Raw genomic sequence first — 57,671 nt, 5'->3', positions numbered from 1 at the left:
GCCTGGCGCAGCGCCTCGCTGGAAGCGGTCACATCACGCTGGGAATAGAGGGCATCCGGGGCGAGCTTGACCAGATCGCGGGCGCGCTCTTCCTTCATCTTCAGGTCACCGGCAAAGCCGATATTGCCGATCTTGTACGGCTTGCCTTCATCGACGTTGATGGTGACGAAGATCTCGGACTTGTCCGGCGAGATGGACACCTGGGTCGAGCGCACCTGGAAGTTGACGTAACCGCGATCGAGATACCAGGACTTGAGGGTCTCGATATCGCCGGTCAGCTTCTCGCGCGAGTATTCATCATCGGAGAACCAGCCGAAGAACCAGCTCGGCTTGTCTTCCAGCTCCAGCTGTTCGCGCAGGGTCTCGTCATCGAAGGCATCGTTGCCGACGATGTTGATCTGATGAATCTTGGCGATCGCGCCTTCCTTGACGTCGATGTTGACCTGTACGCGGTTGCGCTCGAGTTCCTCGACAGAGGTCTCGATACGCGCGCTGTAGCGGCCCTGAGCCTGGTAGACACGCTCGAGCTCACGCTGCATCTCTTCCAGCGTGGAGCGCTGCAGAACCTGACCCTCGGCCAGCCCTGCTTCCTTGAGGCCCTTGCGCAGGTCTTCGTCGGGAATCTGCGAGTTGCCGTCAATCTCGATCTTGGAGATCGTCGGACGCTCGACCACATCGATGATCAGGACATCGCCATCACGCTTGAGGCGGATGTCGTCGAACAGGCCCGTGTCGAACAGCTGACGCGCAGCCGACGACAGGTCCTCTTCTTCCACATTCTGATCCGCGGAGACGGGGAAGGCGTTGAAGACGGTGCCCGCAGACACGCGCTGGAGGCCCTCTACCCGGATGTCCGAAATTTTAAAAGATGCGGCCAAGGCGCCCTGACTGGCCCCGAGCAGCGCAGCTGCCAATCCAATGGTCTTGAGTTTCATGCAGTCGCTTCGCTTCTCTGGATTCCGCCCGCTTGGGTGAACAGGCACCTTATACACAACCCCCTGCAACTGACAAGACAGCTACGAGTGAGGATCGGCAATCGGGGCCGAAGTCGTGTGGGCATGATGACGGGAGTTGATCGCATTGACCAGCCCGTGCAATGAATTGACCCCCATGGGCATCGACAGTTCAGATTCGGTTCATCCTGCGGGAGCCATCACGTGCTGATGGCTCCCCGAATCCGTCACCAAAGACGCATGAGATCGAAGTAGATGGCCATCAGCATGAGGGAACCGACCAGCGCCATGCCGATCTTCAGCCCCGCATTCTGGACCTCTTGCGAAAGTGGTTTGCCGCGCACGGCTTCCACCAGATAGAACAGCAGGTGCCCGCCATCCAGCACCGGAATCGGCAGCAGGTTGAGGACACCCAGGCTGATGGAGAGATAGGCCATGAAGCCGAGGAAGGCCTCGAGGCCGGAGCGCGCCGTGTCGCCGGCGATACGCGCGATGGTGATCGGACCAGACAGGTTGGACGGTGCGATCAGACCAACCAGCATCTTGCGGATCGAATCCAGCGTCAGCACCGTCATCTCGCCGGTCTTGCCGACGGCCTGTCCGACGGCCGCCAGCGGTCCGAAGCTGAGCTCGCGCTGATACTGCTCGGGCCAGCTGACGTTCTCGACACCGGCGCCGACCTGCCCCACCACACGCCCGTCATCGAGCGAATTGCTGGCGGGTGTCAGTGACAGCGTCTCTTCCTTGCCATCACGCGCCACCAGCACCGACAGCGTCTCACCCGGCGCACCGCGCACGCGCTCGACGAAATCGATCCAGTCGACCACCAGGGTGCCATCGATGCTGACGATGCGGTCACCGGCCTGCAGGCCTGCCGCCTGAGCGGCGCCACCGTCCAGCACACGCCCCAGCACCGCCGGCAGCTGAGGACGCCAGGCCGTGATGCCCAGCGTCACCAGCGGACGCGGCGGATCCTGATCGACCAGGAAGCGTGTCACGTCGAGGGACTGCTCGTGCGTGGCGCTGGCACCCTCGGCACGCGTGGTGAGCGTCAGGCTGTCATCGCCAATCGCACCGATCAAGCGCAGGTTGACCTCATCCCACGAGGGAGTGGCCTGACCATTGATGGCGACGATCTCGGTCTTCGGCGCAAGGCCGGCGCGGCCAGCCGGCGAGTCCGGCGCCACGGCACCGACCATCGGCACCACCGTGGTGGTACCGGCGACGAACAGCGCCCAGTAGGCGACGATGGCCAGCAGGAAGTTGGCCAGCGGGCCCGCCGAGACGACGGCGATACGCTTCCACACCGACTTGGTATTGAAGGCCAGATGACGCTCGGTCGGATCGACCGGCCCCTCGCGCTCATCCAGCATCTTGACGTAGCCACCCAGCGGGATGGCGGCGATCCCGTACTCGGTGCCGTGGCGATCGGTCCACGACCAGAAGGGTTTGCCGAAGCCGATGGAGAAGCGCAGCACCTTGATGCCGCAACGACGCGCGACCCAGAAATGACCGTACTCATGGATGGTGATCAACACCCCCAACACGACGATCACGGCAAGAATATTCTGGATCACACCCATCACGCGCTCCTGGAGATTGGTGCCCGAGATGGGCAGCCTGCCTTGCCACGCTCACGAAGAAAGTGACAAGACAGTGCAAGATAGGATTTCAGGGCCCGGCGAGGGCCAACTCGGCGGCAGCCAGCTCACGCGCCGCCGCGTCTTCGGCGAGAATCACCTCGAGGCCATCCACCGCCAGTGGCGGACGCGCCTGCATGACGGCCTGCACCACTGCCGGGATTCGATCGAAGGCCAGGCGACCCTCGAGGAAGGCGGCCACGGCCACCTCGTTGGCGGCATTCATCACCGCAGGCCAGGTGCCGCCTGCCGCGATGGCCTCGCGCGCCAGCCGCAGACACGGGAAGCGCGTCTCGTCGGCGGCACGGAAATCGAGACGCGCGACCTGAAACAGGTCCAGCGGCTCGACGCCGGCATCGATACGCTCCGGCCACGCCAGCGCATAGGCGATCGGCGTACGCATGTCCGGATTGCCCATCTGGGCCAGCACCGAGCCATCACTGTAGGCCGCCATCGAGTGAATCACGCTCTGGGGATGCACGACCACCTGAATGTCGTCCGGCCCGCAGGCGAACAGCCAGCAGGCCTCAATCAGCTCCAGGCCCTTGTTCATCAGGGTGGCGCTATCGACGGAAATCTTGCGCCCCATCGACCAGTTGGGATGCGCGCAGGCCTCGTCCGGCGTCACCGTCGCCAGCCGCTCGGCAGGCCATTCGGCATCATCGCGGAACGGGCCGCCGGAGGCGGTCAGCAATAGCTTCTCGACGCCGATCGGCGCCAGGCCATCACGATGCTGGGCCGGCAGGCACTGGAAGATGGCGTTGTGCTCGGAATCGATCGGCAGCAGGGTCGCCCCGTGCTGCTTCACCGCATCCATGAACAGCTGCCCGGCACACACCAGCGCTTCCTTGTTGGCCAGCAGCACGCGCTTGCCAGCCCGCACCGCCGCCAGTGTCGGCAACAGGCCAGCCGCACCGACGATGGCGGCCATCACGCTATCGACTTCAGGCGCCTCGCTGATGTCGACCAGTGCCTGCTCACCATGGCGCACCTCGATGGGCGTGCCCTGATAGCTCTCGACGCCCTTGAGCGCCTCACTGAGCCACGCAGCCGCCTCGCACGAGGCGATCACCGCCACCTGCGGGCGATGCGTCAGGCACAGCTCCAGCAGCGCCTCGTGACGCGTGGCAGCGCTGAGCGCATGCACCCGATAACGCTCGGGATGGCGCGCGATCACATCCAGGGTGCTGGACCCGATGGAGCCGGTCGCACCGAGAATGGTGATGCGCTGCAGCGCAGGCGCCTCATGAGGAATCTCGTGGTTCACGTTCACATTCGTGCTCACGCACCACCTCCCAGCACCCACGGCAACAGCAGGGCAAACAGCGGCACCGCCGCGGTCAGGCTGTCGATGCGGTCCATCACGCCACCATGACCGGGCAGCAGATGGCTTGAGTCCTTCACCTGACGCTGGCGCTTGAACATGCTCTCGAGCAGGTCACCCAGCACCGAGACGGCCGTCACGCCCAGCGTGACCAGCAGCAGCGGCAGCCAGTCGGCCAGCCCCGCCAGCGCATAGCCGGTCGCCAGCAGGCCGGTGGCCACCAGACCACCGTAGACGCCCTCCCAGGACTTGCCCGGGCTGACGCGCGGCGCCAGCTTGCGCTTGCCGAAGCGCTTGCCGGAGAAGTAGGCACCGATATCCGCCGCCCACACCATCAGCAGCACATACAGCAGCCACTCACCGCCACTGGCCTTGAGCTGCACGAAGCCGAACCAGGTCGGCAGCAGTGCCAGCACGCCGACGCCCAGCCGCACGCCGGTCGCCTGCCATTCCTGACTGGCGGCCGGATAGCGCATTACCCAGCGCAGATTGACCAGCCATGCCAGTGCCGCCAGATACAGCGGCCAACGCGCAAGAGCGCCATCGAACTGCCAGACCAGCAGCATCAGCACGCTGAGCACCAGCGGGAACAGCAGACGCGCCATGCCGGCACGCACGCCAGACAGGTTGGACCACTCCCAGGCGGCCAGCGCGACGACAGCCCCGGTGAAGGTGGCGAAGGCGGCACCGTCGAGGCCGAACAGCCCCCACAGCGCCAGCGGCGCGAGAATGAGCGCGGTGATGATTCGTTGTCTGAGCACTAGAGCCCCTCGGCGTCGAGTTGTTCGCTGGTCATGCCATAACGACGCTGACGCAGGGCGTAGGCGCTGAGCGCTTCATCGAAGGCCGCCGCATCGAAATCAGGCCACAGTACGGGCGAGAAATAGAACTCGGCATAGGCCAGCTGCCAGATCAGGAAGTTGGAGATGCGCTGCTCACCGCTGGTGCGGATACACAGATCCACCTCCGGCAGTTCGCTCAGGCACACTTCCGCCCCGAGACGTGACTCGTCGATGTCCGCTGCCTTGAGCTCGCCGCGCTCGACCTGCTCCGCCAGACGGCGGGCGGCCTCGGCGATATCCCAACGGCCGCCATAATTGGCGCAGATCACCACGTGCATGCCGCGATTGCCGCGCGTCATGTCTTCGGCGCTCTGGATATGCTTTTGAATCGAATTGGAAAAACGGCTGCGCTCGCCGATGACCGAGAGTCGGATATCGTGGCGATGAAGCTTCTTGACCTCGCGCTTGAGCGCCAGCAGAAACAGCTCCATCAGCGCACTGACTTCATTGGCCGGGCGCTTCCAGTTCTCACTGGAGAAGGCAAACAGGGTCAGCACTTCCACGCCCTGCTCGGCAGCGCGACGGATGGTACTGCGGACGGTTTCGGCACCGGCGCGATGGCCGCGTATGCCAGCCCAGCCGCGGGACTTCGCCCAGCGGTTGTTGCCGTCCATGATGATCGCCACATGGCGTGGCGTGGAGGGGGAATTCGGTGACGTCATGGGGTCTCGCTACGAGCACCGGATGCCGCCGGCAAACGCCGGCGGCAGACCCGATCAGACCTGCATCAGGTCGGTTTCCTTGTGCTCCAGAGCACTGTCGACTTCCGCCACATACTTGTCGGTCAGCTTCTGGATCTCGTCTTCTCCGCGACGTGCATCGTCTTCGGAGATGTCCTTGTCCTTGAGAAGGCTCTTGATGTCGCCATTGGCGTCACGACGCACATTGCGGAGCGCCACGCGGGCGTTTTCCGCTTCTGCACGCGCCTGCTTGGTGTAACCGCGACGCGTCTCTTCCGTCAGCATCGGCATCGGGACGCGAATCACGTCACCGGCGGTGGACGGGTTGAGACCCAGGTCAGAAGTCATGATGGCCTTCTCGACCTTCGGCACCATGGGCTTTTCCCACGGCACGACAGTCAGGGTGCGCGCATCTTCGGTGGTGATGTTGGCCACCTGATTCAGCGGTACCTGGCTACCATAGTAATCGACCGTCACGGCATCCAGGATGCTGGGATGCGCACGCCCCGTACGGATCTTGCCGAAGGCGGCACCGAGGGACTCGATGGTCTTCTTCATGCGTGATTCGGCGTCTTTCTTGATGTCGTTGATCACAGTCTTACCCTCTATCAATCAGCGTGCCTTCCTTGCCACCCACCACCAGGTTGAGCAGCGCGCCTGCCTTGTTCATGTTGAACACCCGCACCGGCATGTCATGGTCACGTACCAGGCAGATGGCGGTCAAATCCATCACGCCAAGCTTCTGGTCCAGCGCATCATCGTAGCTGAGGCTGTCGTACTTCACGGCATCCGGGAACTTGACCGGGTCCTTGTCGTAGACACCATCCACCTTGGTTGCCTTGATGACGGCATCCGCGTCGATCTCGATACCGCGCAGACAGGCAGCGGAATCGGTAGTGAAGAACGGGTTGCCGGTACCGGCGGAGAAGATGACCACATCGCCAGACGTCAGATAACGGATGGCGGTACGGCGATCATAATGTTCTACCACGCCACTCATCGGGATGGCAGACATCACGCGTGAACGGATGTTGGAGCGTTCCAGCGCATCACGCAGCGCCAGACCATTCATCACGGTCGCCAGCATGCCCATATGGTCACCGGTCACACGCTCCATGCCGACTTCCTGCAGGGCTGCGCCACGGAACAGGTTGCCGCCACCGATGACGATGCCGACCTGGACGCCGATGCCCACCAGCTGACCGATTTCCAGCGCCATGCGATCCAGCACCTTGGGGTCGATGCCGAAATCGCCATCGCCCATCAGGGCCTCACCGGAAAGCTTGAGCAGTATGCGCTTGTACTTGGCATTGCGTTCAGCGGAAATGGTGGCCATGCGAATCTCTCCTGATACTGACATACGGGGAACGGGGCGGCCCGAAGGCGGGGGCCAGATACACGATGGCGTGCGACTATGCGCACGCCATCATGAGAAGCGAAAACAGTCAGCCCTTACGCGCGGCTGGCCTGCTCGCGGACTTCAGCTGCGAAGTCGACTTCTTCCTTCTCGATACCTTCACCGACTTCCATGCGTACGAAGGATACCACTTCACCACCGGCTGCCTTGACGAACTCGGCGACGGTCTGGTTCGGATCCTTGACGAACGGCTGTTCGGTCAGGCTGTTCTCAGCCAGGTACTTCTTCAGACGACCCTGGGACATCTTCTCGGCGATTTCCGCCGGCTTGCCTGCCATGTCCGGCTGAGCAAGGATGATGGCCTTTTCAGCGTCCATCTGTTCCTGCGGCATGTCGGACGGACGTGCACAGACCGGGTTGACGGCTGCGACGTGCATGGAGACGTCCTTGGCTGCTTCACCAGTACCGCCGTTCAGCAGGGTCAGCGCAGCGATGCGGCCGCCGTGGACGTAGCCACCGACGACGCCGCCAGCCGGCGCTTCGACCAGCTCGGCACGACGAACGGAGATGTTCTCACCGATCTTCTGAACCAGCTGACCACGGGTGTCTTCCAGCTCGCCTTCCATCAGGGAAGCGATGTCGGTGTTCTTGGTAGCGAACACACGATCGGCGATCAGCTGGGTGAAGGCCTTGAAATTGTCATCACGAGCGACGAAGTCGGTCTCGGAGTTGATTTCGACCATCACGCCGTAGCTGGCGTCGTCGGCGACCTTGATGACGATGGCGCCTTCAGCGGCCACGCGGCCAGCTTTCTTGGCGGCCTTCAGGCCGGAGTTCTTGCGCAGGTTCTCGATCGCCAGCTCGATGTCGCCACCGGCTTCGGTAAGAGCCTTCTTGCATTCCATCATGCCGAGCGCAGTACGCTCACGCAGTTCCTTGACCATAGATGCGCTGATAGCTGCCATGGGATGAAACCTCTGTCGTGTCGACGTCTTTGAATACGGGAATTCGGTCACGACCGCTGAACGGTCGCAAATAAGGGGGCCGTGGCCCCCTCATTGCCTGACCTGACTGCCACCTGGCTAGGCCATGCCGCACTTAGTGTAGCGCAGCGTTTGTGACAGTCAGATCAAGCCGCCAGGATCACTCTGCTGCGTCTTCTTCAGAAGCAGTTTCGACGAACTCACCGGCCAGCTCTTCTTCCTTGTTCTTGCCACAGGCGCCTGCAATTGCCTGGACATAGATCTGGATGGCGCGGATGGAGTCATCGTTACCCGGGATGACGTAGTCCACGCCGTCCGGGTTGGAGTTGGTATCGACGACGCCGATGACCGGGATGCCCAGCTTGTTGGCTTCGTTGATCGCGATGCGCTCGTGGTCAACGTCGATCACGAACATTGCGTCCGGCAGGCCGCCCATGTCCTTGATACCGCCGATGGAGCGCTCGAGCTTGTCCTGCTCACGAGTGGCCATCAGGACTTCTTTCTTGGTCAGCTTCGCGAAGGTACCGTCTTCATGCATCTGCTCGATTTCACGCAGGCGCTTGATGGACTGACGGATGGTCTTGAAGTTGGTCAGCATGCCGCCCAACCAGCGATGGTTGACGTACGGCTGGCCAGCCTTGCGAGCTTCTTCCTTGATGATCTTGCCGGCAGCGCGCTTGGTGCCCACGAACATGATCTTGTTGCCATTGGCAGCCATCTTCTCGACCACTGACACGGCTTCGTTCAGCGCCGGCAGGGTGTGCTCGAGGTTGATGATGTGGATCTTGTTGCGAGCGCCGAAGATGAACTTGGACATCTTCGGGTTCCAGTACTTGGTCTGGTGACCGAAGTGTGCGCCTGCCTTGAGCAGATCGCGCATGTTGACTTGCGCCATGTGAATATCTCCTGGATATCGGGTTGGGCCTCCACGTCCCCCATGGATCCGACCGCTTGCGCGGCACCCGGGACCATGTGACGGAACGTGTGTGGATTGGGGTTATGTACGTCAGTCCTTCAATCTCGCCTCGGCCAGGCGCCCGGAGGTGGCCGATCGAGGAGAATTTGCAGGAAAGCGCGCGGCTTTATACCATAGCTCGACCACGATATGAAGTCGCCACTGCCCGACGCGGCATGCGATGCGTCGCGCCATTCCCCCGTCACGCGCGGCCTGGCGGCGTTTCATCCCTCTTATCTCCTGCCTCGAGTCCTCATGAACATTCCCATCAAGACAGCTGAAGAAATCGACAAGATGCGCGTCGCCGGCCGTCTGGCGGCTGAAGTGCTGGAGCTGCTCGACGAGCATGTCCGTCCCGGCGTCACCACGGGCGAGCTCAACCGCATCGCGCACCACCACATCACCGAAGTTCAGGGCTGCATTCCGGCGCCGCTCAACTACCACGGCTTCCCGAAATCGATCTGCACCTCGATCAATCACGTGGTCTGTCACGGCATCCCCGATGACAACAAGAAGCTCAAGAAAGGCGACATCCTCAACATCGACATCACCGTGATCAAGGACGGCTATCACGGCGACACCTCGAAGATGTACATCGTCGGCGAGCCGAGCATCCAGGCCGAGCGTCTGTGCCGCGTCACCCAGGAATGCCTCTATAAAGGCATCGAGCTGGTACGCCCGGGCGTACGCCTGTCAGAAATCGGTCGCGCGATCCAGAAGCATGCCGAAGCGGCGGGCTACAGTGTCGTGCGTGACTTCTGCGGCCACGGTATCGGCGCCGGCTTCCATGAAGACCCGCAGGTGCTGCACTATGACGGCTACGAAGCCCGTGCCGACGCCGAGCTTCTGGAAGGCATGTGCCTGACCATCGAGCCGATGGTCAATGTCGGTGGCTACAAAGTGAAGGTCCTCAAGGACGACTGGACAGCTGTCACCAAGGACAAGAGCCTCTCGGCCCAGTGGGAGCACACCCTGCTGGTCACCGCCACCGGCGTCGAGGTACTGACACGTCGCACGGAAGAGGACCTCTCCTTCCTCGAGGGTTGATCAAGATGCTCCTGCACCACTATCACTTCGTCGAGCGTGAAGCGCTCTACGATGCCGTCACCTTCGACGGCGAGCTGGCCACGACGAAGACACCCATCCCGTTTTTCAAGCGGGCTCTGGCACAGGTACAGGAGCGTCTCGAGGCTCGCTTCAAGGCGGGCGCCGACATCCGCGACCTCATCCATGGTCGTGCCCGCGCCATCGACCGCCTGCTGGCCATCGCCTGGCAGCGCCAGACCTGGCCGGATGACGGCATCGCCCTGCTCGCCGTGGGCGGCTACGGCCGCGGCGAGCTGCACCCGCATTCCGACATCGACCTGCTGCTGTTGCTGGAGCAGGACGACGACACGCCCTATCGTGAGGCGCTGTCCGACTTCATCACCTTCCTGTGGGACATCGGTCTCGAGATCGGCCAGTCCGTGCGCTCGCTGAGTGACTGCGAGCGTGAGGCACGCGCCGATGTCACCGTGATCACCAACCTGCTGGAATCCCGTGTCATCGCCGGCCCGCAGCGGCTGCGCGAGGCCATGCGCGAACGTCTGGCCACCGACCGTCTGTGGCCGGCCGAAGCCTTCTTCGAGGCCAAGTGGCAGGAGCAGATCGCTCGCCACCACAAGTTCGCCAACACCGAATATCACCTCGAACCCAACATCAAGTCGTCGCCCGGCGGCCTGCGCGATATCCAGATGATCGGCTGGGTCGCCAAGCGTCACTTCGGGGTCGAGCGCTACGACAACCTGGTCGCGCTGGGTTTCATGAATGATGCCGAACTGCGCATTCTCAGCCAGGGCCAGGCCTTCCTGTGGCAGGTGCGCTTCGCGCTGCATATGCTGGCCGGACGCGCCGAGGACCGGCTGCTGTTCGACCACCAGCGCACCATCGCCGAGCTGTTCGGCTTCCGCGACACGCCCGAGCATCTGGCGGTCGAGCAGTTCATGAAGCGCTACTACCGCCACGTCACCGCCCTGGCGGGCCTCAACGACATGCTGCTGCAGCACTTCGACGAGGCCATCCTGCGTCATGACGAGCCGGTCAACATCGTGCCGCTCAATCCACGCTTCGAGATCCGCAGCGGCTACATCAGCCTGCGCGAGGAAGGCGTGTTCCGCCGCCGCCCCGCCGCGCTGCTGGAGCTGTTCCTGCTGATGGCGCAGCACCCGGAGATCGAGGGTGTGCGCGCCGACACCATCCGCGCGCTGCGTGATCATCGCCACCAGATCGACGACGCCTTCCGCGACGACGTGCGCCACCAGAGCCTGTTCATGGAGCTGATGCGCTGTGGCGGCAACGTGCCCCGCGTACTCAAGCGCATGGCGCGCTACGGCATCCTCGGCAAGTACCTGCCGGCCTTCGGGCGCGCCGTGGGGCTGATGCAGCACGACCTCTTCCACGTCTACACCGTCGATGCGCATACCCTGCGCCTGCTCAAGGTCGCCCAGGAATTCCGCGCCCCCGATGCCGAGGAGGAATTCCCGGTCGCCGCGACCCTGATCCGCGAGCTGCCCAAGCTGGAGCTGCTGTGGATCGCCGGGCTCTATCACGACATCGGCAAGGGCCGTGGCGGCGACCACTCCGAGATCGGTGCCGAGGAAGTCGAGGACTTCGCGCGCCGTCATGACCTCAGCCCGCGCGACACCCGCACCCTGAGCTGGCTGGTGCGCCACCACCTGCTGATGTCGATGACCGCGCAGAAGCAGGACATCGCCGACCCCGAGATCATCACGCGCTTCGCCGAGATCGTCGGCGACGAGACGCACCTCGATTATCTCTACGTGCTGACGGTGGCCGACATCAACGCCACCAACCCGTCGCTGTGGAACGGCTGGCGTGCGGCATTGCTGCGCCAGCTGCACATGGAGACGCGCCGGGCGCTGCGCCGTGGCCTCGAGCATCCGCCGGAGCGCCACGAGTGGATCACCGAGACCCGTGAGGAAGCGCTGTCCCTGCTGGCCGGCATGGGCACCACCCGCACTGACGCCGAGGCGCTGTGGGCCAGCCTCGGCGACGACTACTTCGTGCGCTATGCGCCCAGCGAGGTGGCCTGGCACACCCAGGGCATCCTCGCGCGCCAGGCGGCACCGCAGCTCGACGAGCATGGCGAGCCGCTGCCGCTGGTACTGACCAGCGCGCCCACCGAGGAGATGACCGAAGGCGGCACCAAGGTCTTCATCCACACTCGCTCGGTGGACAACCTGTTCGCGGCCACCGCCGCGGCGCTGGAGCAGCTGGGGCTCTCGATCCACGATGCACGCATCGCCACCTCCAGTCACAACTGGACGCTCAACACCTTCATCCTGCTCGACGATGACGGTGAGCCGATCCGCGACGCCGCGCGCCTGGCCGATATCCGCACCCATCTGGTCGAAGAGCTGGATGACCCGGATGACTACTCGGTGATCGTCAATCGCCACACGCCGCGCCAGCTCAAGCATTTCCGCATCGCGCCGCGCATCACGCTGAGTCAGGACTACACCAACGGCCGCAGCGTGCTGGAAGTGATCGCCTCGGACCGCCCGGGCCTGCTGGCGCGCATCGGCCGCGTGTTCATGGAGCACGAGATCGCCATCGATGCCGCCAAGATCGCCACCCTCGGCGAGCGCGTCGAGGATATCTTCTTCATCACCGACCGCGCCGGCGAGCCCATCACCGACCCCGAGCGCCAGACACGTCTGCGTGACGCCCTCACCGAAGTCCTCGAGGTCGGCGAGCGCGGCTGAGACGCGCGACGGCACGTGACGAGAGTACAGAGGGAAAGCGCCGGCCGGCACCCCGCGATTGAGGGGACCGGCCGGCTTCCCTATAATCGCGAGTCGACCTGCATGGCAGTCCGGTGACTCGCGGACGCCTTCCTCCCTGCTCGGCCGGCAGCCTGGCTGCCACGGCCATCACCCATGGAACGTGCATGAACCCGGATCTCGACCAGCTCAAGCCCTACCCGTTTGAAACCCTGGCCAAGCTGCGCGAGGGCGTCGTGCCCAATCCCGCCCTGGACCCGATTGCACTGACCATCGGCGAGCCGCGTCACGCGCCGCCCGAGTTCGTGCTCGACACCCTGCGCGAGCACATCATGGGCGTGGCCAAGTACCCCGCCACCGGCGGTCTGGGGGAATTGCGCCAGGCGATCGCCGACTGGCTCGCGAAGCGCTTCTCGCTCAACGCCACGCCGGATATCGACCAGCAGGTCCTGCCGGTCACCGGCACCCGCGAGGCACTGTTCGCCTTCATCCAGGCCTCGCTGGACAGCACGCGTCCGGCGCGCGTACTGGTGCCGAACCCCTTCTATCAGATCTACGAAGGCGCGACGCTGCTGGCCGGCGGTGAGGTCACCTACCTGCCCTGCCCCGCCGAGAATGGCTTCCGCCCCGACTACGCGGCGGTGCCGGCCGAGGTGTGGCGTGATACCCAGATCGTCTTCATCTGCTCGCCGGGGAATCCCACCGGCGCCGTGACACCGCTGGAGGACTTCCAGCAGCTGATTCGCCTCGCCGACGAGCACGACTTCCTGATCGCCTCCGATGAGTGCTACTCGGAGCTCTATCTCGACGAGTCCACGCCGCCGCCGGGACTGCTGCAGGCCTGTGCCGCCATGGGCCGCGATGACTACGCGCGCTGTGTGGTCTTCCACTCGCTGTCCAAGCGCTCCAACCTGCCGGGCCTGCGCTCCGGCTTCGTGGCCGGCGATGGCGAGGTGATCCGTCGCTTCCGTCACTACCGCACCTATCACGGCTGCGCGATGCCGCTGCATCACCAGCACGCCTCCATCGCCGCCTGGAATGATGAAGCCCACGTGCTGGCCAATCGCGATGCCTACCGCGAGAAGTTTGCCGCCGTAACCGAAATCCTCGCACCGGTGATGGACTTCCCGACCCCGGAAGCCAGCTTCTACCTGTATCCCGCCGTGCCCGGCGGTGACGACGCCGCCTTCACCCGCGAACTGCTGCGCGAAGAGGCGGTCGGCGTGCTGCCGGCAAGCTACATGGCGCGCGAGGTGGACGGCGTGAATCCGGGTGCCGGACGCATTCGTCTGGCGCTGGTGGCCGAACTGGAACAGACCGTCGAAGCCGCCCAGCGCCTGCGTCGCTTCGTTGAACGCCTGCGCTGAGCGCCAGGCCTGCACGGGCTGACAGCAGCCCAACACTGGATGACAGCCTCGCCCGGCGGGGCGGATTGGCTCAAGGAGACCGCCATGCACGTGCTCTACGGCATCAAGACCTGTGATACCTGCCGCAAGGCGCGCCGCGCCCTCGACGACCGTGGCGTGCCCTATCGCTGGCATGACCTGCGTGAGGATGGCCTCTCCGCCAGCCTGCTGGAATCCTGGCTGGAGCAGACCGCCTGGAGCAGCCTGCTCAACAAGCGCAGCACCAGCTGGCGCAACCTGAGCGATGAACAGCGTGACAGCCTCGATGCCAATTCGGCACGCGCATTGATGCTGGAGCACCCGACCCTGATCAAGCGTCCCATTCTCGAGCGTCATCCCACCGACAATGAGATGGATCTGGTGATCGGCTATGACAAGGCGGTCTACGAACCGCAGGACTGAGTTACCCCTTACACCACTGGACACCCCGGAGATTGACACGATGTTGAGCCTTGCCCTCGGAATCGGCACCCAGAACACCACCGGCGACTGGCTGGAAGTCTACTATCCTGCCCCGCTGTTCAAGCCGACCGCTGCCGTTGCTGACGCCGCTCGCAAGGCACTGGACGCACCGGCTGGCACCACCGCCACCAGCTTCCTGCCGGAACACTGCGCCGCCCTGGCCAGCGCCCTGCGCGACGCCGGTGACAGCGCCCAGGCCGAACTGGCCGAGAGCCTGGCCGCCAGCCAGCGCCCGCTGGTCGCCATGTTCATCGAGGAAGACGACGCCCCGCAGAGCGTGCCGGAGGTCTACCTCAAGCTGCACCTGCTGTCTCACCGCATGGTGCGTCCGCACGGCATCGACCTGACCGGCATGTTCGGTCTGCTCAAGAATGTCGCCTGGACCAGCGAAGGCGCCATCGACATCGAGGAGCTGCCGGCGCGTCGCCTCAAGGCCCGCCTGGAAGGTCGCACCCTGTCCGTGGACTGCGTCGACAAGTTCCCGAAGATGACCGACTACGTGGTGCCGACCGGCATTCGTATCGCCGACACCGCGCGTGTGCGCCTGGGCGCCTACCTGGGCGAAGGCACCACCGTGATGCACGAAGGCTTCTGCAACTTCAATGCCGGTACCGAAGGCCCGGGCATGATCGAAGGCCGCATCTCTGCGGGCGTCTTCGTCGGCAAGGGCTCTGATCTGGGCGGCGGTTGCTCCACCATGGGCACCCTGTCCGGTGGCGGCAACATCGTCATCAAGGTCGGCGAAGGCTGCCTGATCGGCGCCAATGCCGGTATCGGCATCCCGCTGGGCGATCGCTGCACCGTGGAAGCTGGCCTCTACATCACCGCCGGCACCAAGGTCATGGTCTTCGACAACGAAGGCCAGGAAGTCGAGACGGTCGCGGCCCGTGAGCTGGCGAGCCAGGACGACCTGCTGCTGCGTCGCAACTCCGTCACCGGCCGTGTCGAGTGCCGCACCAACAAGAGCGCCATCGCGCTCAACGATGCCCTGCACGCCCACAACTGAGGCGTGTGACGACGGCCTGTCAGGGGCTGCACCTCTGGCAGGCCGTCGTGGCATTTCCCGGCTCGGGCAGCAGTGCCCGAGCCGGCGTGAAGACACTTCGTCTCTCCCCCGAATTTCGCGCTGTCGCTCCTCGCGATGACGCCTGCAGCGATGGCCCATGATGACTGATTCAAACGCACCGCTTCCGCCACGCCCCGCCGATCTGTCTCCGACGCTGGAGCTGGCCTTCGATCTCATCTCACGCCCCTCGGTCACGCCGGACGACCTGGACTGCCAGACCCTGATGATCGAACGCCTCGAGGCGCTGGGCTTCACCATCACGCGGCTGCCCTTCGGCGATGTCGACAACTTCTGGGCGGTGCGCGGCCATCATGGTCCGGTGCTGGCCTTCGCCGGTCACACCGATGTCGTGCCGACGGGCCCGGAAGCCAACTGGCAGTATCCGCCGTTCTCGCCGTGCATCGATGATGCCGGCTTCCTGTGTGGCCGTGGCGCCGCCGACATGAAGGGTTCGCTGGCCGCGATGCTGACCGCCACCGAGCGCTTCGTGACCGCCAACCCCGACCACGAAGGCCGCATCGCCTTCTTGATCACCTCCGACGAGGAAGGCCCGGCGGTTCACGGCACCCGTGCGGTGGTCGAGTATCTGCGCGAGCATCACGAGCGCCTCGACTACTGCATCGTCGGCGAGCCGTCCTCCACCGACTACGCCGGTGACGTGATCAAGAATGGCCGTCGCGGCTCGCTGGGTGCGGTCATGCACGTCAAGGGCATCCAGGGCCATGTGGCCTACCCGCATCTGGCGCGCAACCCGATCCACGATGCCGCCCCGGCGCTGGCCGCCCTGGCTGCCGAGCATTGGGACAACGGCAACGACTTCTTCCCGGCGACCAGCTTCCAGATCTCCAACATCCGTGGCGGTACCGGCGCGACCAACGTCATCCCCGGCGAGCTGGAAGTGGTCTTCAACTTCCGCTATTCCACCGAGCTGACCGCCGATGACCTCAAGCGTCGCACCTATGAGATCCTCGAGAAGCACGGTCTGGACGTCGAGATCGAGTGGAACCTGAGCGGCGAGCCCTTCCTGACGCCGGAGGGCGCGCTGGTCGATGCCGCCGTGCACGGCGTGGAACGCGCGCTGGGACGCAAGCCGGTGCTGTCCACCTCAGGCGGCACCTCCGATGGTCGCTTCATCGCCAAGCTCGGCACTCAGGTCGTCGAGCTGGGGCCGGTCAACGCGACCATCCACAAGATCGATGAACGCGTCATGGCCAGCGATCTGGACCGACTATCCAGCGCCTACGAGCACATCCTGGAATACCTGTTTGTCCCCGCGACCCAAGAGGCCACGGCATGAGCGACACCCCGCACAATGACGCCGATGAGCAGTACCCGGACATCGAGATCTACCTCAAGCCCTTGAGCCTGGAAGCACTGGGCGCCTGGCTGGGCGAGCAGTTCGGTCAGGTCGCCGTCTTCCAGCCGGCCGGCAAGCTGCAACACCGTACGCGCCTCACGCGTGATGGCGCCGAGATCGCGGTACTGGTGGTCGAGAAGGTCGCCGATGGCTTCGCCAGCCTGTGGTTCGACAGCGCCAGTACCCCCTGGGCGCGCGATGTCGACTGCGCACGCGCCGCCGCCAGGGCCCTGCAGGTCGAGACGCGCTGCTCGCTGGGCAGCTGGCAGCCCGGTGATGAGCCGGACCGCTTCTTCCGCGTCATGGCCGACGGCAGCGAAGAGGCCTTCACCTGGCCGGACAAGGGCTGAGTGACCCGCCTCTTCTGGTGACAAGTCCATGAAACGACAACGCCCCGCAGGCTAGCCTGCGGGGCGTTGTCGTCTTTCACTGAGCGAGTCAGCGATCAGGTGATGACCGTCACGTCATCCGCCTGCAGGCCACGCTCATTGCTGATGACGTGGTAACGCACTTTCTGTCCTTCGGCCAAGGTACGATGGCCCTTGCCACGAATGGCACGGAAGTGAACGAAGACATCTTCACCACTTTCACGGGTCACGAAACCGTAGCCCTTGTTGACGTTGAACCACTTGACCTCGCCGATCTCACGATCGTCGTCCTCGACTTCAGCCAGTACCGCTGAGCGCGGAGACAGCACCGGAATGGCAAGCGTCGCGATCAACAGCAGGATGAACACGGCCGCGACGGCAGCCGCGTACGCCAGCTCGAAGCCCTCGACGCTAAGCGCCTGGCTCAGGGTGTCGGCCAGCTGGCCGCCGGTCAGGGTGATGAAGACAGCAATCAGCAACGGTGCCGGCAGTGCCAGCAGCAGGCTGATGATGAAACAACGGAAGAACGTCTTGGAACTCATCAAGATAAACTCTCTAGGTAATGGGTGGAGGTGTAACGCGAGGGCAGAAATGAGTGCTTCGGATGATCCCTATCAGAATGTTCTGCCCTTGATCGCAATGGACAGCGCCTGACCGCACGACAGGGTTACAGCAGCTATCGTCAGTCGGGAAACTGCCTGAATGCAGCGCCTCACGGCGGTGCCCGCCACCATCACTGATACACGCGAAGATGCCTGTGCATCGCTCTGGTGACGTCGTGGCTCGTGATGCAGGTAACTCCACATCAGTCGATGGAACCGGCCCTGTCAATGACGCGCGAAGCGCAGGCAATCGAAGGCCGTCAATGGGTGCGATATACGAAAAATAAGTCAATCGCACTGTCAACAGTCTATCACGCCTCTTCCTGATGCGTCTGAGGCAACTCAGTGACAATCCTTCAACACTTTGCGGTAATTCGACAACGATCCAGGCAACGACCGCAGCAACGATTCGGCGTGCCATCGCTCAGAAATCGTGGCATGAGTCGTCATCCAACGGCGGCTGCCTGACCCTCCTCCCCCACTGCCCACGCGGACCATTCCCTCGCCCTCTGGAGCCCGGATGCATGACAACCTCGACTGATCCCAGCCTGGAAGCCCGACTGGAAGCACTGGAATCGCGCCTCGCGCATCAGGATGACTGGCTCGAGACCCTCGATCGCACCGTCATCACCCAGCAGCGCCAGATAGAGACACTCGAGCGCCTCACCGCGCTGATGGCCAGCCAGCTACGCACCCTGCGCGAACAACAAGGCGATGCAGACTCGACAGCACCTTTCAGTGCGCAGCCACACGACGAGCTGCCGCCCCATTACTGAGCTGTCAGCAGCACTCAGCTCTCCCGGCGCAGACCTGGCAGGGCCTTGAACGCAGACCGGCCCCGCAGCGAGGCTGCGGGGCCGGTCGGGCAGTGCTGAATCAGACTTTCTCGAATCAGGCAGTGCCGAATCAGACACTCTCGACACAGATCGTGTCGACATGGATCGTGTCGAAATGGACAGGGCGATCTCAGGCGATGAGGCCATCCAGGTAACGCTCGGCATCCAGCGCCGCCATGCAGCCGGTACCGGCAGAGGTGATCGCCTGACGGTAGACGTGGTCCATCACATCGCCACAGGCATAGACGCCGGGGATGCTGGTCTGGGTGGCATTGCCTTCCAGGCCAGACTGGACCTTGAGATAGCCGCCCTGCATGTCGAGCTGGCCTTCGAACAGGCTGGTATTCGGACGGTGGCCGATGGCGATGAACACGCCCATCGAGCTCAATTCCTTGGTGGCACCGCTCTCGACATGACGCAGACGCACGCCGGTGACACCGGAGTTGTCGCCCAGCACTTCGTCAAGAGTGTGGTGCCATTCGACCGCCATGTTGCCGTTCTCGACCTTGTCGAACAGCTTGTCCTGCAGGATCTTCTCGGCGCGCAGGCTGTCGCGGCGATGCACCAGCGTGACCTTGGAGGCGATGTTGGACAGGTACAGCGCTTCCTCGACAGCGGTGTTGCCACCACCGACCACCACGACTTCCTGATTGCGATAGAAGAAGCCATCGCAGGTCGCACAGGCCGAGACGCCCTGGCCCATGAACTGCTGCTCACTCGGCAGGCCCAGATACTGCGCGCTGGCGCCGGTGGCGATGATCAGGGCGTCACAGCTGTAGCTGCCGTTGTCACCCTTGAGCAGGAACGGACGCTCGCCGAGGGTCACTTCGTTGATGTGGTCGAACAGGACTTCGGTCTCGAAGCGCTCGGCGTGACGGCGCATGCGCTCCATCAGCTCCGGTCCCTGCACGCCAGCATCGTCGCCGGGCCAGTTGTCGACGTCAGTAGTGGTGGTCAGCTGACCCCCCATCTGCATGCCGGTGATCAGGAGCGGCTTGAGATTGGCACGTGCAGCGTAGACGGCAGCGGTGTAACCCGCCGGGCCGGAACCGAGAATGATCAGACGTTCGTGACGGACATTGCTCATGGATGACCTCAGTGACAGATGAAGGCGGAGGATTTCACCAGCAGCAATGGCGGCTGCTGGCGATCAATGTACTGAACGATACCGACAGCGCTGCAGACGGCGCATGCGATCGGCATGGTTCAGGACACGGCGTGATGATCCGGGCCGGCTGGCGCCCGCGCAGGCTTCCCGCTGGAAGCACTTGTAATCGCTAGCTGACTGGCTCGCCGGGCTGGTTGAGGCGAACAAGGACTGCGCAGAGTAGCGCAGACGCCGCCAGCTTTCAGCACCGGACTCAGACCGGCATCGCAGAAGCTTATGCTCAAGCACGCCCCCGCAGGATGGCATTGCCCAGATGCGCGGAAGCCGCCGCCAGGGGCGACGGCTTCCGGTTCGCCTACCTCTCGAGACACTCATTACCGAAGGTTCGAAAGGCAGTCGCGGGATCAGTCAGCGCGAGCGCGTGAGCTGATCTCGTCCAGGCAGCGACTTACAGGCTGCTGGAGTGGCCTGCCAGGTACTTGGCAACACCTTCAGCGGTGTCCTTCATACCTTCCTGACCTTCTTCCCAGCCTGCCGGGCAGACTTCGCCGTTGGTCTGGTGGAACTGCAGAGCCTTGACCATGCGGACCATCTCGTCGACGTTACGACCCAGCGGCAGGTTGTTGACGACCTGGTGCTGAACGACACCGTCTTCGTCGATCAGGAAGGAAGCGCGCAGAGCGACGCCAGCTTCCGGATGCTCGATGCCGTATGCCTGGGTGACTTCATGCTTGACGTCAGCCACGATCGGGAAGCCGACTTCACCGATGCCGCCAGCGTCCGGAGAGGTCTTGCGCCATGCGTGGTGAGTGAACTGGGAATCGATGGACACACCGATGACTTCGACGCCGAGTTCCTTGAACTTCGCCAGACGGTTGTCGTGGGCGATGATTTCAGACGGGCAAACGAAGGTGAAGTCCAGCGGCCAGAAGAACAGCACGCGCAGCTTGCCGTTGGAATCAGACAGCTTGTAGTTGTCGACGATGGTACCGTCGCCCAGCACTGCTGCGGCTTCGAAATCCGGGGCCTGACGTCCGACCAATACGCTCATGGTGATCTCCTGAGGAATAATGATGATAAAGGCAGCGGGCCGCCTTTGTGATGAATCGCCACACAGACTAATCGCCACGTGTGGCAGATGCCAAATGTTTGCTGCAATCACCACCATAGAGATTGCCTATGGCAGCTCGATGACGCCAACAGCGGGTGTCGGGATCATAAGTGACCTTGGCTGCAGAATACAGCATCTGCCGCGCCCTGCTCCTGCAAGCCTGTCACTTTGCGCCACTGACGCCTGCCGGCGCCAGCGTGCAGCGCAGGTGAGATGCCGTCACAGCACGTCGTCATCCTGGCCGATATCCAGACCTTCGAGCTCACCACTGACCGGGTCGACCTGCTGGCGCACCTGGATCGGCTGACAGCAACGCTCGCAGTCGATGATGTTGGTCAGACTGCCCTCGTCCAGATCCAGGAACACCGTGAAGGGCGTGTCGCAGTAGGGGCAGTTGATTTCCGCCTCATGCAGCGCCTCATTGACCACTCCTTCCTGCTTGTCTTCCAGCAACTCATGGCCCGGCCATTCATCGGACTGGCCCGAGGAATGCTCCGCCAGCCACTGCTCGACCGCCGCATCCAGAACCTCATCATCTTCCGGCAGCTCGCCGGATTCGCTCGGCCTGCGCCCTTGTTCGTTCATGACAGCCTCCGTTGTGCCTGATGGTGAACGCGACGGACGTTGCGAGTGGCACCGTCTGGGGTGCCACCGTCTTGGATGTCACCGTTTCGGATACCCCTGTCCCGGATACCTTAGAGGCCGCATTCACGCCGCGCGAGAGTCGTGGCGGCAATCTCTATGGCAGCGAACGCGACGCAGGGTTCCTTGCTTCACACTATCCTCGATGACGGTGCGCGCTTGAATTCCTGTCACATGATGACCATAGCCTTATATAGGCAACCATCCGCGACCTGGCAGTCGCTCTCGCGACGCGTCGCATCCGGCCGAGGCACCTGACGCGCCTGTTGGATGACACTTCAGCAGTCTGGCCGGTGAAGACAACGACAAGGAGGAGAATCATGGGTTCCCAGCGCTCTCAGTCACTGGATTCGCTTGACACCCTCTCCGAGCTGGAAGTCGGAGACAAGCGCTATCACTACTACTCGCTCAAGAAGGCGGCCGACACGCTTGGCGACCTGACGCGACTGCCCTTCACGCTCAAGGTGCTGCTGGAGAATCAGCTGCGCTTCGAGGACGGTGAAACCGCGACCAAGGAAGACATCAAGGCGCTGGCCGACTGGCAGAAGACCGCCTCCAGCACCCACGAGATCGGCTATCGTCCGGCGCGCGTGCTGATGCAGGATTTCACCGGTGTGCCCGGTGTGGTCGACCTGGCCTCCATGCGTGACGCCGTCAAGAAGCTCGGCGCCGACCCCGAGAAGGTCAATCCGCTGACTCCAGTGGACCTGGTCATCGACCACTCGGTGATGGTGGACCACTACGGCGATCCGAGCGCCTTCAAGGACAACGTGCGCATCGAGATGGAGCGTAACCGCGAGCGTTACGAGTTCCTGCGCTGGGGCCAGCAGGCCTTCGACAACTTCTCCGTCGTCCCGCCGGGCACCGGTATCTGTCACCAGGTGAACCTGGAATATCTGGGCCGCGCCGTCTTCACCCGCGAGGAAGATGGCAAGACCTTCGCCTACCCCGACACCCTGGTCGGCACCGACTCCCACACCACCATGATCAATGGCCTCGGCGTGCTGGGCTGGGGTGTCGGCGGTATCGAGGCAGAAGCCGCGATGCTCGGCCAGCCGGTCTCGATGCTGATTCCGGAAGTGGTCGGCTTCAAGCTGACCGGCAAGCTCAACGAAGGCATCACCGCGACTGACCTGGTACTGACCGTCACCCAGATGCTGAGAAGCCGTGGCGTGGTCGGCAAGTTTGTCGAGTTCTACGGTGATGGCCTGGATGACCTGCCGCTGGCCGACCGCGCGACCATCGCCAACATGGCGCCGGAGTATGGTGCTACCTGTGGCTTCTTCCCGCTGGATGACGAGACGCTCAACTACATGCGTCTGTCCGGTCGCTCCGATGAGCAGGTCGCGCTGGTCGAGGCCTATGCCAAGGAGCAGGGCCTGTGGCGCGAGCCGGGCCACGAGCCGGTCTTCTCCGATACGCTCGAGCTGGACATGACCGAGGTCGTCGCCTCCCTCGCCGGCCCCAAACGCCCGCAGGACCGCGTCGCCCTCACCGACATCAAGCAGACCTTCGAGAAGATCCTCGGCGATCAGCTGGGCGAAGTGCCGGACATCGAGGACGGCAAGTGGCTGTCCGAAGGTGGCCAGACCGCCGTCGATGTCGAGCAGAGCTACGACAAGCAGAGCGAGGTGAAGAACGGCGATTACAGCGAGCTGAATGGCGAGACCTTCCGCCTCGATCACGGTGATGTCGTCATCGCCGCCATCACCTCCTGCACCAACACCTCCAACCCCAGCGTGATGCTGGCGGCAGGCCTGGTGGCGCGCAAGGCACGCGAGAAAGGCCTGAGCAGCAAGCCATGGGTCAAGACCTCACTGGCGCCGGGCTCCAAGGTCGTCACCGACTACCTGGCGACTGCCGGCGTGCAGGATGACCTCAACGAGCTGGGCTTCAACCTGGTCGGCTATGGCTGCACCACCTGTATCGGCAACTCCGGCCCGCTGCCGGAACCGGTCGAGGACGCCATCAATACGCGTGACCTGACGGTCGCCTCGGTACTGTCGGGCAACCGCAACTTCGAGGGTCGCGTGCATCCCAACGTGCGTACCAACTGGCTGGCGTCGCCGCCCCTGGTGGTCGCCTATGCCCTCGCCGGCACCGTGCGGGTCGATCTTTCCAAGGAGCCGCTGGGCAAGGACACCGACGGCAATGACGTCTTCCTCAAGGACATCTGGCCGAGTCAGGCCGAGATCGCCGAGGCCGTCGAGCAGGTGCGTACCGAGATGTATCGCAAGGAGTACGCCGAGGTCTTCGACGGTGACGAGACCTGGCAGGCCATCGACGTGCCGCAAGCCGAAGTGTATGAGTGGAAGGATTCCACCTACATCCAGCATCCGCCGTTCTTCGAAGGCATGCAACGCGAGCCGGAAGCCGTTCAGGATGTCGAGAATGCCCGCGTGCTGGCGATGCTCGGCGACTCGGTGACCACCGACCACATCTCTCCGGCCGGTGCCATCAAGCCGGACAGCCCGGCGGGTCGCTACCTCAAGAAGAACGGGGTCGAGGTCAAGGACTTCAACTCCTACGGCTCGCGTCGCGGCAACCACGAAGTGATGATGCGCGGCACCTTCGCCAACGTGCGTATCCGCAACGAGATGCTCGATGGCGTCGAGGGCGGCGAGACCCGCCACGTGCCGTCCGGCGAGCAGATGGCCATCTACGATGCCGCCATGAAGTATGCCGAGGAAGGCACGCCACTGGTGGTGGTCGCCGGCAAGGAGTACGGCACTGGCTCCTCGCGTGACTGGGCCGCCAAGGGCACCCTGCTGCTGGGCGTACGCGCGGTGATCGCCGAGTCCTACGAGCGTATCCACCGCTCCAACCTGATCGGCATGGGCGTGGTGCCCCTGCAGTTCCCGCAAGGCGAGAGCCGCCAGTCGCTGGGGCTGACCGGTGATGAGGAAATCAGCATCAGCGGCCTGAATGACCTGACGGCCGGCGGCAAGGTCCAGGTCACCTTCAAGAGCGACAAGGGTGAGCAGAAGATCGAGGCGCTGTGCCGCATCGATACCGACAACGAGCTGGAGTACTACCGTCACGGCGGCATCCTCCACTACGTGCTGCGCGGCATGCTGTAACCCGCCAGCCGCTCACCGCAGCGCTGACTGCAACACAAAAGCCCCCGCAGGCATGGCCTGCGGGGGCTTCTTCATTTACGCACTCTGTTTCATGCAACCTGTTTCATGCAATCTGCTTCATGCGCTCACTGAAGGCGCAGGCGCGATCAGAACGCCTTGCGACGGTAGGCGCGGTAACGCGGCTGCCAGAAGTTCTTCTCGATATTGGCCTGGATGATCTCGTCGCTGGAGGTCAGCGCCACGCCATCGGTCTGGGCCTGACGCGCCACGTCGAAGGCGATCTGACGGCTGATGTCCTGGATGTCGCCCAGTGACGGCAGCAGCGCGCCCTCGCCCTTCAGGACGATGGGGGCGTTGTTGGCCAGCGCATTGGCGGCGGCCATCAGCATGTTGTCGGTGATGCGCGAGGCGTTGGACGCCAGCACACCCAGACCGATGCCCGGGAAGATGTAGGCGTTGTTGCACTGGGCGATCGCGTGGGTGTGGCCGTTGTGCTCGACCGGTGCGAACGGGCTGCCGGTGGCGACCAGCGCCTTGCCGTCGGTCCACTCGATGACTTCCGCCGGCGTCGCCTCGACGCGTGAGGTCGGGTTGGACAGCGGCATCACCAGCGGGCTCTCACAACCGGCCTGCACGGCACGGATCACGTCTTCGCTGAACAGGCCACGCTGGCCGGACACACCGATCAGCACGCTCGGCTTGGCAGCCTTGACCACATCCAGCAGACCGCGGTCACCGAAGTCGGCCACGCTGTCGATATCGTGGGCCAGACGGCTCTGGAAGTCGTAGAGACCTTCCATGTCGCTGGTCAGCAGACCGAAGCGATCGACCATGAAGACGCGCTTGCGGGCCTCGGCTTCCTCCATGCCTTCCTTGACCATCGCCACCACGATCATCTCGGCGATACCGCAGCCGGCGCTACCGGCACCCAGGAAGGTGACGCGCTGGTCGGAGAGCTTCTCGCCCTTGGCCTTGCAGGCCGCCATCAGGGTCGCGACCACCACGGAGGCGGTGCCCTGGATGTCGTCATTGAAGCAGCAGACTTCATCGCGGTAACGCTCGAGCAGCGGCATGGCGTTGGCCTGCGCGAAGTCCTCGAACTGGATCATGGCCTTCGGCCAGCGACGCTTCACGGCAGTGATGAACTCGGCCACGAAGGCGTTGTAGTCATCACCGGTGACGCGCTCGTGACGCCAGCCCATGTAGCGCGGGTCGTCGAGCAGTTTCTGGTTGTTGGTGCCCAGATCCAGCGAGATTGGCAGGGTGTAGGCCGGGCTGATGCCGCCACAGGCGGTGTACAGCGACAGCTTGCCGATGGGGATGCCCATGCCGCCGATGCCCTGATCGCCCAGCCCCAGGATACGCTCGCCATCGGTGACGACGATGACCTTGACGTTGTCCTTGGTCGCGGAACGCAGGATGTCATCCATGTGCTCGCGGTCCGGGTAGGAGATGAACAGGCCGCGGTGGTTGCGGTAGATGTTGGAGAACTCCTCGCACGCCTGACCGACGGTCGGGGTGTAGATGATCGGCATCATCTCCTCGAGGTGTTCCTCGATCACGCGGAAGAACAGGGTCTCGTTGTCGTCCTGCACCGAGCGCAACAGGATGTGCTTGTCGAGGTCGGTGGCGCACTGCTGATACTGGCTGTAGACGCGCGCGACCTGCTCTTCGATGCTCTCGACATTCTGCGGCAGCAAGCCCATCAGATTGAAGCTGACACGCTCCTCGAGGCTGAAGGCGCTGCCCTTGTTGAGCAGCGGCATCTCGAGCAGGCTCGGGCCGGCGTAAGGAACGTACAGGGCGCGCTTGGAAGTATCCGTCATGGCGAGACTCTTGAATCAGTGGGGACGACCTCACGCTCGGCAAGCTTCCCGGCATGCCGGCAGACAAGCGCAGCATGCCCGCTGAAGCACCGCAGAAGACCTGCTGGCAACCGGGCGTCCGAGGGACCTTTCGACGTGCAGTTTCCACGTGCGAACAAGGCATGATGATAGCACGCGCAGTGCTATCTCCGGCAGCCTGTGCAAGGTCGGCGTGCGTTGCGCAGACAAGGGTACTGCATGACGAGAAACGCCCCGCTCCCCCCTGACGGGGAAGGAGCGAGGCGTTCGCGGTCACGTGCGGGGTATGGCTCAGGCCAGATCGGCACGCGATGCCGGCTTGCGCGGCGCAAGGGCGAAGAAGGGACGCAGCTTCACGCCCAGCATGTTGCCGGCGAAGGCCATCACCAGCCACAGCCAGCCATGCAGGCTGCCGGAGGAGATGCCGCCGAAGTAGGCGCCGATGTTGCAGCCGAAGGCCAGGCGCGCGCCGTAGCCCAGCAGCAGGCCACCCAGCACGGCAGCCACCAGCGAGCGCAGCGGGATGTTCCACTTCGGTGCGAACTTGCCGGCCAGCAGCGCTGCCGCCAGCGCCCCCACCACGATGCCGATGTTCATCACCGTGGTGATGTCCGTGTAGAGCGGCGCCGCCAGTGCCTTGGCGTTGCCTGCCGCCTGCCAGTAACCCCAGTCACTGACATCGAAGCCCAGCGTGGTGTAGACCTTGGTGCCCCACAGCGCGAAGGCCGAGGTGATACCCCACGGACGCCCGGCCAGCGCCAGGGTGGCGAAGTTGAGCAGCGCCAGCGCCACGGCGCCCGCCAGCAGCGGCCAGGGGCCGCGCAGGAAACGTGACAGGCCGCGCGGCTGGCTGTCGGTCACGGCGGCCTTCTCGAGCTCACCGTGACGACGTTTCTCCAGCGTGCGCGTCACCAGCACTATGATGGCGAACAGCGCCAGGCTGACGATGATGCCGCCCAGCGCGCCGAAGCTGTCCACCAGCGAGACGGCGGGCAGTGACGGCAGGCTCTGCCACCAGCTGAAGTGCGCGGTGCCGATCACTGAGCCGACGCAAAAGAAGATCAGGGTGATCACCATGCGCGCATTGCCGCCGCCGACGGTGAACAGCGTGCCCGAGGCGCAACCGCCGCCCAGCTGCATGCCGAGGCCGAACAGGAAGGCGCCGACCACGACGGAGGTGCCCAGCGGCGAGACGAAGCCGGAGACGTCCTGCCCCCACAGACTGCCTGCTGCCAGTACCGGGAAGAACAGCACCACGGCAATCGCCAGCATCAGCATCTGCGCGCGCAGGCCGCGGCCACGACGCTCGGTGATGAACACTCGCCAGGCGGAGGTGAAGCCGAAGGCCGCGTGGTAGAGCACCACGCCCAGCGCGCCGCCGATCAGCAACAGCAGACCCTGGCGCCAGCCGGCGACCAGGCCCAGCAGCACTGAAGCAATGACCAGCAGCCCACCCGCCCAGACGGCGCGAGGGTTGATGGTGCTAGATGGCTGGGCAGGCTCACTGGCCTTGCCCGGCATCGCGTGTTGACTCATGTCGTACCCCCTTGTGTATTCAGCATGCTTGAAGCATTTATGCGGCAAGCCTAACGCGTCGCTTTATAGCTGTGAATGAATTTCCAGCACGCTTTTCATTCCCCGCAGATATATGCCTGACATCACGCCCTGGGTGCCATCAGCCCGCCAGCCCCGATGACGCCACCCTCTGAAACGATGGCGCCAGTAACAGAAACCCCCGCCATCCGGGAAGATGACGGGGGCCGATCGAGCAGCGTGGACGGGCGACCTAGATGAAGTTGCCCAGACCGACGGCGCGACGCAGGCGCTCCATCATCGGTGCGGCCTCTTCGCGGGCACGCTCGGCGCCACGCTTGAGGATCGCCTCGACATGCGCCGGGTCTTCCATCAGCTCGACGTAACGCTCGCGCGGCGCCTTGAGGTGATCATTCAGGTATTCGAACAGCTGGTTCTTGGCGTCGCCCCAGCCGATGCCGGCCGCGTACTGCTCACGCATGGTGGCGACTTCCGCCTCGGTGGCAAAGGCCGAATAGATCTGGAACAGCGAACAGGTATCCGGGTCCTTCGGCTCGCCCGGCTCCAGCGAGTTGGTCTTGATCTTGCGCACGCTCTTGAGCAGCTGCTTCTCGGTGCCGAACAGCGGGATGGTGTTGTTGTAGCTCTTGGACATCTTGCGCCCGTCGAGGCCCAGCAGCAGCTGGGATTTCTCGTCGGTCACCGCCTCGGGCATGGCGAAGTAGTTGCCCTTGAAGAGGTGGTTGAAGCGCCCGGCCATGTCGCGCGCCATCTCGATATGCTGAATCTGGTCACGCCCCACCGGCACCTTGTGCGCATTGAACATCAGGATGTCCGCCGCCATCAGCACCGGATAGCTGAACAGCCCCATGCTGATGCCGCGATCGAGATCCTCGATGCCGCTCTCTTCGTTCTCGGCCACGGCGCCCTTGTAGGCATGCGCGCGGTTCATCAAGCCCTTGGCGCACACGCAGTTGAGCAGCCACATCAACTCCGGGATTTCCGGCACGTCCGACTGGCGATAGAAGATGGCGTTGTCGGTGTCCAGACCCAGTGCCAGCCAGGTGGCAGCGATCTCACGACGCGACTCCTGCACGCGCTTCGGGTCCTGACACTTGATCAGGGCGTGGAAGTCGGCGAGGAAGTAGAAGGACTGGACCGTCGGGTCCTGACTGGCTTCGATGGCAGGCTTGATGGCGCCGACATAGTTGCCGAGATGAGGGGTGCCGGTGGTCGTGATGCCGGTAAGAACGCGGGTCTTGGTCATGGATGCACTTCTTGGGCGTCTGGGTCGGGAGGTCGTGCCGCGGGGCTGCACTCGCTCACAATGGATCACGACAGGTCGCGGCAGCGCCGCTCGAAGTCCTCGAACGCAGCCACCATGACCTGTCGCTATATGTCCCACATCTTACCCTGAGGCGTGCAGCCTTCGTAAGGGCCGGCGCGCCCGGCTCACTCCTTCGCCAGTGCCTCGGCGAGTGCAGTGACCGGCATGTCGAAGGCCTCGCCGACTTCCGGCAGGATCAATTGCCCCGCGTGCACATTGAGGCCCGCGGCAAAGTGGCTGTCCCGGCTCAGCACCTCACGATAGCCGCCATTGGCGAGGCGCACGATATACGGCAGCGTCGCGCTGGTCAGCGCCTGGGTCGAGGTACGTGCCACCGCGCCGGGCATGTTGGCCACGCAGTAATGCACGATGCCATCCACCACGTAGGTCGGCTCGGCGTGAGTGGTCGCCTGACTGGTCTCGAAGCAACCGCCCTGATCGATGGCGACATCCACCAGCACGGCGCCCGGCGTCATCTTGCGCAGATGCTCGCGGCGAATCAGCTTGGGAGCCGCCGCGCCGGGCACCAGCACGGCACCGATGATCAACGCCGATTGCCGCACCGCTTCTTCCAGCGCCTCGGAGGTCGAATAGACGGTACGAATCTGGCCCTGATAGCGATGATCCAGCGTCTCGAGGCGCGCCAGTGAGGTATCGAGAATCACCACCTCGGCGCCCAGCCCCAGCGCCATGCGTGCCGCGTTCTCCCCCACTACGCCACCACCGATCACCGTGACCCGCGCCGGCGGCACGCCGGGCACGCCGGGCAACAGCACGCCCATGCCGCCCTGCGCCTTCTCCAGCGCGTGCGCGCCGGCCTGGATCGCCATGCGCCCGGCGACGCGACTCATGGGCGCCAGCAGCGGCAGCCCCCCGTCGGCATCCGTGATGGTCTCGTAGGCGATGGCCGTCACGCCGCTCTCCAGCAGGCTCTCGGTCAGCTCACGAGCGGCGGCCAGATGCAGATAGGTGAACAGGGTCTGGCCGCTAGTGAGCCGCGCGACCTCGGCCGGCTGCGGTTCCTTGACCTTGAGAATCAGCTCGGCGTCGCGAAAGACCCGCTCGACGTCCGACTCGAGACGCGCGCCCACGCCCTGATATTGCGCATCGGGGTAGCCACTGCCCTCCCCGGCACCAGACTCGACGATCACCTCATGGCCCTGGGCGATCAGCTCGCGCACACCGGCAGGCGTGAGGGCGACGCGATACTCGTGGTTCTTGATTTCCTTCGGCACGGCAATCTGCATGGTGAACTCCTTGCACTGCTGGCGGAATGCACTGACGTCATCACGACGCCTGCTACAAGCACAGCAGACTCGTCAGCGTCTCGCCAATCAGATACCAGCAAGATTCACCAAAACACGCCAATGATGCAGTGGAATGCGAGGAATCATCGCTGACTGGCAGTTTCCTCACTCACCAGCGCCGCCGAATAGCATTCACGATAGGCGCCGGGCATGCGTCGGGCCCGTCCACTCGAGAGCTCGATGCAGACAAAGCGCGTGCGCGCCTCCAGCAGCGTCTGGCCATCCGAGCACCGGCGCAACTGGAAGCGACGCGTCAGACTCAGGCGACCATCGCAATCCACCAGCCAGGTCGCCAGCATCAGTGAATCGCCAAGTCGCGCACTGGCCAGATAGTCGATCTCGTGACGGTGGACCGCCATGCCGCGGTCCTGCTCACGGTAGTGCGCCAGGCCAAGCCCCAACGCTTCGGAGTGTGCCCAGCTGATGTCCTCCAGCCAGCGCACATACTCGGCATTGTTGACGTGACCATAACCATCCAGCGCCTTCTTCTTCACGCTGATCGGCAACAGGAACGGCCGTGGCAACGCCCAACCGGGGGAGTCTTGCGTCAACGGCGGTGCGTCGCTCGCCTTCGGGGTGCCTTTGCTCATGCCACGAACTCCGGGTCCTCATCGCGCGGGCGCGCCTGTGGTGCGGGCTGCTGCGGCGCGCTTGCCCCACACGCCCAGCACTCGCTGAAGCTGCCCTCGAGATGTTCGCCACAGGCACACTGCCAAGCCGGCAGGGCCGGCGCGGCCTCGATGCTCGCCAGCAGGCGGCGGGCACGTGGAAGGTCATGCTCTGCCACCCACAGCTGGGGCTCGCAGTCGAGCACGGGCAACTCACCCGCGGCAGAACCGAGCAGGCGATTGCGCAGCTCACAGGGGATGCCCTCGCTTTCCAGCAGGTTGCGCCAGTGATCGAGCAGCACGAGATTGTGATGAGATGTCAGTCGTCTATACATGCCGTCAGACTATCAGAGTCCATGAGCCATGGACGATTAGCCAAAAGCGGGCCGCAGTCGATAGACAAGCCATAGCCGACACTCAAGCCACAGACGACTCACAAGCCACAGACGACAACGCCGCCCCGAAGGGCGGCGTTGTCGTCGATGCCGGATGGCACAGCCGTCAGTCCTGATAGCCGTGAGTCCTGATATCCGTCAGGCGTCATCAGTCGCGATAGACGCGCACACCGAGGGCCTTGAGGTAGGACGTCTCGGGGATGGACGGGTGCACCGGGTGGTCACTGGCCTGATGGCCCTGGAAGATGACCTGACCGTGGCGGTCCTGGTGACGCACAGCGCCACGCACCACGTCCATCAGGCGCTCCGGCGCCAGATGCATGGAGCAGGAGCCGGACATCAGCAGGCCGTCACGGCCCAGCAGGCGCATGGCTTCACGGTTGAGGCGTGCATAGGCGCGCTCGCCGTTGGTGATGTCCTTGCGCTTGCGGATGAAGGCGGGCGGATCCGCGATGATGACGTCGAACTGCTCGCCTTCCGCACGCAGGGCCGAGAGGGCCTCGAAGACATCCGATTCCGCGATGGAGACGCGATCCTCGACACCGTTGAGCACGGCGTTGTCAGAGACACGCTCGAGTGCCGCACCGGAGGCATCGACACACAGCACTTCGCTGGCGCCATGTGCCGCCGCCTGCACGCCCCAGCCACCGACGTAGCTGAACAGATCCAGCACGCGCTTGCCTTCGACCTGACGGTTCAACCAGGCACGATTGGCGCGGTGATCGTAGAACCAGCCGGTCTTCTGGCCGTTGAGCACTGGCGCCGTGAACTGGACGCCATTCTCTTCCAGCAGCACGTTTTCCGGCAGCTCGCCGTAGACGACTTCGACATTGCGCTCGAGCTGTTCCTGGCGGCGACCGCTGGAATCATTCTTGAACACGATGGCTGTCGGCTTGACGACCTTGAGCAGCGCATCGACGATCACTTCCGCCAGACGCTCCATGCCGAAGGTGTTGAGCTGACAGACCAGCACGTCGCCGAAGCGATCGACGATCAGGCCCGGCAGCAGGTCGCCTTCGCCGTGGACCAGACGATAGAACGGCTTGTCATAGAGGCTCTCGCGCAGTGACAGCGCCTGATTGAAGCGGTGCACCAGCAGCGAGCGATCCAGACGCTGTTCCGGGTTGCGCGACACGATGCGCGCGCAGATCAGCGAGTTCGGGTTGACGTAGGCAACACCCATCGCACGACCATTGCTGGCCTCGATGATGGCCTGGGCGCCCGGCTCGAAGTTCTTGAGCGGCGTCGCGACGGTATCGACTTCATTGGAGTACAGCCACAGATGGCCGGCCTTGAGGCGGCGATCAGCATTCTTCTTCAGGCGCAGACGTTCAGTCACGGGAAATATCCAGAAAGCAGAGGAAGGGACAGGACGACGACAGGACGCGCCCGAACGGGCCTATTCTAGTCGTCATGGCGGCCCCGGTCACGGAGCCCCCGGTCAAGCAGTGGTCTGATGCGGCTCGCCGCTAGCGCTGACAATAAGGGCAGAAGCAGCTGGCGCGCTGGCCCAGCACCAGACTCATGATCTCGTGGCCGCATTCGCGGCATGGCTCGCCACCCCGCCCGTAGACGTTGAGGCTTTGCGCGAAGTAGCCCGGCTTGCCATCTCCGCCGACGAAGTCACGCAGCGTGGTGCCGCCCTGGGCGATCGCCGCGGCCAGCACGCTGCTGGCGGCGTTGGCGAGGCGCTCGCACTCCTCGCGCGTCACTTCACCGGCAGGACGGCGCGGGTCGACACCCGCCATGAACAGCGCCTCGCTGGCGTAGATATTGCCCACGCCCACCACATTGGCGTTGTCCATCAGAAACGGCTTGATCGCCACGCGGCGCTTGCGGGAGCGCGCAAAGAGGTGCTCGCCATTGAAGGCATCGGACAACGGCTCCGGGCCGAGTCGCTCCAGGCGCGTATCGGCATGCGGGTCACCACGCACGAAGTCGACGAAGCCGAAGCGACGTGGATCGTGATAGCGCAGCACATGGCCATTGCCGAGCACGACATCGACATGATCATGCGTGCGTGGCGGCGTGCCGATGGGCACCAGTCTGAGGCTACCGGACATGCCCAGGTGCCAGAGCAGATGGCCATCGGCGATCGGCAACAGCAGGTACTTGGCGCGACGCGCAAGCGTGCCGAAACGCTGACCCACCAGCCATTCGGCGAGCTCGCCGGGCACGGGGGTGCGCAGACGCGGCTGACGCACGATCACCTCGGTGACCTCCTGGCCCTCGACCAGCGGTGCGATACCGCGGCGCGTCGTCTCGACTTCCGGTAATTCGGGCATGTTCTCTCCTCGACTGACCGCCAGACGCACAACAGGGTGACGACAGAAGCCGCCACCCTGTTGCAGGATGCCCAGAACAGCGACATCCAGATACTCGAAAACCCGGTCAGGACCGGGTTTTCGAGGGTTCCGACAGCACGCTGGCGGGAGACAAGATCACTTGATCTTGGCTTCCTTGTACATCACGTGCTTGCGAACGACCGGATCGTACTTCTTGAATTCAAGCTTGTCCGGAGTGTTACGCTTGTTCTTGTCGGTGGTGTAGAAGTGGCCAGTACCGGCACTTGACACCAACTTGATCTTGTCACGCATTTTCAGTTTCCTTCCACAGTCGCATTCACCGAACGATTGAGAGCGTTGCCCTCGGCTCGGTTGCCATTGCTACAGGGGCTGTCTTCTAGTGTTTAGAAGCGCTCGCCACGTGCAGTGAGGTCCTTGAGGACTTCGTCGATACCCTTCTTGTCGATGATGCGCATGCCCTTGGTAGAGACGCGCAGCTTGACGAAGCGCTGCTGGGATTCAACCCAGAAACGGTGGGTGTGCAGGTTCGGCAGGAACCGGCGACGAGTCTTGCGCTGGGAGTGAGAAACATTGTTACCAGTCACCGGGCGCTTGCCGGTAACCTGACATACTTTGGACATTGGAGCCTCCAACCGCTGCGTTGGCTAAGTTGTTCAAAACCTGTCGGGCAAACCGGAAGTGGCAGGCGCCGCCTCATGCCCTGATTTCAAAGTGTTTACGTCCGTTCCGGAAGACAAGCTTTCGGGTGCTGGAACGTGCAGGCGCAGCATTTTACCCGAAGAGGAACGTGAAAGCACGTCCTATACGGATTTTTTTCGCCAGCACGCCCATGCCCGACGTGTCACATCGGTACAGACGCTTCTCAGCCAAACGCTTCACTCAGCCAATGTCGGCCAGAGTGGTCGCGAATTCTGTGGTGGGTGATACGGGAGGCGCAACATTACCACAACCAGTGCCCTGGTTTGCAATCCCTGCGCATTTCTCACGCCAGCGGCGACCGCATCTGGCGGGGCTGTACCGTCATCGGGCACTCAGCGCCTCAGCCTCCTCGACACCCCAACTAGAGCCAGCCACGCTCGGCAAACGAGACCACCTCGCCATCTCCGACCACGAAGTGATCCAGCACGCGAATATCGAAAAGCCCCAGCGCCTCTTCCAGGCGCTGCGTGATGCGCCGGTCGGCCTCGCTGGGCTCCGCGACGCCGGAGGGATGATTGTGGGCCAGAATCAGGGCGCCGGCATTGAGCGCCAGCGCCCGCTTGACCACCTCGCGCGGGTAGACGGCGGCGGCATCCAGCGTGCCGGTGAAGAGTGTCTCGAAGCGGATGACGCGATGCTGGCTGTCGAGAAACAGCGCGGCGAACACCTCATGCGGCAGGTCGCGCAGATGCGAGGACAGATAGCGCCGCACCAGCAGGGGCGACGTCAGGGCGGCCCCGCGCATCAACAGACTCTCCAGATGGCGACGCGACAGCTCAAGCGAAGCCTGCAGCTGCACATACTTGGCGTCACCCAGTCCGCGCGCCGCGCAGAAGTCCTGCTGAGTCGCCTCCAGCAGCGGCCTGAGACCGCCGAAGGTGTTCAGCAGGTCGCGCGCCAGATCCACCGCCGAGCGTCCTTTTATGCCTACGCGCAGAAAGATGGCCAGCAGCTCGGCATCTGACAAGGCCCCTGCCCCTGACGACAACAGCTTCTCGCGCGGACGCTCCCCGACCGGCCACTCTCGAATCCCCATGCACTCTTCTCCCATCGCCTGTCGCCCCGAATGGCTGACAGTCCAAAGCATGAGAAGCGTGGTCAGATGCCGCCTCTTTCGCCATTGTGAGCATCAACGCTTGCCGCCCCGGGGGCCTGCGTCTGGCCCCTGCATGCCACCTGATGACAGCCCCCGCCCCATGAAGCGAGCGCTCGCAGGGACCATGGCGACACTCGGCGTCGCGGGCCAGCGGCGCTACGCAAGGTTGCATCACGGTGATATGGTAGAGGGCAAACGCGCGAGCGTAGCAATCGACGCATCAGGGACGCAGGACACACCATGCATTCACTCGCCGGACGGCGCATTCTGCTGGGCATCAGTGGCGGCATCGCGGCCTACAAGGCCGCTCTGATCACCCGCCTGTTGAAAAAGGCGGGCTGTGAAGTGCGCATCGCCATGACCGAAGGGGCTCAAGCCTTCATTACACCGCTGACCCTGCAGGCGTTGTCGGGCAATCCGGTGCACACCTCCCTGCTGGACCCCGAGGCCGAGGCCGGCATGGGGCATATCGAGCTGGCACGCTGGGCGGAGGTCATCCTGATCGCGCCTGCCACCGCCAATCTGATGGCCCGCCTGGTGCATGGGCATGCCGATGATCTGCTCACTACCCTGTGCCTGGCCAACAGCGCGCGCTGGGTGATGGCCCCGGCGATGAATCAGGCCATGTGGGCGCACCCCGCCACCCAGCGCAATGCCCGCCAGCTCACAGCCGATGGCTGGACGCTGCTCGGCCCCGCCAGCGGCGAACAGGCCTGTGGCGACGTGGGCGCGGGGCGCATGCTGGAGCCGGAAGAGATCGTCGCGGCGCTGAGCGACCTCATGAGCCAGAGCGACCTCATGAGCCAGAGCGACCCGGGCCGTAAGAGCAATGAGATGTCATTGCCGGCCGCAGGCCTGACGGTGACCATCACCGCCGGCCCGACCCGCGAGCCGCTGGACCCGGTGCGCTATCTGAGCAATCACAGCTCCGGCAAGATGGGCTATGCGCTGGCCGCCGAGGCCGCGGCGCTGGGCGCCAGCGTGCGCCTGATCAGTGGCCCGGTGGCACTGACGACCCCGACTGGCGTCGAGCGCATCGATGTCGAATCCGCGCTGGATATGCAGGCCGCCGCCGAGGCAGCCGCCAGCGAGAGCGACCTCTTCATCGGCTGCGCGGCAGTCGCCGACTTCCGCCCGGCCACGGTCGCCGACCACAAGCTCAAGAAGCAGTCGGGCGAGGAGCAGATGCAGGTCACGCTGATCCGCAATCCGGATATCATCGCCGGTATCGCCGCCCAGACGCAGGCACGCCGCGCCGCCGGTCAGCGGGCACCACTGGTGATCGGCTTCGCCGCCGAGACCCGCGATGTGCTGCGCTATGCACGCGACAAGCTCGCGCGTAAACAGCTCGACATGATCGTCGCCAATGATGTGAGCACGCCGGGCCTTGGCTTCGGCAGTGACAGCAATGCCGCCACCCTGCTGTGGCAGCCGCTCGATCAGAACACGAACACGCAACACGAACAGGCCATCGCGGCCTGTCCCAAGACGGAACTGGCGCGCGCGATTCTGAAGCGCGCCCTGGCACTCCATCAGCACAGGGTCAGCCTCGACCCTGCCATCCAGACCGTTACACCGACTGTCACCGACGATCAGGAAGCACCTTAGATGACCCGCCCCCGGCTCGAACTCAAGATTCTCGACGAGCGCGTTCGCGATTACCCGCTGCCGCATCACGCCACTCCCGGCAGCGCCGGCATGGACCTGCGCGCACTGCTCGACGCGCCGCTGACATTGGCGCCGGGCGCCTGTGAGCTGGTGCGTACCGGGCTGGCGATCCATATCGCCGACCCCGCACTGGCCGGCATGATCCTGCCGCGCTCCGGTCTGGGGCACAAACACGGCATCGTGCTGGGCAATCTGGTCGGCCTGATCGACTCCGACTACCAGGGCGAACTGATGATCTCGGTCTGGAACCGCGGCGAGAGCGAGTTCGTGCTGGAACCCGGCGAGCGTCTGGCACAGTACGTGCTAGTGCCAGTGGTACAGGCGGAGCTGGTGGAAGTCTCTGAATTCGAGGCCAGCCAACGTGGCGAAGGCGGCTTCGGCCACTCCGGTCGCCACTGATTGACCCGTCATGCCAGAGGGCGGCCGAGCGGCAAGCTTGCGCCGGCTGCCGGGCTTCCGGTCACAAGGAAGCCAGGCAGGTTTCCACACTGATCGTCATGCAGCGATAGCGTTCGAGACGCATGACGCCTCAAGCGACTTCACGATTGATTCAACCGACAGGGATGCACCATGAGTCAGGTACCCGCTTCAATTTTCCGCGCCTACGATATCCGTGGCATCGTGGATGAGACCCTCACCGAAGACGGCGTGCGCGCCATCGGCCAATCCATCGGCAGCGAAGCCGCGGCACGCGGTGAATCCACCGTCGTGGTCGCGCGTGACGGCCGTCTCTCCGGCCCGCGCCTGTCCAAGGCGCTGATCGCGGGCCTGCGCGATGCCGGCCGTGATGTCGTCGACATCGGCATGGTGCCGACGCCGGTGCTCTACTACGCCACCAATATCCTGGAAGGCACCCGCTCCGGCGTGATGCTGACCGGCAGCCACAACCCGGCCAACTACAACGGTCTGAAGATCGTGCTGGCCGGCGAGACCCTGTCCGGCGACACCATCACCGACCTCTATCGTCGCCTGCAGGAAGGCGATCTGGCGCAAGGCGAAGGCAGCCTGCGTGAAGAGGACGTGCGTGAGCGCTATCTGGAGCAGATCACCGGTGATGTGGTCGTCAAGCGTCCGCTCAAGGCCGTGGTCGATTGCGGCAACGGCGTGGCCGGCGAGCTGGGCCCGGAGCTGATCCGTCGCCTGGGCGTCGACACCGTGCCGCTGTTCGACGAGATCGACGGCAACTTCCCGAATCACCACCCGGACCCGGGCAAGCCGGAAAACCTGCAGGACCTGATCAAGACCATGCAGGAAACCGGCGCAGACATCGGTCTGGCCTTCGATGGTGACGGCGACCGTCTCGGCGTCGTGACGCCCAAGGGCGAGATCCTCTACCCGGACCGCCTGATGATGGCGCTGTCGGAAGACCTGATCGAACGCGTGCCGGGCGCGCGCATCATCTTCGACGTCAAGTGCACCGGCAACCTGGCGACCGTGATCGAGAAGGCCGGCGGCACGCCGGAAATGTGGCGCACCGGCCACTCGCTGATCAAGGCACGCATGAAGGAAACCGGCGCGGCACTGGCCGGCGAGATGAGCGGCCACATCTTCTTCAAGGAGCGCTGGTTCGGCTTCGATGACGGCATCTACGGCGCTGCGCGCCTACTGGAAATCCTCGCCAAGCAGGATGTCGATGCCGACACCTTCTTCGCCCGTTTCCCGCAGGACCTCGGCACCCCCGAGATCAATGTGGAAGTGACCGACGAGAACAAGTTCGCTATCGTCGAGCGACTGGCCAGTGAAGGCGACTTCGGCAGCGACGGCGTCAAGACCACGCTGGACGGCATTCGTGTCGACTACGCCGATGGCTGGGGCCTGTGCCGTGCCTCCAACACCACGCCGATGCTGGTGCTGCGCTTCGAAGGCAAGTCGGAAGCCGCACTGGAGCGTATCAAGGACAGCTTCCGCGCCGCGCTGAAGCAGGCCGAGCCGAGCATCCAGGCACCGTTCTGATCCCTCGCTCGCCATCGACAGGATGGCATGAGTCGCAACGGGGGCGGCGGTCTGCCGCTTGATCGCCGCCCTCGCCTTGCCAGGCACTGCAGCCGCTCATCCGGGCGCATCAGGTGCCTGAAGCAACCGATTTGCATGACAGCGCGCACCGCGCGTGCTGAAAGACCGTTTCGAGTGACAGTGTCCGGACTCTCTTTCCGGACCATTTTCTGTGGAGTGATACGCTGATGAGCCACGCCAACCGCGACCCGCATCAGGTGGTCGAGGTCCTGTCCGAAGCCCTGCCCTATATCCAGCAGTTCTCGGGCAAGACCGTGGTGGTCAAGTACGGCGGCAACGCCATGACCGAAGAAGCCTTGATCGACTCCTTCGCTCGCGACATGGTGTTGATGAAGGAAGTCGGCATCAATCCGGTGGTCGTGCATGGCGGCGGCCCGCAGATCGGCGCGCTGCTCGAGAAGCTGAACATCGAATCGCGCTTCGTCGATGGCATGCGCGTCACGGATTCCGAGACCATGGACGTGGTCGAGATGGTGCTGGGCGGCCTGGTCAACAAGGGCATCGTCAACCTGATCAACCAGAGTGGCGGCAAGGCCATCGGCCTGACCGGCAAGGACAGCGGCCAGATTCGCGCCCGCCAGCTCAAGGTCAGCGGCCAGACGCCGGGCATGAATGCCTCTGAAATCATCGACATTGGTCATGTCGGTGAAGTCGAGCATGTCTCCACGGACCTGATCGAACTGCTGACACGCAACGATTTCATTCCCGTCATCGCCCCCATCGGGGTCGATGCCGAGGGTCGCAGCTACAATATCAATGCCGACCTGGTCGCCGGCAAGGTCGCCGAGGCACTGGGCGCGGAGAAATTGATGCTGCTGACCAACGTGGCTGGCCTGATGAACGCACAAGGCGAAGTCATGACCGGCCTAACCACCGAGGCGGTGGATGGCCTGATCGAGGATGGCACCATCTACGGTGGCATGCTGCCCAAGATCAGCTGTGCACTGGACGCCGTGAAGCAAGGCGTGCGCAGTGCTCACATCATCGATGGCCGCGTGCCACATGCGACCCTGCTGGAAATCTTCACCAATGCCGGGGTCGGCACGTTGATCAGCAACGCGGAAGCGGACACTGACAAGGCGTAAGGTGACAAGCCGGGGCTCGGCCCCGGTGTTTCGCGCGAGGCAAGCGACATGCCTCAGGACACGGACCCGCCCGTAGCACACTGCTGCAGGCCGCGATAAACGACAAGATTCCATGACGCAGGCGAATCCAAAACAATCACGTCGCGAACAGATCCTCCAGGCACTCGCTCTGATGCTGGAAGAGGACAGCGGCAAACGCATCACGACTGCAGCACTGGCACGACAGGTCGGTGTCTCGGAGGCGGCGCTCTATCGTCACTTCCCCAGCAAGGCACGCATGTTCGAAGGACTGATCGAATTCATCGAGAGCACGCTGTTCGAGCGTATCGCGCTGATCATTCAGGACAACGACACCGCGCATGCCAGGGTGCATCACATCCTGAGTCTGCTGCTGGGCTTTGCCGAGAAGAACCCGGGGCTGTGTCGCCTCCTCAATGGTGATGCCCTCACCGGCGAGACGGCACGCCTGCGTACGCGCATGGCGCAGCTATTCGAGCGTCTCGAGACGCAGATCAAGCAGGTACTGCGCGAAGCCGAGCCTCGCGAGGGACTGCGACCGGCCATCACCGTCACGGCAGCGGCCAACCTGCTGTTGGCGTGTGCGGAAGGTCGTATCGGCCAGTACGTGCGCAGCGACTATCGCAAGCGCCCGACCGAGCACTGGGAAGACCAGTGGCAGCTGCTGAGCCGCGACCTGCTGCTGAGCAGTCAGGAGCGCATTGCCGTCTGAGGGTCTTGCCCCGCGCGCATGCGCCGCACCAAAAAGAACGCCCCGCCTGCAGTCATTGCAGGCGGGGCGTTCTTTTTGGGTCAGGCCTTCTCATATCACCACCGGGTGGGGTGGGATGGGGGTGGGGCCGGACTGCACGGGCGGCGCCTCAGGCGTTGACGCTGAAGCGCTCCAGTATGGCCTCGGCGGACACCGGCCGCGCCAGCAGGTAGCCCTGATAGGTGTCGCAACCCAGCCGCTTGAGCTCCTCGAACTGCACGTCCGTCTCGACCCCTTCGGCGACAATCTCATGGCCCAGCGAGTGCCCCAGGCTGATCACGGCGCCGACCAGCTGGATGGCCTGCTGATTGGGACAGCGGATACCGCCGTCAGAGCCGGCGACCGCATCCATCTTCATCACGAAGCTGCGGTCGACCTTGAGCACATCCAGCGGCAGGGATGACAGATAGGACAGCGACGAATAGCCCTGCCCGAAGTCATCCAGCGCCACACGCACGCCCAGCTCGCGCAGCGCGCCGAGCACCGCAAGCCCCCCTTCCATGTCCTGGATCAGCAGCGTCTCGGTCACCTCGACTTCCAGCCGCGTCGGCGACAGCTTCTGGCTTTCCAGCACGCCGAAGACTTCATTCTCGTAGCCCGAGGTCAGCTGGCGCGCCGACAGATTGACCGCCATGCGCGGCATGTGAAGGCCGGCGTCCTGCCAGCGCACCATCTGGGCACAGGCTTCCTCGAGCACGAACCGTCCGAGACGGAAGATCAGACCGGTCTCTTCGGCCAGCGGAATGAACTGGGCCGGCGAGATCATGCCCAGCTCCGGATGCTGCCAACGCAGCAGCGCCTCGACACCCTGCAGCTCGCCCTGGCTATCCAGCTGCGGCTGGTAATGCAGATAGAGCTGCTCGCTGCCGATGGCCTGACGCAGGTCCTGCTCCAGCGTCATGCGCGAGGCGACATGCTTGTCCAGCGACGACTCCCAGCGCAGCGCATGATCGCCGCGCGACTTGGCGTGATAGAGCGCCACATCGGCATTCAGCATCAGCGCCTGGGCATCGCCATTGGTCTCGGACAGCACATAGCCTGCCGTCAGACTGATGATCAGCGGGCGACCCAGAATCGTGAAGGGACGCTCGACCTTCTGCTGGATCTCCTCCACCACCTGCGCCGGATCATCATTGCCATGCGGCAGATAGAGGCCGAACTCATCGGCCCCCAGACGCGCCACCAGACCGCCCGGCGGCAGCAGACGACGCAGACGCTCGCCGACAGCGACCAGCAGCTGATCACCGGCTTCATGGCCCAGACCATCATTGACGGTCGAGAAACGGTCGATATCGGCGTAGATCATCAAGCCACCCGCCGCGACGCGCTCGTCGGCCGCCGCCATGAAGGCCTTGCGGTTATAGAGCCCCGTCAGGGCGTCATGGCGCGCCAGGAAATCGAGCTGACGCTCGGATTCCTTGTGCGCACTGATGTCGAGCAGCAGGCCTTCCCAGTAGCGCACGCCATCCTCGCCCTCGATCATCACGCTGCGGTCCAGCACCCAACGCTCATGGTCAGCGATGATGCGGAAGACCTGCTCATGGCGCATCTGCGCGCACATCGCCCAGTGGCGGGCGGCGCTGACGGATTGACGGTCTTCCTGATGGATCAGCTCGGTCAGGGTGATGCCGGCGCCGACCAGTGATTCGGCCGAGCGACCGAACAGCTCGGCCGAGCCGTTGCTGATGAAGGTCAGCACACCGGTGTTGACCTCGATGCGATACACCACGCCCGGCAGGTTATCCATCAGCGTCACCAAGGTACGAGAGCGCGCCGTCATCGACTCGAGTGCGCCCTCCAACTCATCGTGGCGCTCAGCGCGCTTGCGCTCGGCACGCGCCACCACGACCACCAGCACGACCAGGAAGATACCGCCGAGCAGCATGCCGAACCAGATACGATTCCACCACAGCCACCACAGGCTGGAGAGTGGTTGACTCACGACGCTGAACAGCTTGAGCGGTGCGATATAGCTGCCCGCCGCCATGCGCGGCCGGCCGTCGAAGCCCGGCACATGATAGCGACGCACACCACGCTCGGAGATGTACTTGCCCATGTTGGCCATCGAGGACAGCGGCAGCTTGCCGGTCACGCCCAGCGCATGCTCCTGAGGGCTCGAGAACAGCAGCAGACCGTTGGTGGAGAACAGGCGCAGGCGCTGCCCATCATCGGAATTCGGGTTGGCCAGCAGGCTGCGTGCCTCGGAGAAGTCCAGGCAGCCGATCAGCAGCCAGGACATGCCTTCGATATCCATGTGACGGTAGAACGGCAAGCCCGGCTGACCGGATGCCAGCGGCAGTGCGGAGCCGAACAGCAGGCTGCTGCGCCCGGGCAGTGCCTGGGCTTCCGGCTGGGTCAGCTGCCAGCTGCAACTGCGCCCCACGCCGATCTGACGCAGGCTGCTGCCGCGGTAATCGGCAAACGGCACCACCATCAGCGAGACCAGAGAGGGATGACGGCCCAGCGCGCTATCCAGCGAGCCACGCCACAGCTCCTTGCCTTCGCTGCTCAACACGCGCTCCAGCACCATCATCTCGCGCGAGACATTGGCGATCAGCTGCTCGGTGGAGATATGCAGCTGGGTATCCAGCAGCTCCAGGCGACGCATTTCCTGTTCACGCACATCAAACCATTGGCTGGCCAGAAACAGGCCACCCAATACCACCATCAAGGCTGCATTGAGCCCAAAGATTCGCCACAGCGAATGTGTGCCATTGACGTGCGAGGAGGTCGGGTCCACGGGGTCACCAGTAGAAATGTTTCATGTCTTAGTGTGACAGAATGAAACATTGTGTTGCACTGTTCAACCAATAACGACGGATTCCTCGGGATCCACTCTCCCTCAACGAAAATGCCCCGCCGGGAAACCCGGCGGGGCATTTTCGCGTGACAGCGAGCCTGAAAATCGCGGGCTCATGTCATGGGGTCATAAAGCTCAGGCAGCGAAGCCTTCGCTCATGTCACCCATCGATTCACGCAGCTTCTTCATCGCGTTCTTCTCGAGCTGACGGATACGCTCGGCAGAGACGCCATAGATGTCGGCAAGCTCGTGCAGAGTCGACTTGTTGTCGCTCAGCCAGCGCTGCTGGAGGATGTCGCGTGAACGCTCATCGAGTGCCGCCAGCGCCTTGAGCAGACGACCGTGGGAGTCGTCTTCCAGGTCCTGCTGCTCCACCTGGGCAGCCGGATCGAGGCTGTGATCTTCCAGATAGTTGGCCGGCGCCTGATAGGCAGAGCTCTCGTCGTCGCTGGGGCCGGCGTCGAAGCCTGCATCGTGGGCGGAGAGACGGCTTTCCATCTCACGCACCACGGCAGGTTTGACGTCCAGATCGCCCGCGATGGCATCCACTTCATCGTTGTTCAACCAGGCAAGACGCTTCTTGGCGCCACGCAGGTTGAAGAACAGCTTGCGCTGAGCCTTGGTGGTCGCGACCTTCACGATGCGCCAGTTACGCAGCACGAACTCGTGGATCTCGGCCTTGATCCAATGCACGGCAAAGGAGACGAGGCGTACGCCCTGATGCGGGTCGAAACGCTTGACCGCCTTCATCAGGCCGACGTTACCTTCCTGGATCAGGTCCGCCTGCTGCAAGCCATAGCCGCTGTAACTGCGCGCGATATGCACGACGAAGCGCAGGTGCGACATGACGAGTCGACGGGCCGACTCCAGATGATTCTCTTCATGCAACCGCAGGGCCAGCTCATGCTCTTCTTCGGCAGTAAGCACAGCGATACGGTTCACCGACTGAATATAGCCGTTTAGATCTTGACCCGGTGACAGGTGGCCAAGTGGCTGAAGACTGGTGCTCATAGTGCAGATGTCTCCATGGTTGCCTAACACGCATGCAAGTAGTGAGACTGTGAAGGGTGGGACAGGTTCCCGTCAATAGCTGTACATGGCGTGTACAATTGTCATGACGAGTAGCACTTCGTAACGCTGTCGGGTGTGTGGTGCGTTTAACCACCCACCAACCCCCTTCACTGACGTCCGACAGGAATGTTGTCGGAACGTAACTTTTGACCTTCCTGGGCAGAAATACTGGCTGAAAACCGCGAAAAATAATCGGAATCAGCGCGGAGAAATACTCGCCAGATGACGTCCGACCGCGATCCAGGCCCCTATCCAGCCCAATATTGTACTCGAAAACAGCAGCGTGGCACCCCCTGCAACGCCCAGCGCGGGCAACACATAGTTGCCGCCATAACTTTGTACAAGGGCCGTCACGGGTGCCGCCAGCCAGTTGCCGCCAAGCGCCAGGATTCCGCAGGCCAGCAGCCCTCCTCCCAGACCGTACCAGGCGCCGCTGTAGAGGAAGGGACGCCGTACGAAGGCGTGGGTCGCCCCGATCAACGTCACGACCTCGATCTCCTGGCGGCGACTCTCCACGGACAGGCGGATGGTATTGCCCACCACCAGCAACACGCCCAGCCCGAAGAGTAACGCGAGTCCCAGCGTCACTTTCTGACCCAGCTCACCCAATTGGCGCAGACGCTCGAGCCAGGCCAGATCCAGACGTGCGCTGGCGACACCCGGCTCGCCCTCGAGGCGCGTGGCCAGGGCGCGGACGGACTCCGGCGTGGTGTCCAGCGGCGTGATGACGATGCTGGCCGGCAAGGGATTGTCATCCAGCAGGCTCAGCGAGCGCTTGAGGTCCAGCGCCTGGGCGAATTCCTGCATGCCCTCGGCGGCGGTGATCAGACGCACTCCCCCGACACCAGCAGCGTCGCGCAGCGAGTCCGACAGCGTCAGCGCCTGGCTCTCGTCGACCGAGGTCTCGAGATAGAGGGTGAGCTGGGCGCTGTCATTGAGTTCATTGTCGAGCAGGCGTGCGCTGTCCAGTGCCAGCCACAGCGCCGCCGGCAACGTCAACGCGATGGCGATGGCCAGCATGGTCAGCAGGCTGGCGATGGGCGCGACCAACAGGCGGCGTGCGCTGTCGCGCGCCATGGCAGCGTGATGACGCAGCCAGCTGCGGTAGCGGCTCTCGACCGAGACGCGACTGGAGCGCGCACCCTTGCGCGCCGCACGCTCGGCGGCCTCCGGTGATCCAGGCGCCTGCGCGGCGGACTTGCGGGTACGCGTCTCGGCGCGGGGCTGGCCACGCTCGCGTGAAGAAGAGGGAGACTCGTTACGGGAACGCGGGGGGCTCATCGGGCATCCTTGTCGGCGATCAGACGACCATCGGACAGCTCCAGCGTGCGATGGTGCAGGCGGGCGATCAGCGCCAGATCGTGACTGGCAATCATCACCGTGGTACCGATGCGATTGAAGTCCTCGAACAGACGCATGATGTCGGCGGACAGTGCCGGGTCCAGATTGCCGGTCGGCTCATCGGCCAGCAGCAGCGCGGGCTTGTTGACCACGGCGCGCGCGATGCCGACCCGCTGCTGCTCACCACCGGACAGCTCGATCGGCAGCGCCTTCTCACGATGCAGAAGGCCGACCTTGTCGAGCGCCGCCCGCACCCGCCGTGCCTGTTCACGCGGCGGAACCCCCTGGATCATCAGCGGCAGGGCCACGTTGTGGAAGATGTTGCGGTCGGTCAGCAGCTGGTGGTCCTGGAAGACCACGCCGATCTGGCGGCGGTAATACGGCACCTGGGAGGTATGCAGCCGCCCGATATCATGCCCCGCCACCAGAATGCGCCCACGCGAGGGGCGCTCGAGGAGCATGATCAGCTTGAGCAACGAGCTCTTGCCGGCACCGGAATGGCCTGTCAGAAAGACCATCTCGCCACGCTCGACCCTGAAGTCGAGCCCGGCCAGTGCATCGAAGCGCCCTCCATAGCGCTTGCCGACATGCTCGAAGGCAATCATGCCTCGCGCGACTCGGCGTTGGCCTCTTCGCTTGCCTCATCGCCAGCACGTGCAAACAGGGCACTGACGAAGTCATCAGCCGCGAAGGGACGCAGGTCATCGACACCTTCCCCGACACCGATATAGCGGATCGGCAGATTGAGCTGCTTGGCCAGCGCGAAGATGATGCCGCCCTTGGCGGTTCCATCCAGCTTGGTCAGCGTCAGGCCGGTGATGTTGACCGCTTCATGGAAGGTGGAAGCCTGTGACAGCGCGTTCTGGCCGGTACCGGCATCCAGCACCAGCATCACCTCGTGGGGCGCGGACACATCCAGCTTGGCCATCACGCGCTGCACCTTCTTGAGCTCTTCCATCAGGTGGCTCTTGTTGTGCAGGCGGCCCGCGGTATCGGCGATCAGGATATCGACGTTGCGCGCCTTGGCGGCTTCCAGGGCGTCATAGATGACCGAGGCACTGTCGGCGCCGGTATGCTGAGCGATGACCGACACCTTGTTACGCTCGCCCCACACCTTGAGCTGCTCCACCGCCGCGGCGCGGAAGGTATCGCCCGCCGCCAGCATCACGCTGCGGCCCTGGCTCTGATAGCGCTTGGCCAGCTTGCCGATGGTGGTGGTCTTGCCGACGCCGTTGACGCCGATCATCAGGATCACGAAGGGACCGCTGCCCTTGGCCGGCAGCTCCAGGTCCTTGGCGACCGGCGCCAGCATCACGCGCAGCTCTTCCTGCAGCGCTTCGTAGAGCGCCTGCGGCTCCTTCAATTCCTTGCGCGAGATACGCGCGGTCAGGTTGTCGATGATCTCGGTGGTCGCCTCGATGCCCACGTCTGCCATCAGCAGCTGGGTCTCGAGGTCTTCCATCAGCTCATCATCGATCTGCTTCTTGCCGAGGAACAGGCTGGCGACGCCCTCGGTCAGATTGGCGCGTGTCTTGCCAAGACCGGCCTTGATACGCGCGAAGAAGCCACGACGCGGCTTTTCCCGACCATCGCGGGCAGTATCACGCGCAGCGTCATCCTCGACCACGGCGTCTGCGCCAGCGGCGGCAGCCTCGGCGGCACGTGCTTCTTCTTCCTGGCGAGCCTGTTCCAGCGCGGCCTGCTCTTCGGCCTCGATGGCGGCCAGCTGCGCGGCGGCCTGACGCTCTTCTTCCTCGCGAGCCGCGATACGCGCCTCTTCGGCACGCGCTTCACTGGCGGCTTCTTCCGCACGGGCCTGAGCGGCCTGTTCGGCAGCGATGCGCTCGGCCTCTGCCTGGGCGGCCTGCTCGGCAGCCAGACGTTCCGCCTCTTCCCGGGCGGCCTTTTCGGCGGCGACGCGTTCTGCAGCGGCCTGCTCCTGGGCGGTGCGCTCCGCTTCGTCTCGGGCGGCCTGTTCCTGAGCGGCCTGCTCCTGCGCTGCGCGTTCCTGCGCGATGCGCTCGGCCTCTGCCCTGGCGGCCTGGTCGGCAGCCGCCTGCTCAGAGGCGCGGCGCTCGGCTTCAGCTTCGGCTTTCTGCTCTTCGAGCTTCTGAGCCTCGGCCTGCTGCTCTTCGGCCTTCTGAGCCTCGACCCGAGCCGCCTCTTCACCGGCAAGGCGCTCTGCCTCTACCTTCTCGGCCTCGAGACGCTTCGCCTCGAGCCGCGCTGCCTGCTCGGCATCGGCTTGCTCGTGGGGCGTGGCGTCTTGTGTCTGTTCAAGAGCCTGTTGCTCGAGGGCCTGCTGCTCGGAGGCTTTCTGCTCCTGAGCCTTGTGTTTCTTGCGCTTGAAAAAACCGAACATGGCGAGACAGTCCTGAACTCGTGAAAGTGGCGTCATCCTACCATCCCTTCGGGGCTGAAGGTACGCACCGCGCGGCATCCGGCGTCGCACATGCTAGACTCGCGGCATGAAAAAACGCGCATCCTCCCAAGGCCCCGCACGGGGCAAATCCAACGCGCCCTCGCGCGCTGACAAACAGAGCGGCAAGCGTGGCCAGGCCGCCGGCGGGCCAGGTCGCCTGCGCATCATCGGCGGGCGCTTCAAGCGCCGCCTGCTCAACGTGATCGACGCACCGGGCCTGCGCCCGACGCCCGACCGCGTGCGTGAGACGCTCTATAACTGGCTGGGCTTTCATGTCGGCGGCGCCCGCGTGCTTGACCTCTATGCCGGCAGCGGCGCGCTGGGCCTCGAGGCGCTGTCGCGTGAGGCGGCGCATGTCACCTTCGTGGAGCGCGACAGCCGCGTCGCGCGTGCGCTCGAGGCCAATCTCGCGACCCTCGCCAACGGTGACAGCCTGCCAACACAGGTGGTGACCGGCGATGTCCTGCACTGGCTCGAGACGGCCACACCCGCTGCAGGCGGCATGGATCTGGTGCTGCTCGATCCGCCCTTCCGGCTCGAGCTGGCCGCCGCGAGCTGCGCACTGCTCGAAGCGCATGGCTGGCTGAGCGATGACGCCATGATCTATCTGGAAGTGGAATCCGGCCTCGACCCCGTGGTGCCCGCCAACTGGCAGCTGCACCGGGAAAGCCGTGCCGGCGACAGTCATGGCCGCCTGTATCGGCGCCATCCGCCCGCCTGAGCCACCTTCCCACTTGTGTCGACTCAGGCGGCGTCGTAGTCTGCCTGCAGGCGGGTATCGCTGCGCCATCCGGCAAGGATTCCCGACATGGCCGATATTCATCGCACCAGCATTTACCGCATACCTTTACCGCCCTCAACGAACCCCCTCGGGCCACGACCGTGACTCGACAAGGAGATAGCATGAGCACCGAACTCTTTACCCAACTTGAGCAGAAAGTCGGCCAGGCCATCGACAGCATCGAGATGCTGAAGATGGAAGTCGAAGAGCTGAAGGAAGAGAACCAGCGCCTGACCGAAGCCAAGACAGGTCAGGGCGAAGAGCTGGAGCAGCTGCGCCAGACCAACGCTCAACTGCAGGAAGAGCGTGACCAGTGGGCACAGCGTCTGGAAGCACTGGTCGCACGCTTCAGCGAGACCGAGAGCGAAACCCAGAGCGCCTGATGCTCCCGCGCGCCCTGCGCGCTGGGCCGCGTGAACCTGCACTCTTGAACAATGGCTCTTGAACAGGAGCGCTTGAACAAGAGTTCATGAACAGGGCCTCATGAAAACGCCGCCGACAGGAGACTGTCGGCGGCGTTTTCGTATCGGCACCAGCGCAAGGGAGATAGCCGGAGCCCAAGACAGAAGGGCCAGGATCACACCAGCGGCAGCGACATGAGCCAGGCATCTTCTCGCCCGTCATCCGCCAGCGGATAGTAGCCCTTGCGCACTCCATCCCGGGTGAAGCCGGCCTTCGCATAGAGGGCTGCGGCGGCGGCATTGCTGGCGCGCACCTCCAGCAGCAGGCGCTCAAGCCCCGAGTCACGTTGCCAGTCACGCGCCTGCGCGATGGCGGCGGCCAAAAGGCGTGCACCGACGCCCTGCCCGCGCTGCGCGGCGTGTACGGTGATCGCCTCGATCTCGGCCTCGAAGGGCCCACGCGCCAGCACCACGAAGCCGATCAGCTCTGCGGTCGACGTCTCACCGCCCGACGATTCACAAGTCGGCGAGTCACAGGCCTGCCACCAGGCGCCCAGCACACAGCGCGCGTCATCGTTGAGCACATCGATCAGCTGTGAAGCGCTCAGGCCATGTGCCTGGCTGGCCTCGATAGCCTCAAGCGCCGTCAGGGTCGCTTGATCATCGGCCAGCTCACGCAGCTCGAGGCGCCGGGAAACTGACTCGCTCATGAGGCGTCCGTCTGCGGCGATGCCGACTGCCACTCGCGTCCCCAGCGGATCAACAGCGGCCACAGTTTGCGCTTGGCCTCACTGGAGTGCGCCAGCGCCGGCAGTGCCGGCCCCTGCCAGACCGGCAGGTTCAGCAGACTGGAGGTCGCCTCGCCGCGCTCGGAAGCGGTGATGCCAAGCACCTCGCGCAGCGTCTCGCTGGCCTCATCGCTGCCGAAGATCAACAGCCTCTCCGGCTGCCAACCACGACGTGCTGGGCCGCTCAGGAAGGCATGCAACCCTTCGCGGGCTTCCTCGAGTGGCGCACTGGCCTTGAGGTTGGGCAACAGCGGCCAGCGGAAGTGGCTGAAGGAAAGCCCTGATGCCGCCTCGATACCGGCGGCGCGCCACAACGCCTTGAGCAAGGCTTCCCCTTCCAGATGCGGTGCCTCGTCACCGGGCAGCATGATCAACCAGCGTCCTTCCAGCGCCGCCAGCTGAACGCTGAAGCGCAGTGGCGGCTTGTCTGCCGCTGGCGGTGTCACTGCCTCATCTGCTGCCGGTGCCTCGGCCGAGACCTGCGTCGGCGGCGTCCCCCACGAGGCGGTGCTGCTGGTCTCGGCAGCGCCGGGCGTCGGCGGGGCAGCCGCAGCGGGGGCTTCGACCGCCGCCGGCGCCATGCCCAGCAAGGCGCGTGCACTCGAGGCCGGAGAAGGCCCTGCCGGGCGTGGCGTCGCGCTGCCGGCCATGCCGCCAGCCTGAGCGGAGGAGCCATGGCTGGCATCCGCCGTCTGGTGGGCAGCAGGCGGGCGCGGCGCCTCATCGATCAGCGCGTGCAGGCGCGCCTGAGGCGCGACCGCCTCCGCCGCTTGCGGCTCGGGCCAGTCACACGCCTGGGTGGGCAAGGCATTGGGCAGCTGATAGCGACCGACCCAGGCGGTCAGTCCCATCGCGTCCAGATATTGCAGGCGTTGCGGTTCAGGGGTCATGGTCAGTGCTTGCCGCCGCCCAAACAGTTGGGGGAATCCGGAATCTCGCCACCGCGTGCCGCCCACTCCTGCGCGGTGTACAGGTGCAGTGCCAGTGCATGCACCGGGCCATCCAGCTCTTCGCTGAGCAAGGCATACAGCTGCTGGTGACGCTTGACCCGCGACAGGCCGCTGAAGCGATCGCTGACCAGCGTGACCTTGAAGTGGGTCTCGGAGTTAGCCGGCACGCTATGCATATGGCTCTCGTTGACGACTTCGACCATCAACGGGTCAAGCGTCGCGAGCTTGGTGTCTATCTGGGTCTGGATGCTCATGCGCAATCTCCTTGAAGGGGGGAAGCCGCACGACGGACATGCGGAAAATTGAGGGTGACGATGCGATCGCCACAACGCAAATGGCCTCGGGCATTTTGCCCGAGGCCATTGTAGCGTCTGTCGCCATCACTGACAGTCATTGCTGACGGCGCTTGCTGACAGCTCTTGCGGAAAGTGCGGCGACGACGGCCATCATGCCGAAGAGTCAGTCCAGATCGGCCAGCAGCTCGTCATCGACTTCGCTGACTTCCAGCGGTGCCTCGTCGTCCAGGTCGACCGCCAGATAGCTGTGCTCGACGGTCAGGAAGCGCTCGAAGAGTGCCTTGTCCATCGGCTCCGGCCAATGGCGGGTGTCTTCTTCCCAGGCGCGCAGCTCGCTTTCCAGCACGTCCAGCCAGCGCTCGGAGACGAAGCCGTCCAGCGCCTCACGCGTGTCCATCTCGGGAATCAGGTAGACGGTGCTCTCCTGATTGACATCCTCCAGCGCCAGATCCTCGCCTCCCTCGCCTTCGGATTCCAGCGAGTTGATCCAGTCGACAAACGCCTGGGTCGGCTTGACGCTCAGGGCGGAACGGTTAAGCAGCTTCATTCTGCACTCTCCAGGACATTCAGGGACAATTCCGAGACAGGACACACCGTGGATGGCAGCGCCGCTCATAAAGCAGGCACGCGATGCGGGTGAGCCTCGAGGCGTCCAGTGCGTCACCCTGGCAGTGCCAGGGCGCCAGCAGACTGGACGCCGACCATTATGGCCGCTCGCGGGCAACAAAGCCAAGCGCCACCTTGCCTCATCGGCACCGATCATGCCCCGCGAGGCACTCGTCGTCAGTCATTCGTGTGAGGCAGGGACCACAACGCCCCCGATCAGGGATCGGAGGCGTTGCGGGTGCCCTCAGCGCGGCCCGTCACGATGGCGCGTCATGATGCGCCATGGGGATGGGCTGGCGGCCGACTGCTCAGCCCTGCTGCGGACGCATCGCCGGGAACAGCAGCACGTCGCGGATGGAGGCGCTGTCGGTCAGCAGCATCACCAGACGGTCGATGCCGATGCCTTCACCGGCGGTCGGCGGCATGCCGTATTCCAGCGCGCGCACGTAGTCGGCGTCGTAGAACATGGCTTCGTCATCACCAGCGTCCTTCTCGGCCACCTGGGCCTGGAAGCGTTCGGCCTGATCTTCGGCGTCGTTGAGCTCCGAGAAGCCATTGGCGATCTCGCGGCCACCGACGAAGAACTCGAAGCGATCGGTCACGTGCGGGTTGGCATCGTTGCGACGCGCCAGCGGGCTGACCTCGGCCGGATATTCGGTGATGAAGGTCGGCTGGTCGAGACGGTGCTCGGCGACTTCCTCGAAGATCTCGGTCTCGAGCTTGCCCAGACCCCAGATCGGCTTGACCTGGATACCGAGACGCTCGGCCGTGGCGCGCGCGGCGTCATAATCGGCCAGGTCGGCTTCGGTGATGCCATCGCCGTACTTGATGATCGACTCGCGCATGGTCATCTGGATGAACGGCTGGCTCAGGTCGTACTCGCTGCCCTGACAGGTGATCTGCGTGGTGCCGAGCACTTCCTGCGCGGCAGTACGGATCATGTCTTCAGTGAGCGCGATCAGGTCACGGTAGTCCGCGTAGGCCCAGTAGAACTCGAGCATGGTGAACTCGGGGTTGTGACGCGTCGACAGCCCTTCGTTGCGGAAGTTGCGGTTGATCTCGAACACGCGCTCGAAGCCGCCCACCACCAGACGCTTGAGGTACAGCTCCGGCGCGATGCGCAGGTACATTTCCATGTCCAGCGCATTGTGGTGCGTGATGAACGGACGCGCGGTCGCGCCACCCGGAATCTGCTGCAGCATCGGCGTCTCGACTTCCATGAAGCCGCGCTCGCTGAGGAAGCGACGGATGGAGGCGACGATGCCGGCACGCAGCGCGAAGGTGCGGCGTGACTGCTCGTTCATGATCAGGTCGACATAACGCTGGCGATAGCGCATTTCCTGATCGGACAGACCGTGGAACTTGTCCGGCAGCGGACGCAGGTTCTTGGTCATCAGCTGGGCGCTTTCGATCATGACATACAGATCGCCCTTGCCGGATTTGTGCACCGGGCCACTGGCACCGACGATGTCACCGATATCCCAGCTCTTGATGTCCTCGAGCAGCGCTTCCGGCAGGCCCTTCTTGTCGACGTAGAGCTGAATCTGACCGGAGACTTCCTGCAGCACGATGAAGGGGCCACGTTTGCGCATGATACGCCCGGCGACGGCGGCCTTGCGGTCCAGCGTCTCCAGCTCGGCCTTGTCCTTCTCGCCCAGCTCTTCCATCAGGTCAGCGGCGAGGCTGTCGCGACGGAAATCATTCGGGAAGGCACTCTTGCCTTCGGCGGCGGCCTGCTCGCGGCGGGCGTTCAGCTTGGCGCGACGTTCGGCGATCAGGCGGTTCTCTTCCTGAGCCTGCTCGGCGGCCTGCTGCTCATCAATGGCGGGGGTCTGCTCTGTCGACATGGAGGGGCCTGTCTCGTGTCAAAGGGTCATGGCCTGGGCCACGACAGATCATGGTCAGCCTGACGATTGTGACCATCAGGGCTGACCGCGATACGGGGATTCGTGGCCTCCGCCGGCGAGACCGGCGGAGGCGAATAGGCGCTGGGCCGCGAGGGTACTCGCGCTCAGAGCCCCATCTTGAGGCTGGCGACGATGAAGTCATCGAGGTCGCCGTCGAGCACCTTGTCACAGTTGCTCGACTGGACGCTGGTCCGCAGGTCCTTGATGCGCTGGTCATCGAGGACGTAGGAGCGGATCTGGCTACCCCAGCCGATATCGGACTTGGAGTCCTCGAGTTCCTGCTTGGCGGCGTTGCGCTTCTGCATCTCGGCTTCGTAGATACGCGCCTTCAGCATCTTCATGGCGCGGTCACGGTTGGAGTGCTGGCTACGCTCGGTCTGGCAGGCCGCCACGATGCCTGTCGGCACGTGGGTGATACGTACCGCGGAGTCGGTGGTGTTGACGTGCTGACCACCGGCGCCGGAGGAGCGATAGGTATCGGTGCGCAGGTCGGCCGGATTGATGTCGATCTCGATGTTGTCATCGATTTCCGGCGACACGAACACGGACGCGAACGAGGTGTGACGACGGCCGCCGGAGTCGAAGGGACTCTTGCGGACCAGACGGTGCACGCCAAGCTCGGTGCGCAACCAACCGAAGGCGTAATCACCCTCGACGTGGATGGTCGCGGACTTGATGCCGGCGACTTCACCGGCGCTCGCCTCGACGATCTCGGTCTTGAAACCGTGATGCTCGGCCCAGCGCAGGTACATGCGCAGCAACATGTTGCCCCAATCCTGCGCTTCGGTACCGCCGGAGCCTGCCTGGATGTCGAGGTAGGCGTTGTTGGCGTCCATCTCACCCGAGAACATGCGGCGGAACTCGAGCTTCTCGAGACTGGCCTTGAGCTGGTCCAGCTCGCGGACGACTTCGTCCACGGTGCCTTCATCCTCTTCCTCGACCGCCATTTCCAGCAGATCGGAGCAGTCGGACAGACCGTTGCTCATGTCGTCGAGGGTCTTGACGACCAGCTCCAGCGACGCACGTTCCTTGCCGAGCTTCTGCGCGTAGTCCGGGTCATTCCAGACATCCGGATTCTCGAGCTCGCGAGTGACTTCCTCTAGCCGATCCTGCTTTTCGGCATAGTCAAAGGTACCCCCTCAGGACTTCTGCCCTTTCGGACAGGTCCTTGATGAGGTTGGTGATCGGATTGATCTCTTGCATGGTCGTCCTGTCTTGAGGCGATGATGCGTGAATGGGTGCGCGGCGATCCTGTCGCAAGCGACGGGCTCCGCCACATGCCACCCCAGGGTGCATGTGCAGATCGACAGCGCGCAAAGCCCGATATTGTAGCCATTTCCCGGCGTGGCGACCATGCCCGGCCCATCATCCGTGGCCAGCGGGCAAGCGGCGGCTCTCGGCTGTCAGGCATGCCACCCATCAGCGGGCAGGCGACGAATACGACCAAAGTCATTCAAAGGCCCGTCAGCCCCGAATGGCCCGAGTTTCCACGCCTTGCATGACGTTTATCGAATGCATGCATAAGCCATCCATTTTTTAACATGGACAGCGGGCAGGAAAAGATTCGATGGTAGAAGGCGACACTCGTATTACCCCTAACAACAATAGCGAGCTTCCCTATCATGGCACGACTGCACTCCCCCTCTCACACCCCGGTGCTCCCCGGACGCTTCGCGCTCAAACGCCTGGCAGGCTCTCTGCTGCTGGCCGGGGGCATCGTCGCCTCCCAGGGCATCATGGCCGACACGCTCAAGCTGGCGATCATGGGCGAACCGGCCTCGCTGGACCCGCAGCAGATCTCCGGCACCTGGGAAAATGACGTGGTAGGCGATCTCTTCGAGGGACTGGTCACCGAAGCGGCCGATGGCGAGCGCATCCCCGGCGCGGCCGAGTCGTGGCAGATTTCCGACGATGGCAAGACCTACACCTTCACGCTGCGCGAGAACGGCAAGTGGTCAGACGGTGAGCCGGTGACCGCCGAGGACTTCGTGTACGCGCTCAAGCGCATCATGACGCCGGAAAATGCCTCGGATTACGCCTACATCCTGTATCCGATCAAGAACGCCAAGGCCATCAACAGTGGCGAAGCCGAGCCGGACACCCTCGGCGTGCGTGCCGTGGATGATCACACCCTCGAGATCACCCTCGAGCGCCCGACGCCCTACTTCCTGGATCAGCTGTCGCACTACACCGCCTACCCGCTGCCGAAACATGTGGTGGAGAAGTACGGCAAGGACTGGACCGACCCCGGCAAGATGGTCTCCAACGGTGCCTTCGAGCTGAGCGAGTGGCAGCCGCAGACCCGCATCGTCGCGCTCAAGAATCCTGAGTTCCACGATGCCAATGAGGTCGCGCTGGATGAGGTGATCTACTACCCCATCGAGGAGCGCAACAGCGCCCTGAAGCGCTTCCGCGCCGGCGAGATCGACATCGCGCGCGAATTCCCGACCCAGCAATACGGCTGGCTGAAGGACAACCTGCCGGACGCCACCCACGTCGCGCCCTACCTGGGCATCTACTACTACGTGCTCAACTCGCGCGATGGCCATGCCACGGCAGACCCGCGCGTGCGCGAGGCGCTCAACCTCTCCATCCGTCGCAACATCATCACCGACAAGATTCTCGGCACCGGCGAAGTGCCGGCCTACAGCTTCGTGCCCACCGGCGTGAACCATTACGACATCCAGGAGATGGCCTTCAAGGACATGTCGATGGATGAGCGCATGCAGAAGGCCAGGTCCCTGATGGAAGACGCCGGCTACGGTCCGGACAACCCGCTGGAGCTGACCCTGCGCTACAACACCAGCGAAGACCACAAGAAGGTGGCCATCGCCGCCGCCGCGATGTGGAAGCCGCTGGGCGTGAAGGTCAATCTGCTGAACGCCGAAGTCGCGGTGCACTACGAGGACATGCGCCAGGGCAAGTTCGATGTCGGCCGCGCCGGCTGGATCGGCGACTACAACGACGCCCAGAACTTCCTCAACCTGCTGGAAAGCGGCGTGCCCAATAACTACGGCGCCTATTCCAACAGTGCGCTGGATGACGACATTGTCTAGTCCTGAAATAGGTTGACACTTTGGGAACTCAAAACGCTCGATGCACCG

Annotated in this window: 52 protein-coding genes (1 of these 52 running past the window's edge); 17 read left to right on the top strand and 35 right to left on the bottom strand. The window is 63.9% G+C overall.

All coding sequences use genetic code 11. The annotated features are described in order from the left end of the window. From bamA to rpsB, 9 genes are all read right to left on the bottom strand, one after another. Positions 1–935: the 5' end (the start) of an outer membrane protein assembly factor BamA gene (gene bamA, locus QD208_RS04370; protein ID WP_192839168.1), read on the bottom strand. It extends 1,402 nt beyond the left edge of the window; the window shows 935 of its 2,337 coding nt (coding positions 1–935); the start codon lies at positions 933–935; its stop codon lies beyond the left edge, outside the window. Positions 936–1,180: 245 nt separating this feature from the next. Next, positions 1,181–2,536 carry a sigma E protease regulator RseP gene (gene rseP, locus QD208_RS04365; protein WP_279835879.1) on the bottom strand — a complete coding sequence of 452 codons (1,356 nt, stop codon included), beginning with the start codon at positions 2,534–2,536 and terminating at the stop codon, positions 1,181–1,183. A gap of 88 nt (positions 2,537–2,624) precedes the next feature. Then, complete coding sequence (ispC, locus tag QD208_RS04360; RefSeq protein ID WP_279835878.1) at positions 2,625–3,878, bottom strand: 1-deoxy-D-xylulose-5-phosphate reductoisomerase; 1,254 nt, start codon at positions 3,876–3,878, stop codon at positions 2,625–2,627. Then, complete coding sequence (locus QD208_RS04355; RefSeq protein ID WP_279835877.1) at positions 3,875–4,678, bottom strand: phosphatidate cytidylyltransferase; 804 nt, start codon at positions 4,676–4,678, stop codon at positions 3,875–3,877. Before QD208_RS04355 ends, ispC begins: the two co-directional genes overlap by 4 nt. Continuing rightward, positions 4,678–5,421: a polyprenyl diphosphate synthase gene (gene uppS / locus QD208_RS04350; RefSeq protein ID WP_043333020.1), complete on the bottom strand. Its 744-nt coding sequence runs from the start codon at positions 5,419–5,421 to the stop codon at positions 4,678–4,680. Before uppS ends, QD208_RS04355 begins: the two co-directional genes overlap by 1 nt. 54 nt (positions 5,422–5,475) lie before the next feature. Next, the gene (frr, locus tag QD208_RS04345) at positions 5,476–6,033 is read right to left on the bottom strand and encodes a ribosome recycling factor (protein WP_043333023.1); all 558 of its coding nucleotides are present in this window, start codon (positions 6,031–6,033) and stop codon (positions 5,476–5,478) included. A gap of 4 nt (positions 6,034–6,037) precedes the next feature. After that, on the bottom strand, positions 6,038–6,775 hold the full coding sequence (pyrH, locus tag QD208_RS04340) for a UMP kinase (RefSeq protein WP_225347344.1): 738 nt from the start codon (positions 6,773–6,775) through the stop codon (positions 6,038–6,040). 116 nt (positions 6,776–6,891) lie between these two features. Further along, a complete protein-coding gene (gene tsf, locus QD208_RS04335; RefSeq protein WP_043333025.1) occupies positions 6,892–7,761 on the bottom strand; it encodes a translation elongation factor Ts in 870 nt (289 codons plus the stop codon). A 178-nt stretch (positions 7,762–7,939) separates the two neighbouring features. Then, positions 7,940–8,674 carry a 30S ribosomal protein S2 gene (gene rpsB, locus QD208_RS04330; RefSeq protein WP_043333027.1) on the bottom strand — a complete coding sequence of 245 codons (735 nt, stop codon included), beginning with the start codon at positions 8,672–8,674 and terminating at the stop codon, positions 7,940–7,942. Between the two features lie 315 nt (positions 8,675–8,989). Between rpsB and map the strand changes: the two genes are divergently transcribed. The 7 genes from map to QD208_RS04295 all read left to right on the top strand — a co-directional run bounded on the left by map (position 8,990) and on the right by QD208_RS04295 (position 17,157). Further along, a complete protein-coding gene (gene map, locus QD208_RS04325) occupies positions 8,990–9,781 on the top strand; it encodes a type I methionyl aminopeptidase (RefSeq protein ID WP_043333030.1) in 792 nt (263 codons plus the stop codon). Between the two features lie 5 nt (positions 9,782–9,786). After that, a complete protein-coding gene (locus QD208_RS04320; protein ID WP_279835875.1) occupies positions 9,787–12,498 on the top strand; it encodes a [protein-PII] uridylyltransferase in 2,712 nt (903 codons plus the stop codon). 185 nt (positions 12,499–12,683) lie between these two features. Continuing rightward, a complete protein-coding gene (gene dapC, locus QD208_RS04315) occupies positions 12,684–13,883 on the top strand; it encodes a succinyldiaminopimelate transaminase (protein WP_279835874.1) in 1,200 nt (399 codons plus the stop codon). 84 nt (positions 13,884–13,967) lie between these two features. Then, positions 13,968–14,324: an ArsC family reductase gene (locus tag QD208_RS04310; protein ID WP_279835872.1), complete on the top strand. Its 357-nt coding sequence runs from the start codon at positions 13,968–13,970 to the stop codon at positions 14,322–14,324. Positions 14,325–14,364: 40 nt separating this feature from the next. Continuing rightward, a complete protein-coding gene (gene dapD / locus QD208_RS04305) occupies positions 14,365–15,390 on the top strand; it encodes a 2,3,4,5-tetrahydropyridine-2,6-dicarboxylate N-succinyltransferase (protein WP_279835870.1) in 1,026 nt (341 codons plus the stop codon). A 157-nt stretch (positions 15,391–15,547) separates the two neighbouring features. After that, positions 15,548–16,747, top strand: a complete 1,200-nt coding sequence (gene dapE / locus QD208_RS04300; protein ID WP_279835868.1) for a succinyl-diaminopimelate desuccinylase — start codon at positions 15,548–15,550, stop codon at positions 16,745–16,747. Further along, positions 16,744–17,157, top strand: a complete 414-nt coding sequence (locus tag QD208_RS04295; RefSeq protein ID WP_279835866.1) for a hypothetical protein — start codon at positions 16,744–16,746, stop codon at positions 17,155–17,157. Before dapE ends, QD208_RS04295 begins: the two co-directional genes overlap by 4 nt. A 95-nt stretch (positions 17,158–17,252) precedes the next feature. On the opposite strand, the gene QD208_RS04290 is transcribed toward QD208_RS04295, so the two are convergent. Continuing rightward, positions 17,253–17,717, bottom strand: coding sequence for a cold-shock protein (locus QD208_RS04290; protein WP_043333039.1), 465 nt, complete (start codon positions 17,715–17,717; stop codon positions 17,253–17,255). Between the two features lie 584 nt (positions 17,718–18,301). Here QD208_RS04290 and QD208_RS04285 point away from each other — a divergent pair. Then, positions 18,302–18,553: a SlyX family protein gene (locus QD208_RS04285; protein WP_279835865.1), complete on the top strand. Its 252-nt coding sequence runs from the start codon at positions 18,302–18,304 to the stop codon at positions 18,551–18,553. Between the two features lie 190 nt (positions 18,554–18,743). On the opposite strand, the gene trxB is transcribed toward QD208_RS04285, so the two are convergent. The 3 genes from trxB to QD208_RS04270 all read right to left on the bottom strand — a co-directional run bounded on the left by trxB (position 18,744) and on the right by QD208_RS04270 (position 21,417). Next, positions 18,744–19,700: a thioredoxin-disulfide reductase gene (gene trxB / locus QD208_RS04280; RefSeq protein ID WP_043333042.1), complete on the bottom strand. Its 957-nt coding sequence runs from the start codon at positions 19,698–19,700 to the stop codon at positions 18,744–18,746. Between the two features lie 469 nt (positions 19,701–20,169). Next, entirely contained in the window at positions 20,170–20,772 is a 603-nt protein-coding gene (locus QD208_RS04275; RefSeq protein WP_043333044.1) for a peroxiredoxin, read from the bottom strand. A 279-nt stretch (positions 20,773–21,051) separates the two neighbouring features. Then, the gene (locus QD208_RS04270) at positions 21,052–21,417 is read right to left on the bottom strand and encodes a CPXCG motif-containing cysteine-rich protein (protein ID WP_153636610.1); all 366 of its coding nucleotides are present in this window, start codon (positions 21,415–21,417) and stop codon (positions 21,052–21,054) included. Positions 21,418–21,794: 377 nt separating this feature from the next. Here QD208_RS04270 and acnA point away from each other — a divergent pair, with 377 nt between their 5' ends. Beyond that, positions 21,795–24,554 (top strand): aconitate hydratase AcnA, encoded by a 2,760-nt coding sequence (gene acnA / locus QD208_RS04265; RefSeq protein WP_215823533.1) that lies wholly within the window; start codon positions 21,795–21,797, stop codon positions 24,552–24,554. Positions 24,555–24,700: 146 nt separating this feature from the next. Here the strand turns inward: acnA and QD208_RS04260 are convergent, their stop codons facing one another. The 11 genes from QD208_RS04260 to radC form a co-directional block, all read right to left on the bottom strand. Next, positions 24,701–26,380 carry an NAD-dependent malic enzyme gene (locus tag QD208_RS04260; RefSeq protein WP_043333048.1) on the bottom strand — a complete coding sequence of 560 codons (1,680 nt, stop codon included), beginning with the start codon at positions 26,378–26,380 and terminating at the stop codon, positions 24,701–24,703. Positions 26,381–26,689: 309 nt separating this feature from the next. Beyond that, positions 26,690–27,919, bottom strand: coding sequence for a YeeE/YedE family protein (locus QD208_RS04255; protein WP_213113652.1), 1,230 nt, complete (start codon positions 27,917–27,919; stop codon positions 26,690–26,692). Positions 27,920–28,184: 265 nt separating this feature from the next. Continuing rightward, the gene (locus tag QD208_RS04250) at positions 28,185–29,198 is read right to left on the bottom strand and encodes a tryptophan--tRNA ligase (RefSeq protein ID WP_279835861.1); all 1,014 of its coding nucleotides are present in this window, start codon (positions 29,196–29,198) and stop codon (positions 28,185–28,187) included. A gap of 185 nt (positions 29,199–29,383) precedes the next feature. Continuing rightward, on the bottom strand, positions 29,384–30,505 hold the full coding sequence (gene ald / locus QD208_RS04245) for an alanine dehydrogenase (protein ID WP_279835860.1): 1,122 nt from the start codon (positions 30,503–30,505) through the stop codon (positions 29,384–29,386). 143 nt (positions 30,506–30,648) lie between these two features. Next, complete coding sequence (locus QD208_RS04240) at positions 30,649–31,155, bottom strand: thioesterase family protein (RefSeq protein WP_216060563.1); 507 nt, start codon at positions 31,153–31,155, stop codon at positions 30,649–30,651. After that, a complete protein-coding gene (locus QD208_RS04235) occupies positions 31,152–31,508 on the bottom strand; it encodes a DUF2007 domain-containing protein (RefSeq protein WP_279835858.1) in 357 nt (118 codons plus the stop codon). Before QD208_RS04235 ends, QD208_RS04240 begins: the two co-directional genes overlap by 4 nt. A gap of 208 nt (positions 31,509–31,716) precedes the next feature. Continuing rightward, positions 31,717–32,907, bottom strand: a complete 1,191-nt coding sequence (locus QD208_RS04230) for a class I SAM-dependent rRNA methyltransferase (protein WP_279835856.1) — start codon at positions 32,905–32,907, stop codon at positions 31,717–31,719. Positions 32,908–33,037: 130 nt separating this feature from the next. After that, positions 33,038–33,853: a bifunctional DNA-formamidopyrimidine glycosylase/DNA-(apurinic or apyrimidinic site) lyase gene (gene mutM / locus QD208_RS04225; protein ID WP_279835855.1), complete on the bottom strand. Its 816-nt coding sequence runs from the start codon at positions 33,851–33,853 to the stop codon at positions 33,038–33,040. A gap of 156 nt (positions 33,854–34,009) precedes the next feature. Further along, positions 34,010–34,165, bottom strand: coding sequence for a 50S ribosomal protein L33 (gene rpmG / locus QD208_RS04220; RefSeq protein WP_016417370.1), 156 nt, complete (start codon positions 34,163–34,165; stop codon positions 34,010–34,012). 92 nt (positions 34,166–34,257) lie between these two features. Next, complete coding sequence (gene rpmB, locus QD208_RS04215) at positions 34,258–34,494, bottom strand: 50S ribosomal protein L28 (protein ID WP_043336270.1); 237 nt, start codon at positions 34,492–34,494, stop codon at positions 34,258–34,260. Between the two features lie 440 nt (positions 34,495–34,934). Further along, complete coding sequence (gene radC, locus QD208_RS04210) at positions 34,935–35,609, bottom strand: DNA repair protein RadC (protein WP_043336272.1); 675 nt, start codon at positions 35,607–35,609, stop codon at positions 34,935–34,937. A 300-nt stretch (positions 35,610–35,909) separates the two neighbouring features. Here radC and coaBC point away from each other — a divergent pair, with 300 nt between their 5' ends. From coaBC to slmA, 5 genes are all read left to right on the top strand, one after another. Beyond that, entirely contained in the window at positions 35,910–37,277 is a 1,368-nt protein-coding gene (gene coaBC, locus QD208_RS04205; RefSeq protein WP_279835854.1) for a bifunctional phosphopantothenoylcysteine decarboxylase/phosphopantothenate--cysteine ligase CoaBC, read from the top strand. Beyond that, the gene (gene dut / locus QD208_RS04200) at positions 37,278–37,736 is read left to right on the top strand and encodes a dUTP diphosphatase (protein ID WP_043336274.1); all 459 of its coding nucleotides are present in this window, start codon (positions 37,278–37,280) and stop codon (positions 37,734–37,736) included. It begins immediately after the preceding gene. 171 nt (positions 37,737–37,907) lie between these two features. After that, positions 37,908–39,290 (top strand): phosphomannomutase/phosphoglucomutase, encoded by a 1,383-nt coding sequence (locus QD208_RS04195; RefSeq protein ID WP_054556539.1) that lies wholly within the window; start codon positions 37,908–37,910, stop codon positions 39,288–39,290. A 227-nt stretch (positions 39,291–39,517) separates the two neighbouring features. After that, positions 39,518–40,435 (top strand): acetylglutamate kinase, encoded by a 918-nt coding sequence (gene argB, locus QD208_RS04190; RefSeq protein WP_043336279.1) that lies wholly within the window; start codon positions 39,518–39,520, stop codon positions 40,433–40,435. 112 nt (positions 40,436–40,547) lie between these two features. Next, the gene (slmA, locus tag QD208_RS04185) at positions 40,548–41,165 is read left to right on the top strand and encodes a nucleoid occlusion factor SlmA (protein ID WP_043336281.1); all 618 of its coding nucleotides are present in this window, start codon (positions 40,548–40,550) and stop codon (positions 41,163–41,165) included. A gap of 148 nt (positions 41,166–41,313) precedes the next feature. Here slmA and QD208_RS04180 read toward each other — a convergent pair whose 3' ends face one another. The 5 genes from QD208_RS04180 to ftsY form a co-directional block, all read right to left on the bottom strand. Then, positions 41,314–43,944: a GGDEF domain-containing phosphodiesterase gene (locus QD208_RS04180; protein WP_279835853.1), complete on the bottom strand. Its 2,631-nt coding sequence runs from the start codon at positions 43,942–43,944 to the stop codon at positions 41,314–41,316. 195 nt (positions 43,945–44,139) lie between these two features. Beyond that, entirely contained in the window at positions 44,140–45,015 is an 876-nt protein-coding gene (gene rpoH, locus QD208_RS04175; RefSeq protein ID WP_043336284.1) for an RNA polymerase sigma factor RpoH, read from the bottom strand. A 258-nt stretch (positions 45,016–45,273) separates the two neighbouring features. Next, complete coding sequence (gene ftsX / locus QD208_RS04170; RefSeq protein ID WP_043336287.1) at positions 45,274–46,356, bottom strand: permease-like cell division protein FtsX; 1,083 nt, start codon at positions 46,354–46,356, stop codon at positions 45,274–45,276. Then, complete coding sequence (gene ftsE / locus QD208_RS04165) at positions 46,353–47,021, bottom strand: cell division ATP-binding protein FtsE (protein WP_043336289.1); 669 nt, start codon at positions 47,019–47,021, stop codon at positions 46,353–46,355. The genes ftsX and ftsE overlap by 4 nt, the downstream gene beginning before the upstream one ends. Beyond that, complete coding sequence (gene ftsY, locus QD208_RS04160) at positions 47,018–48,778, bottom strand: signal recognition particle-docking protein FtsY (RefSeq protein ID WP_279835850.1); 1,761 nt, start codon at positions 48,776–48,778, stop codon at positions 47,018–47,020. The genes ftsE and ftsY overlap by 4 nt, the downstream gene beginning before the upstream one ends. 106 nt (positions 48,779–48,884) lie before the next feature. Between ftsY and rsmD the strand changes: the two genes are divergently transcribed. Continuing rightward, positions 48,885–49,559, top strand: a complete 675-nt coding sequence (gene rsmD / locus QD208_RS04155) for a 16S rRNA (guanine(966)-N(2))-methyltransferase RsmD (RefSeq protein ID WP_279834585.1) — start codon at positions 48,885–48,887, stop codon at positions 49,557–49,559. A 182-nt stretch (positions 49,560–49,741) separates the two neighbouring features. After that, positions 49,742–50,002, top strand: coding sequence for a cell division protein ZapB (locus QD208_RS04150; RefSeq protein WP_054556544.1), 261 nt, complete (start codon positions 49,742–49,744; stop codon positions 50,000–50,002). Between the two features lie 194 nt (positions 50,003–50,196). On the opposite strand, the gene QD208_RS04145 is transcribed toward QD208_RS04150, so the two are convergent. The 6 genes from QD208_RS04145 to prfB all read right to left on the bottom strand — a co-directional run bounded on the left by QD208_RS04145 (position 50,197) and on the right by prfB (position 55,770). Next, complete coding sequence (locus QD208_RS04145; protein WP_279835848.1) at positions 50,197–50,730, bottom strand: GNAT family N-acetyltransferase; 534 nt, start codon at positions 50,728–50,730, stop codon at positions 50,197–50,199. Beyond that, complete coding sequence (locus QD208_RS04140; RefSeq protein WP_279835845.1) at positions 50,727–51,698, bottom strand: hypothetical protein; 972 nt, start codon at positions 51,696–51,698, stop codon at positions 50,727–50,729. The genes QD208_RS04145 and QD208_RS04140 overlap by 4 nt, the downstream gene beginning before the upstream one ends. A 2-nt stretch (positions 51,699–51,700) precedes the next feature. Beyond that, positions 51,701–52,012: a BolA/IbaG family iron-sulfur metabolism protein gene (locus tag QD208_RS04135; protein ID WP_043336297.1), complete on the bottom strand. Its 312-nt coding sequence runs from the start codon at positions 52,010–52,012 to the stop codon at positions 51,701–51,703. A 205-nt stretch (positions 52,013–52,217) separates the two neighbouring features. After that, a complete protein-coding gene (locus QD208_RS04130) occupies positions 52,218–52,601 on the bottom strand; it encodes a hypothetical protein (protein WP_043336300.1) in 384 nt (127 codons plus the stop codon). A 367-nt stretch (positions 52,602–52,968) separates the two neighbouring features. Beyond that, positions 52,969–54,507 (bottom strand): lysine--tRNA ligase, encoded by a 1,539-nt coding sequence (gene lysS, locus QD208_RS04125; protein WP_043336301.1) that lies wholly within the window; start codon positions 54,505–54,507, stop codon positions 52,969–52,971. A 164-nt stretch (positions 54,508–54,671) separates the two neighbouring features. Further along, a protein-coding gene (gene prfB, locus QD208_RS04120; RefSeq protein WP_107335890.1) for a peptide chain release factor 2 occupies positions 54,672–55,770 on the bottom strand; the annotation gives its coding sequence in 2 pieces (ribosomal slippage) (positions 54,672–55,694 and positions 55,696–55,770; 1,098 coding nt in all). 419 nt (positions 55,771–56,189) lie between these two features. Between prfB and QD208_RS04115 the strand changes: the two genes are divergently transcribed. Further along, positions 56,190–57,623 (top strand): peptide ABC transporter substrate-binding protein, encoded by a 1,434-nt coding sequence (locus QD208_RS04115; protein WP_279835841.1) that lies wholly within the window; start codon positions 56,190–56,192, stop codon positions 57,621–57,623. Positions 57,624–57,671 lie beyond the last annotated feature (48 nt).

Source organism: Cobetia sp. 29-18-1, from assembly GCF_029846405.1.
GTDB classification, from domain to species: Bacteria; Pseudomonadota; Gammaproteobacteria; order Pseudomonadales; family Halomonadaceae; genus Cobetia; species Cobetia amphilecti.
Note: the sequence above shows the minus strand (reverse complement) of the source record. Positions and strands in the feature narration are given on the sequence as shown.

What these genes read in the sequence shown, in the direction of transcription:
- QD208_RS04290 (WP_043333039.1), bottom strand. Translation starts at nt 17,717, where the DNA reads ATGAGTTCCAAGACGTTCTTCCGTTGTTTCATCATCAGCCTGCTGCTG.
- QD208_RS04250 (WP_279835861.1), bottom strand. Translation starts at nt 29,198, where the DNA reads ATGACCAAGACCCGCGTTCTTACCGGCATCACGACCACCGGCACCCCT.
- QD208_RS04195 (WP_054556539.1), top strand. Translation starts at nt 37,908, where the DNA reads ATGAGTCAGGTACCCGCTTCAATTTTCCGCGCCTACGATATCCGTGGC.
- pyrH (WP_225347344.1), bottom strand. Translation starts at nt 6,775, where the DNA reads ATGGCCACCATTTCCGCTGAACGCAATGCCAAGTACAAGCGCATACTG.
- acnA (WP_215823533.1), top strand. Translation starts at nt 21,795, where the DNA reads ATGGGTTCCCAGCGCTCTCAGTCACTGGATTCGCTTGACACCCTCTCC.
- QD208_RS04270 (WP_153636610.1), bottom strand. Translation starts at nt 21,417, where the DNA reads ATGAACGAACAAGGGCGCAGGCCGAGCGAATCCGGCGAGCTGCCGGAA.
- tsf (WP_043333025.1), bottom strand. Translation starts at nt 7,761, where the DNA reads ATGGCAGCTATCAGCGCATCTATGGTCAAGGAACTGCGTGAGCGTACT.
- QD208_RS04140 (WP_279835845.1), bottom strand. Translation starts at nt 51,698, where the DNA reads ATGACCCCTGAACCGCAACGCCTGCAATATCTGGACGCGATGGGACTG.
- QD208_RS04135 (WP_043336297.1), bottom strand. Translation starts at nt 52,012, where the DNA reads ATGAGCATCCAGACCCAGATAGACACCAAGCTCGCGACGCTTGACCCG.
- coaBC (WP_279835854.1), top strand. Translation starts at nt 35,910, where the DNA reads ATGCATTCACTCGCCGGACGGCGCATTCTGCTGGGCATCAGTGGCGGC.
- rseP (WP_279835879.1), bottom strand. Translation starts at nt 2,536, where the DNA reads ATGGGTGTGATCCAGAATATTCTTGCCGTGATCGTCGTGTTGGGGGTG.
- QD208_RS04285 (WP_279835865.1), top strand. Translation starts at nt 18,302, where the DNA reads ATGACAACCTCGACTGATCCCAGCCTGGAAGCCCGACTGGAAGCACTG.
- QD208_RS04255 (WP_213113652.1), bottom strand. Translation starts at nt 27,919, where the DNA reads ATGCCGGGCAAGGCCAGTGAGCCTGCCCAGCCATCTAGCACCATCAAC.
- QD208_RS04295 (WP_279835866.1), top strand. Translation starts at nt 16,744, where the DNA reads ATGAGCGACACCCCGCACAATGACGCCGATGAGCAGTACCCGGACATC.
- ftsY (WP_279835850.1), bottom strand. Translation starts at nt 48,778, where the DNA reads ATGTTCGGTTTTTTCAAGCGCAAGAAACACAAGGCTCAGGAGCAGAAA.
- rpmG (WP_016417370.1), bottom strand. Translation starts at nt 34,165, where the DNA reads ATGCGTGACAAGATCAAGTTGGTGTCAAGTGCCGGTACTGGCCACTTC.
- QD208_RS04150 (WP_054556544.1), top strand. Translation starts at nt 49,742, where the DNA reads ATGAGCACCGAACTCTTTACCCAACTTGAGCAGAAAGTCGGCCAGGCC.
- dapD (WP_279835870.1), top strand. Translation starts at nt 14,365, where the DNA reads ATGTTGAGCCTTGCCCTCGGAATCGGCACCCAGAACACCACCGGCGAC.
- map (WP_043333030.1), top strand. Translation starts at nt 8,990, where the DNA reads ATGAACATTCCCATCAAGACAGCTGAAGAAATCGACAAGATGCGCGTC.
- QD208_RS04240 (WP_216060563.1), bottom strand. Translation starts at nt 31,155, where the DNA reads ATGAGCAAAGGCACCCCGAAGGCGAGCGACGCACCGCCGTTGACGCAA.
- dapC (WP_279835874.1), top strand. Translation starts at nt 12,684, where the DNA reads ATGAACCCGGATCTCGACCAGCTCAAGCCCTACCCGTTTGAAACCCTG.
- QD208_RS04320 (WP_279835875.1), top strand. Translation starts at nt 9,787, where the DNA reads ATGCTCCTGCACCACTATCACTTCGTCGAGCGTGAAGCGCTCTACGAT.
- dapE (WP_279835868.1), top strand. Translation starts at nt 15,548, where the DNA reads ATGATGACTGATTCAAACGCACCGCTTCCGCCACGCCCCGCCGATCTG.
- radC (WP_043336272.1), bottom strand. Translation starts at nt 35,609, where the DNA reads ATGGGGATTCGAGAGTGGCCGGTCGGGGAGCGTCCGCGCGAGAAGCTG.
- QD208_RS04130 (WP_043336300.1), bottom strand. Translation starts at nt 52,601, where the DNA reads ATGAAGCTGCTTAACCGTTCCGCCCTGAGCGTCAAGCCGACCCAGGCG.
- lysS (WP_043336301.1), bottom strand. Translation starts at nt 54,507, where the DNA reads ATGTCGACAGAGCAGACCCCCGCCATTGATGAGCAGCAGGCCGCCGAG.
- uppS (WP_043333020.1), bottom strand. Translation starts at nt 5,421, where the DNA reads ATGACGTCACCGAATTCCCCCTCCACGCCACGCCATGTGGCGATCATC.
- QD208_RS04115 (WP_279835841.1), top strand. Translation starts at nt 56,190, where the DNA reads ATGGCACGACTGCACTCCCCCTCTCACACCCCGGTGCTCCCCGGACGC.
- dut (WP_043336274.1), top strand. Translation starts at nt 37,278, where the DNA reads ATGACCCGCCCCCGGCTCGAACTCAAGATTCTCGACGAGCGCGTTCGC.
- ald (WP_279835860.1), bottom strand. Translation starts at nt 30,505, where the DNA reads ATGCAGATTGCCGTGCCGAAGGAAATCAAGAACCACGAGTATCGCGTC.
- QD208_RS04275 (WP_043333044.1), bottom strand. Translation starts at nt 20,772, where the DNA reads ATGAGCGTATTGGTCGGACGTCAGGCCCCGGATTTCGAAGCCGCAGCA.
- ftsE (WP_043336289.1), bottom strand. Translation starts at nt 47,021, where the DNA reads ATGATTGCCTTCGAGCATGTCGGCAAGCGCTATGGAGGGCGCTTCGAT.
- mutM (WP_279835855.1), bottom strand. Translation starts at nt 33,853, where the DNA reads ATGCCCGAATTACCGGAAGTCGAGACGACGCGCCGCGGTATCGCACCG.
- rpsB (WP_043333027.1), bottom strand. Translation starts at nt 8,674, where the DNA reads ATGGCGCAAGTCAACATGCGCGATCTGCTCAAGGCAGGCGCACACTTC.
- rsmD (WP_279834585.1), top strand. Translation starts at nt 48,885, where the DNA reads ATGAAAAAACGCGCATCCTCCCAAGGCCCCGCACGGGGCAAATCCAAC.
- slmA (WP_043336281.1), top strand. Translation starts at nt 40,548, where the DNA reads ATGACGCAGGCGAATCCAAAACAATCACGTCGCGAACAGATCCTCCAG.
- QD208_RS04145 (WP_279835848.1), bottom strand. Translation starts at nt 50,730, where the DNA reads ATGAGCGAGTCAGTTTCCCGGCGCCTCGAGCTGCGTGAGCTGGCCGAT.
- rpoH (WP_043336284.1), bottom strand. Translation starts at nt 45,015, where the DNA reads ATGAGCACCAGTCTTCAGCCACTTGGCCACCTGTCACCGGGTCAAGAT.
- argB (WP_043336279.1), top strand. Translation starts at nt 39,518, where the DNA reads ATGAGCCACGCCAACCGCGACCCGCATCAGGTGGTCGAGGTCCTGTCC.
- QD208_RS04260 (WP_043333048.1), bottom strand. Translation starts at nt 26,380, where the DNA reads ATGACGGATACTTCCAAGCGCGCCCTGTACGTTCCTTACGCCGGCCCG.
- rpmB (WP_043336270.1), bottom strand. Translation starts at nt 34,494, where the DNA reads ATGTCCAAAGTATGTCAGGTTACCGGCAAGCGCCCGGTGACTGGTAAC.
- trxB (WP_043333042.1), bottom strand. Translation starts at nt 19,700, where the DNA reads ATGAGCAATGTCCGTCACGAACGTCTGATCATTCTCGGTTCCGGCCCG.
- QD208_RS04310 (WP_279835872.1), top strand. Translation starts at nt 13,968, where the DNA reads ATGCACGTGCTCTACGGCATCAAGACCTGTGATACCTGCCGCAAGGCG.
- ftsX (WP_043336287.1), bottom strand. Translation starts at nt 46,356, where the DNA reads ATGAGCCCCCCGCGTTCCCGTAACGAGTCTCCCTCTTCTTCACGCGAG.
- QD208_RS04235 (WP_279835858.1), bottom strand. Translation starts at nt 31,508, where the DNA reads ATGTATAGACGACTGACATCTCATCACAATCTCGTGCTGCTCGATCAC.